Raw genomic sequence first — 56571 nt, 5'->3', positions numbered from 1 at the left:
CGATCCGGGGCCGTACGGACTGGACCGTCACCCAACTCGATTCCACCGGATCCGCGTCGTGGTGTTCCGGCCGGAAAGTTCCGCGGTCAGCCCAACGGTCCACCACGGTCAGATGCGACGCCGCCCCCTCCCTCCCGGGAGTGAACCGAGCGCCGATGATCTCGGCCAGGTCGGCCAGGAAGGGCACATTGGCACTGACCAGAGTCCGGCCGGCCCAGTGCTTGGCCCGGCATCCGTCACCGTCCGCGTACCCGTCGAGAAAGCCGTCGAAAACCTCGCGGTTCCGCAACACGACCCGGGGAAACGCTTGCCTCATGTGGTGCGCGTCGCCGCCTGCGTACTGGCGCAGCGCGTCGGCGAGGTACGAGGACACCACCCGGACCCGGAAGCCCGGGATGTCCCGCCCCAGATATCCGGAAGGCCGTATCACCGGCTGGGGACGTGCAGCCATCCCTGTCGCTTCGGTGAGACTTCGCGCGTACCGAAGGGCGAACGCTTCGTCGTTCACCACGAGCGAGACGTAGTTCTTGCCCACTGTGCCGTCCGCGCAGGTGGCCCCCACGAAATAGCCGAAGGCGTATCCCACGCGGAAAGCGGGCCGTTCACGGCAGAGCTTGCGCGCCTGAGTCCACGCGATGGAGCTGCCCGCCGAGTCCTCCGCCCGGATCCAGCCGTCCGGCGTGGCCATCAGGAGATCCCCGGCGACGGTAAAGGCCGCGTGGTCTGTGACGACCTGCACGGCCGTTCTCGCCTTGACGGCCCTCACTTCCGTGACCGCCGTCCGAACCACACGGTCCCCGTCCAGCGTCCACAGCTCGGTGCCGACGGCTGTATCCCGCGCCCTTAGGCGTCCCCCCACCGCGTTCACGGTCTGCCTGCTCGGTAATCCCCCGCCCATGTGACGCTCCTCGGCCTGTTCTCCATCACAGGCCGAGGAGCGTATCCGGTGCCACCGACAAAGCGGGCTATCGAGCGAGTATCAGGCTCATCGCCTCGGCGCGGGTCGAGGCGTCGCGCAGTTGGCCGCGTACGGCCGACGTGGTGGTCTTCGCCCCGGGCTTGCGGATGCCCCGCACCGACATGCACATGTGCTCGGCCTCGATCACCACGATCGCGCCCCGCGCCTCCAGGATCCGCATGAGCGAGTCCGCCACCTGCGTGGTGAGTCGTTCCTGCACCTGGGGCCTGCGGGCGAAGACGTCCACCAGGCGCGCCAGCTTCGACAGGCCGGTGATCTTGCCCGTCTCGGCCGGGATGTAGCCGACGTGCGCGACCCCGTGGAAGGGCAGCAGGTGGTGTTCGCAGAGCGACATGATCTCGATGTCCTTCACCAGGACCATCTCGTCGTGCCCGAGGTCGAAGGTCGTGGTGAGCACGTCCTCGGGCTCCTGCCGCAGACCGGCCAGGATCTCCTTGTACGCCCGCGCCACCCGTCCCGGGGTCTCCCGCAGGCCCTCGCGGTCCGGGTTCTCGCCGACGGCGATCAGCAGCTCGCGTACGGCCGCCTCGGCCCGCTTCTCGTCGAATGCGCCGATCGGACCCTGGTCGTCCAGCGTCACGGGGTCGGTCATCTGTGCCTCGTTCCTCTGTGCCGTCCCGTGCGTGGATTCGCGACCGGACACCGCGGACCTACGGAAAAAGCCGCGCCCCCACAGGCTAGAACCTGGGGGGCGCGGCATCCATTCCGGGCCCGGTCAGGCCCCCGTGACGGGGGTCTCACCGGGGCGGCCGGTCCGGGACTAGCTCTCGGGACGGTCCTCGGGAAGCGCCTCGGTGGACGAGCCGATGTCCTTCGTCAGATCCGCCGGGGCGATCTCCGGCGGAGTGGCCGAACCGTTGGCGGCGCCGTTGGTGAGGGCCAGCTCCTTGGGCGAGAGCACCGGGGGCCGCGTCGACGGGGTGCGTCGGGCGGATCCGGTCCACGCCGGGCGGGCGGGGCGCTTCACGATCGGGGCGAAGATCTCCGCGATCTCGTCCTTGCCCAGCGTCTCCTTCTCCAGGAGTTCGAGCACCAGGGCGTCGAGGATGTCGCGGTTCTCGACGAGGATCTCCCACGCGTCGTTGTGGGCGGTCTCGATGAGCTTCTTGACCTCCTCGTCGACCAGGGCCGCGACCTCTTCCGAGTAGTCGCGCTGGTGGCCCATCTCGCGGCCCAGGAAGGGCTCCGAGTTGTCGCCGCCGAACTTGATCGCGCCGAGGCGCTCCGTCATGCCGTACTGCGTGACCATCGCGCGGGCCGTCGCCGTGGCCTTCTCGATGTCGTTCGCCGCACCGGTGGTCGGGTCGTGGAAGACCAGCTCCTCGGCCGCGCGCCCGCCCAGCATGTACGCCAGCTGGTCGAGCATCTCGTTGCGGGTCGTGGAGTACTTGTCCTCCTCCGGGAGCACCATCGTGTAACCGAGGGCGCGGCCGCGGGAGAGGATCGTGATCTTGTGGACCGGGTCCGACTGGGGGGAGGCCGCCGCGACCAGGGCGTGTCCGCCCTCGTGGTACGCGGTGATCTTCTTCTCCTTCTCGGACATGATCCGGGTCCGCTTCTGCGGACCCGCCACGACGCGGTCGATCGCCTCGTCGAGGCTCTCGTTGTCGATGAGCTTCTTGCCGCTGCGCGCCGTCAGGAGCGCCGCTTCGTTCAGCACGTTCGACAGGTCGGCGCCGGTGAAGCCGGGCGTGCGCCGGGCGACGGCGCCGAGGTCGACGTCCTCCGCGACGGGCTTGCCCTTCTGGTGCACCTTGAGGATCTCCAGCCGGCCCTGCATGTCCGGGCGGTCGACCGCGATCTGCCGGTCGAAGCGTCCCGGGCGCAGCAGCGCCGGGTCGAGGATGTCCGGCCGGTTGGTGGCGGCGATCAGGATGACGCCGCCCTTCACGTCGAACCCGTCCATCTCGACGAGCAGCTGGTTGAGCGTCTGCTCGCGCTCGTCGTGGCCGCCGCCCATGCCGGCGCCGCGGTGGCGGCCGACGGCGTCGATCTCGTCGACGAAGACGATCGCCGGGGCGTTCGCCTTGGCCTGCTCGAAGAGGTCGCGCACCCGGGAGGCGCCGACGCCGACGAACATCTCGACGAAGTCGGAGCCGGAGATCGAGTAGAACGGCACGCCCGCCTCGCCGGCGACGGCGCGGGCGAGCAGGGTCTTGCCCGTACCGGGCGGCCCGTAGAGCAGGACGCCCTTGGGGATCTTGGCGCCGACGGCCTGGAACTTCGCCGGCTCCTGGAGGAACTCCTTGATCTCGTGGAGCTCCTCGACCGCCTCGTCGGACCCCGCCACGTCGGCGAAGGTCGTCTTGGGGGTGTCCTTGGTGATCAGCTTGGCCTTGGACTTGCCGAACTGCATGACCTTGGAGCCGCCGCCCTGCATCTGGTTCATCAGAAACAGGAAGACGACCACGATGAGGACGAAGGGCAGCAGCGAGAGGAGGATCGAGACGAACGGGGACTGCTTGGACGGCGAGACGGTGTAACCCTTCTCGATGTCACCCGACTCGAACTTCTTCTGCAGCGTGTCGGCGAGCTCGACGCCCTGGTTGCCGATGTAGCTCGCCTGGAACTTGCTGCCGGACTCGCCCTCGAGCTTCTGGCCGTCCTTCAGCTCGACCTTGAGGATTTGTTCGTCACCGGTGGTCAGCTTGGCCTGCTCCACCTGGTCCTTGCTGATCGCCTGGACCACCTTGGCGGTGTCCACCGTCTTGTAGCCGCCCGACGAGCCGACGACCTGCATCAACACGACCACGGCGAGGACGGCCAGCACGATCCACATGACCGGCCCACGGAAGTATCGCTTCACGTCCATCCATACGGAGCGAAGACGCCCCGTCCCTCCTGCCCGTAGGTAAATGCTGCTGTTTGAAAAGAGTGTTCTTCGGACGGTACCCCAGCATGGGCGCCCCCGACCGCTGGGTGCCGCGGAGAAACCCGCTTTCGCAGCTTCAACGGCCCGAGGGCGGCGAGGGTTCCCCGGCCGGGCGGGCCGGGGTCAGCCGCCGTAGACGTGCGGGGCGAGCGTGCCGACGAAGGGCAGGTTGCGGTACTTCTCCGCGTAGTCCAGCCCGTAGCCGACGACGAACTCGTTGGGGATGTCGAAACCGATCCATTTCACGTCGATGGCGACCTTTGCGGCATCCGGCTTGCGCAGCAGGGTGCAGACCTCCAGCGAGGCCGGCTCCCGGGAGCCCAGGTTGGACAGCAGCCAGGACAGCGTCAGGCCGGAGTCGATGATGTCCTCGACGATCAGGACGTGCTTTCCCTTGATGTCGGTGTCGAGGTCCTTGAGGATCCGCACGACGCCGGAGGACTGGGTGCCGGCCCCGTACGAGGAGACGGCCATCCAGTCCATGGTGACGGGGGACGACAGGGCGCGCGCCAGGTCCGCCATGACCATCACCGCGCCCTTGAGGACGCCGACGATGAGCAGGTCCTTGCCCGCGTACTCCGCGTCGATCTTCGCGGCCAGCTCGACGAGCTTCGCGTCGATCTCTTCCTTGGTGAGGAGCACCGACTGAAGGTCGGTACCCATGTCCTTCTCGTTCACCCACGTCTCTTTCTGTGCTGCCGACGGCCTGGCCCGCCGGCCCGGGTGCGCCCGGACCGGCGGCGGTTCGCCTGCACTTCAGCCGCTCGCGCGTCAGCTCTGCCGAATGACCAGTCTGCCACCCTGCCGCATCGCCTCGACGCGGCCGGGCAGATTGATGGCCCCCTGGCCGCGCCAGCCGGTGATCAGGCGGTCGACTTCTTCCAGGTGCCGGGCGAAGAGGGAGCCGGCGGGCGACCCGGCCCCGATGAGGGCTCGGCGCAGCACCCGGCGGCGTACGGCGGGGGGCAGGGCGTAGAGGGCGGCGCACTCCAGGCCCCCGGTCTCGTCGCGTACGGACAGCTCGGCCTCGGCGGCCCAGGCGTCCAGGGCGTCGGCGTCGTCGCGGGAGAGCCGGGCGGTACGGGCGAGGGCCTCGACGACGCCCTTGCCGAGCGCCTTCTCCAGCGCGGGCAGCCCTTCGTGGCGCAGCCGGGAGCGGGTGTAGGCGGGGTCGATGTTGTGCGGGTCGTCCCAGACGGGGATCGACTGGACCAGGCACGCCTTGCGGACGGTCTGACGGTCGAGTTGGAGGAAGGGGCGGCGGTAGCGGCCGGCCGGCCCGGAGGCGTCGGCCATGCCGGAGAGCGAGCGGATGCCGGAGCCGCGGGCGAGGCCGAGGAGGACGGTCTCGGCCTGGTCGTCGCGGGTGTGGCCGAGCAGGACGGCGGCGGCGCCGTGGCGTTCGGCGGCGGCGTCCAGCGCGGCGTAGCGGGCGTCGCGGGCGGCGGCCTCGGGGCCGCCCTCGCGTCCGACGTGCACGGCGACGGCCTCGACGGGGTCGAGTTCCATGGCGGCGAGCCGGGTGACGACCTCGGTGGCGCGGAGTGCGGAACCCTGCTGGAGGTTGTGGTCGACGGTGATGCCGCCGGCCCGGACGCCGAGTCGGCGGGCCTCGAAGGCGAGTGCGGAGGCGAGCGCCATGGAGTCGGCGCCGCCGGAGCAGGCGACGAGGACGAGCGGGGCGCCGGGCCGTTCGGGGAGGGCTGCGCGGGCGCCGCCCGCCGGGGCGGCCTCGGCGCGGCGGGAGCGGGCGGCGTGCGCGGTGTGCTTCGCGGCGGCGGGCCGGTCGTCTCCGGCGTGCCGGTGGAAATCGGTGAGGACGTCGTGGAGTACGCGGCGGACCGCCAGGCGTATCGCCGCGACCGCAGGATGGGGACCCATGTCCGGTGCCCTTCGTGGAGTTCGGGAGGAGCGTCGAGCGCCGGAACGCGTGAGTCCCGTCACTCAGAGTGCGTCGATGGTGACAGAGGCAAGCTGTTCATCGAGCATTGCACGCCTTCCCGTGGCTCCATGGTCCCTCGGATGGGTGATTAGGGGTCGAATATCGGTCCCTCAGGAGTATTCGGGCCGTCCGATGGTCAGGATTCGGCCTTACGGTGCACGCGCGCGACCCAGTCGGCGGGCCGGGAGATCTCCGCCTTGGTCGGAAGGGTGTTGGGCGAGGTCCAGACGCGGTTGAAGCCGTCCATGCCGACCTCGTCGACGACCGATCGCACGAACTTCTCGCCGTCCTTGTACTGGCGCAGCTTGGCGTCGAGGCCGAGGAGCTTGCGCAGGGCCTGGTCGAGGCGGCCGGCGCCCTGGGCGCGGCGCTGCTGGAACTTCTCCCGGATCTCGGAGACCGAGCCGACGACGCCGGGGCCGACGCCGTCCATGACGTAGTCCGCGTGCCCTTCGAGGAGGGACATGACGGCGGTGAGGCGGCCGAGGACCTCGCGCTGGGCGGGGGTCTGGACGATGTCGACGAGGCTGCGGCCCCCGCTCTCGCCCTCCTCGCCCTCGGGCCGGCCGCCGGCGAGGGACTGGGCGGCCTCGCGGAGGCGTTCCAGGAAGGTCATCGGGTCGACGTCGGTCTCGTCGAGGAAGGCCTGGATCTCGCCCTGGAGGTGGTCGCGGAGCCAGGGCACGCCGGTGAACTGGGTGCGGTGGGTCTCCTCGTGGAGGGCGACCCAGAGCCGGAAGTCGTGCGGGTCGACGTCCAGTTCGCGTTCGACGTGGACGATGTTGGGGGCGACGAGGAGGAGTCGGCCGCCGCCGTCGGCGGAGGCGGGCAGCGCCCGGGTGGCGGGGGCGAAGGTCTCGTACTGGCCGAGCACCCGGGAGGCGAGGAAGGAGAGCAGCAGCCCCAGCTCGACGCCGGTGACCTTGCCGCCGACCGCGCCGAGGACGGCGCCGCCGGGTCCGCCGGGGCGGCGGTCCTCCATCTTGGCGAGCAGGGGCTTCAGGAGTTCGCGGAAGCCCGCCACGTTGGCCTTGATCCAGCCGGGGCGGTCGACGACGAGGACGGGGGTGTCCTCGGGTTCGACCCCTTCGGGGACCATCCGGGTGAACTCCCGGACGTGCTCCTCGGACGCCTTGGCGTGGCGGCGGAGCTCCGCGACGACGGCGCGGGCCTCCTCGCGGCTGATGTCGGGCCCGGGACGTACGAGCCGGGTCGCGGTCGCCACCGCGAGATTCCAGTCGACCATCTGGGCACCACCGATGCTCGTCATGCGTCAACCGTACGTGAGCCCGTCGTCCGGTGGTGGGGTCTTGGGCGCTCGTCGGGTGCGGCCCCGTCCTCAGCCGCCCGTTCCGGCGAGGGCGGTGGCCAGGGCGTCGAGGGCGGGTTCGGCCGCGGCGGCGGAGACGCTGCCGGAGGCGAGGAAGGCGAAGGCGAGCAGCCGGCCCTTCCGGTCGACGACGGTCCCGGCGAGGGAGTTGACGCCCCGGAGGGTGCCGGTCTTGGCGCGGATCAGGCCGGTGCCCGCCGCGTCCCGCTCGTAGCGGCCGCCGAGGGTGCCGCTGAATCCGGCGATCGGGAGGCCGGTGAGGGCGGGGCGCAGCCCCGGGCGGTCGGGGTCTGCGGCGCGGGCGAGGAGGGCGGTCAGGAGGGCGGGGGTGACCCGGCCCGCGCGGTCCAGGCCGCTGCCGTCGGCGAAGCGGGCCCCGGCGACGGGGAGCTGGAGCTTCTTGAGTTCGTTGGTGACGGCGCGGCCGGCGCCCGCGAAGGACGCCTTCTCGCCCTTGGCGATGGCGGTCTGCCGGGCGAGGGCTTCGGCGATGTCGTTGTCGCTGTTGGTGAGGGTGCGCTCGGCGAGGGCGGAGAGCGGGGCCGAGCGGTGGGTCGCGACGGTGCGGGCGGAGGTGGCCGCGCGGGCCTCGCGGGGGGCGCCGGCGACCTGGACGCCCGTCTTCTCCAGGGCCCGGGCGAAGGCGCGGGCGGCGTCGCCGGCCGGGTCGTCGGTGCGGTCGGCGGGGCCGCGGTCCGTGTCGTCGAGGCGGCCCTCGTCCACCATCAGGGCGGTGACGGGAGCGATGTTCTCGTTGGGGCTGATCGGGTGGAGTACGGGGCCGGTGTAGCGGGAGACGTCGTAGGCGAGGCGGACGGAGTCCCGGTCCTCCTCGCGCAGGGCCCGGGCGGCCTGGGCGGCCATCGAGCGCAGGTCCGCCTCGCTGAGCGTGGGGTCGCCGCCGCCGACCAGGGTCAGGGTGCGGGAGTCGGGGGAGAGCGCGGCGGTGGTGGCGATGCGGTGGTCGGGGCCGAGGACGGAGAGGGCCGCGACGGTGGTGGCGATCTTGACGGTGGAGGCCGGGGTCATCGGGGTGGTGGCGCCGTGTCCGTACAGCTGCTCGCCGGTGGCGGTGTCGATGACGGACGCGGCGAGCTCGTTCCCGAGTCCGGGTGCGCCGATCAGCGGGGCGAGGGCGTCGCGGAGCCCGGCGGGGTCCTGGGGGGCGTCCCGGTCGGCGGTGCCGAGGGCGGGGAGGACGGCGGGGGCGCTGGGGGCCGGGCGGGGGCCGTCGGGGGCGGTGCGGCCGTGATGTGCGCCACCTGTCCGGTCGGCGGTGACTGCCAGGGCCCGCTCGGCCTTACGCTGACCGTTGTCCCAGGGGCCGGCGGCGAGGACGGCGCCGGCGGCCACGGCCAGGCCGAGCGTCGCGGAGCCCGCGATCACCTGCCAGGTGTACGACCCGTTGCGCTTCCTCGTCAGGATCTTCGGCCCGCCCCACGGGTCCGAGGGGCGCACCGACGGTTCTTCCACCTGCTCGGCCACCGCTGACCAGCCCCTTTCGCGAGCACTCTTCTGCGTGGGGGACACTTAATCACCAGTCGTATGTGTTGATCATGGAGGAGCCACCCGTGGAGTTCGACGTCACCATCGAGATCCCGAAGGGTTCGCGGAACAAGTACGAGGTGGACCACGAGACCGGTCGGATCCGCCTGGACCGTCGACTCTTCACCTCGACCAGCTACCCGGCCGACTACGGCTTCGTCGAGAACACCCTCGGCGAGGACGGCGACCCGCTGGACGCGCTCGTCATCCTGGACGAGCCGACCTTCCCCGGTTGCCTCATCAAGTGCCGTGCCATCGGCATGTTCCGGATGACCGACGAGGCGGGCGGCGACGACAAGCTGCTCTGCGTCCCGGCGTCCGACCCGCGCGTGGAGCACCTGCGCGACATCCACCACGTGTCGGAGTTCGACCGCCTGGAGATCCAGCACTTCTTCGAGGTCTACAAGGACCTGGAGCCGGGCAAGTCCGTCGAGGGCGCCGACTGGGTCGGCCGCGCCGAGGCGGAGGCCGAGATCGAGGCTTCGTACAAGCGCCTCGAGGCGCAGGGCGGCGCGCACTGACGCACTCCTTCCGGTTCTCTCGCTGAGCCGGACGGCCGTCGTGGAACGGGCGGTACACCTTCGCGGGTGTGCCGCCCGTTCCGCTGTCCGCGCGTCCGCCCGGCCGGCGCCGGGGGAGGCGCGCGGGAGGGGTGGTCCGCGCACGTGCGGCACCCATGCGGGTGGCCATACTGGGCACACGTGCGGCGGGGCACCCCCAGTGACGTGCAGTCGAGCAGGAACGAGGTCGAGTGGTGGCGGAACCGGGCGGTCCCGAGGACCAGAAGCCCCAGTCCGACGAGGCACGGAGCGCTTTCGCTCCGCCCGCCGGGACGATGCAGCCGGCGTCGCCGCCCGAGGAGGACCATCCGACGTCGGAATTCGCCCTTCCGACCGGGGTGCAGCCGGAGCCGAGCGGTTCGCCGGGGTCCGGCGGCGGTTCCGGGGGCGGCTCGAACTCCGACACGCTGACGTCCGCCTTCACCCCGCCGAGCACGTACAAGGCCCAGCAGTCGCCGCCGGCGTTCACTCCCGCGCAGGGCATTCCGATGGTCAAGTTGACCAAGGAGGCGCCCTGGCAGGACCGGATGCGCACGATGCTGCGCATGCCGGTGACCGAGCGCCCCGCGGTGGAGTCGATCCAGCGCACCGACGACGAGACCGGCCCCGCGGTGCCGCGCGTGCTCGACCTGACGCTGCGTATCGGGGAGCTGCTGCTGGCGGGCGGCGAGGGGGCCGAGGACGTCGAGGCGGCGATGTTCGCGGTGACCCGGTCCTACGGGCTCGACCGCAGCGAGCCGACGGTGACGTTCACGCTGCTGTCCATCTCGCACCAGCCGTCGCTGGTCGACGACCCGGTGACGGCGAGCCGTACGGTGCGCCGCCGGGGCACCGACTACACCCGGCTGGCGGCCGTGTTCCGGCTGGTGGACGACATCACCAGCCCGGACGCGGAGGTGTCGCTGGAGGAGGCCTACCGGCGGCTCGCGGAGATCCGCCGCAACCGCCACCCCTACCCCGGCTGGGTGCTGACGGCGGCGGCCGGGCTGCTGGCCGGTTCGGCCTCGGTGCTGGTGGGCGGCGGGGTGCTGGTGTTCCTGGTGGCGGCGGCGGGCGCGATGCTCGGCGACCGGCTGGCGTGGCTGTGCGCGGGGCGCGGGCTGCCGGAGTTCTACCAGTTCACGGTGGCCGCGATGCCGCCGGCCGCGATGGGGGTGGCGCTGACGCTGACCCACTCGACGGACATCCGGCCCTCCGCGGTGATCACCGGTGGGCTGTTCGCGCTGCTGCCGGGGCGGGCGCTGGTGGCGGGGGTGCAGGACGGGCTGACCGGCTACTACATCACCGCCGCGGCCCGCCTCCTGGAGGTCATGTACTTCTTCATCGGCATCGTCGCGGGCGTGCTGATCGTGCTGTACCTGGGGCTCCAGCTGGGGGCGGAGCTCAATCCGGAGGCCCGGTTCACGCCGTACAACGAGCCGGTGGTGCAGATCCTGGCGTCGATGGCGCTGAGCCTGGCCTTCGCCGTGCTGCTCCAGCAGGAGCGGTCGACGGTGCTGGCGGTCACCCTGAACGGCGGCGTGGCCTGGATCATCTTCGGGGCGCTGGCGCGGACCGGGGGCATCTCGCCGGTCGCGGCGACGGCGGTGGCGGCCGGGCTGGTGGGGCTGTTCGGCCAGCTGTTCTCGCGCTACCGGTTCACCTCCTCGCTGCCGTACATCACGGCGGCGATCGGCCCGCTGCTGCCCGGTTCGGCGACGTACTTCGGTCTGCTGGGCGTGGCGCAGAACGAGTTGGACGCCGGGCTCGCCTCGCTGTCGACGGCCGTCGCGACGGCGCTGGCGATCGCGATCGGGGTGAACCTGGGGAGCGAGATCTCGCGGCTGTTCATGGGGCTGCCTGGGGCGGTGGGCGGGGCGAGCCGCCGGGCGGCGAAGCGGACCAGGGGGTTCTGAGCCGCCGCCCGCCCGGCGGGCCCCGGGCGCGTTCCGGGGCCGCGTGTCCGGACCGGAGCCGCGTGTCCGGACCGGGGCCCGCCCGCTGGGGCCGGGTTCGCGCGCTTGGCCCGGGTTCGCGCGCCGTGCGAAAGGGCCGCCCGCCGCAGACACGAGAGCGCCCCGCCCCGGAATATCCCGGGGCGGGGCGCTCGCACGTTCGCGTACGGGGGCGGGGTCAGCGCTTGGCGTGCCGGCCGCGCTGGCCGGAGGAGGGGCCGTTGCCGCCCGCCGGGGGCCGGCCGGGGCCGTCGCCCTCCAGGGCTGCGGCCTTCTTGCCCTGGCTGCGGGCGCGCAGGACCTCGATCACGATCGGCACCACGGAGATGAGCACGATCAGGATGAGGATCATCTCGATGTGCTCGTGCACGAAGTCGATCTTGCCGAGCAGGGCGCCGAGGACGGTGACGCCGACGCCCCAGAGGATCGCGCCGACGACGTTGTACGTGATGAAGGAGCGGTAGTTCATCCGGCTGACGCCCGCGATGATCGGGGTGAAGGTGCGCACGATGGGCACGAACCGGGCCAGGACCAGGGACTTCGGGCCGTGCTTCTCGAAGAACTCGTGGGCCTTCTCCACGTTCTCCTGCTTGAAGAGGCGGGAGTCGGGGCGCTTGAAGAGGGCCGGGCCGACCTTGCGGCCGAAGAGGTAGCCCACCTGGTCGCCGACGATCGCGGCCACGGCGATCAGGGTGCAGACCAGCCAGAGCGGGTACTTCAGCTGGCCCGTGGTCACCAGGAGTCCCGTGGTGAACAGCAGCGAGTCGCCGGGCAGGAAGAACCCGATGAGGAGTCCGGACTCGGCGAAGACGATGAGGAGCAGGCCGGGGAGCCCGAACGTGTTGAGCAGATAGTCCGGGTCCAGCCAGCTCGGTCCGAGCGCAAGCGTATTCAAGGGTCCGGGCTCCAGAATGAGGGGTGCGATGGCGGCACTGTGGCCGCCCCAAGCTATCAACGCCCGATGCGTGCCGGTGGTTCCAGTGGCGTACAGCGGGAATGCGCATCCTACGAAGCGGCCGGAAGCCGATCGCGGGAGGTGCCGCGGACAGGGGCGCGGAGGGGTCCGGCGGCGGTCGGCGAGGGGCGAGCCGGGGCGGACGGGCGCGGCCGCCGCGGTGAGGCCGGGGGCGTACGCGGCCGGAGGGAAGGCCCCGAGCCGGGCACGGACACGGCGCCGCACCGCGCCCCCGCCGTACGCGGCGGGGGAGAAGACGCCCGCCTCCCGCCGCGCACGGCCCCGGAAAGGGCCCGCTCGCCGTGCCGAACACACCGAATATCCGTACTGTCTGAATCGCGCCTTCTGTACCGTTGCGCACCGATACGCTTCCGCGTCATCCGCTGACACCGTTCGCTACCGCTACCAGCTGCCGCTTCGCCGGAGGTCCCCGTATGTCCACGCCCGTCACCGTCGCCGTCGTCTACTACTCCTCCACCGGCACCATCGCGCGGATCGCGCAGGCCATCGCCGAGGACGCGGAGCGGGCCGGAGCCCAGGTGCGGCTGCGCCGGGCGGCGGAGCTGGCCCCGCAGGCGGCGATCGACTCCAACCCCGCGTGGGCCGAGAACGCCCGCGCGACCGCGGAGATCCCCGAGGTGTCGCCGGACGACATGGTCTGGGCGGACGCGGTGATCTTCGGTTCACCGACCCGGTACGGGAACATCGCCGCCCAGCTCAAGCAGTTCATCGACACGCTCGGCGGGCTGTGGCAGTCCGGGCAGCTCGCCGACAAGGTCTACAGCGGGTTCACCTCCAGCTCCACCGCCCACGGCGGCCAGGAGTCCACGCTGCTCGCGCTCTACAACACGGTCCACCACTTCGGCGGCATCCTCGTCGCGCCGGGGTACACCGATCCGTCGAAGTTCGTCGACGGCAACCCGTACGGCACGTCGCACGTGTCCGGGCAGGGCGACATCCCGGTCGGCGAGCAGACGCTCACCGCCGCCCGCGTGCAGGCCGAGCGGGTCGTGAAGGTCACCCGGGCGCTCAAGGCCGACCTGGCCGCCGAGGGCTGATCCCGCCCGGCCGCCGTACCGGCCCCACCCACCGACCCCGCGCACCGGCGAGCGCCGAGTGCGCGCCGGCGCAGAGAAGGGCCTCCACCATGCCGCTCCACCGCGGTGCCCACCCGGACGGGGACGAGCCCTCCGACGAACGGCGCAGGCTCGCCCTGAACCCGTTCTACGGCGAGGCGGACCCGACGGCGGCGATGACCACGGCGCCGCCCCGCCACCGGCTGCCCGACAGGCCGCTGCCGCCGCCGACCGCGTACCGGCTGGTCCACGACGAGCTGATGCTCGACGGCAACTCCCGGCTCAACCTGGCCACGTTCGTCACCACCTGGATGGAGCCCCAGGCCGACGTCCTGATGAGCGAGTGCCGGGACAAGAACATGATCGACAAGGACGAGTACCCGCGCACCGCCGAGCTGGAGCGGCGCTGCGTGGCGATGCTCGCCGACCTGTGGAACGCCCCCGACCCGGCGACGGCCGTGGGGTGCTCGACCACCGGGTCCAGCGAGGCGTGCATGCTCGCGGGGCTGGCCCTGAAACGGCGTTGGGCCCGGCGGAACGCGGACCGCTACCCGGCGACGGCGAAGCCCAATCTGGTGATGGGCGTCAACGTGCAGGTCTGCTGGGAGAAGTTCTGCGCCTTCTGGGAGGTGGAGGCCCGGCAGGTCCCGATGGACGGCGACCGCTTCCACCTCGACCCGAAGGCCGCCGTCGAGCTGTGCGACGAGAACACCATCGGGGTGGTCGGCATCCTCGGCTCCACCTTCGACGGCTCCTACGAGCCGATCGCGGAGCTGTGCGCGGCCCTGGACGCCCTCCAGGAGCGCACCGGCCTCGACGTCCCGGTCCACGTGGACGGGGCCTCCGGCGCGATGGTGGCGCCCTTCCTCGACCCGGAGCTGGAGTGGGACTTCCGGCTGCCGAGGGTGGCGTCGATCAACACGTCGGGACACAAGTACGGGCTCGTCTACCCGGGCGTCGGCTGGGTGCTGTGGCGGACGGCGGAGGCGCTGCCCGAGGAGCTGGTCTTCCGGGTCGACTACCTGGGCGGCGAGATGCCCACGTTCGCCCTGAACTTCTCGCGGCCCGGGGCGCAGGTGGTCGCGCAGTACTACACGTTCCTGCGCCTCGGGCACGAGGGCTACCGGGCGGTCCAGCAGGCGTCCCGGGACGTGGCCCGCGGGCTGGCGCGGGCGGTGGAGGAGCTGGGCGACTTCCGGCTCCTCACCCGGGGCGACCAGTTGCCGGTGTTCGCCTTCACGACCAAGGACGACGTCCACGCGTACGACGTCTTCGACGTGTCGCGGCGGCTGCGCGAGCGGGGCTGGCTGGTGCCCGCTTACACGTTCCCGGCCGACCGGCAGGACCTCTCGGTGCTGCGGGTGGTGTGCCGCAACGGGTTCTCCTCGGACCTGGCCGGGCTGCTGATCGAGGACCTGAGGCTGCTGCTGCCCGAACTGCGCGCCCAGAGCCACCCGCTGAGCCGGGACCGGTCGGCCTCGACGGCGTTCCACCACTGAAGTCCGTCTCGAAGGCCCTTCCCCCCGTCAAAGCCGTGATCTTCGGCGGACCCGCCTTCGCGACCTACCGAGCCATGGCGAAGCGGCTCACGAAGCGCCTCCCCGGCCTGGAGCCGGCGAGTCCGGCGCCCGGCGTGGCGACCGGGGAGTTCGTGAAGATCCGCGACTCCTCGGTCCACGGCCAGGGCCGGACCGTCTGACGGGCGGGCGGGCGGCCGGGCCCGGCTAACGGCCGAGCCGGGCGAACCTCCTCACCGCCAGGGGGAAGAACACCGCGACGATCGCCAGCGGCCAGAGGACGGCCAGGAGCCCGGCGTGCTCGGCGGCCCAGGAGCCGGTCGCGCCGCCGGGGTTGCCGAACAGCTCCCGTACGGCGGTGGCCGTCGCGGACATCGGGTTCCACTCGACGGCCGCGCCCAGCCAGGCCGGCATCGACTCGGGGGCGGCGAAGACGTTGGAGAGGAAGCCGACCGGCCAGACCAGGATCTGGACCGCCGAGACCATCTCCGGCCGCCCCGCCACCATGGCGAGGTGGATGCCGACCCAGAGCATCGCGAACCGCAGCAGGAGCAGCAGCCCCATCGCGGCCAGGGCGGCGTCCGGGCCGTGGTGCCAGCGCCAGCCGACCGCGTACCCGACGCCGGTCATCACCGCGAGCGCGGCGACCGACTGGAGCATGTCCGCCGCGCTGCGGCCGACCAGCACCGCCCCCGGGACCATCGGCATCGAGCGGAAGCGGTCGATGACCCCCTTGCCGAGGTCCTGGGTGACCGCGAGCATCGTGCTCTCCAGGCCGAAGGCCATCGTCAGGGCGAGCATCCCGGGGACCAGGTACTCGGTGGGGTCGCCGTCCACGCCCCGGCCGCCGCCGACCAGATAGGTGAACATCAGGAGCAGCATCACCGGGAAGACCAGGTTGACCAGGACCGCGACGGGCTGCCGGGCCCAGTGCGCCAGTTCCCGGCGGGTCATCGTCCAGGAGTCGGCCAGCGCCCAGCCGATCCGCGAGGAGGCGCCGCCCGCCCCGGGGGCCGCCGTCGTCGTCGCGCTCATGCCGCCGCCTCCGCCCGGTCCGTACGGTCTCGGGCGCTCCGGTCCGCACCGTGTTCCTCGCCGGGCCGCCCGGTCAGGGCCAGGAACACCTCGTCCAGGGTCGGGCGGCGTACCGCGATGTCCTCCGCCTCGACGCCCCCCTCCTCCAGCACCCGTACCGTCCGGGTCAGGGCCGCCATCCGGTCCGGGGCGGGCGCACTGATCAGGCGCCGGTCGGGGTCGAGCACCAGGCCGTCGCCGCCGAGCAGCGCGGCGGCCTCCGCCAGCCGGGCCGCGTCGCGCAGGACGACGTCGATCCGGTCGCCGCCGACGTGGGCCTTCAGCTGGTCGGGGGTGCCCTCGGCGACCGCCCGGCCGTCGTCGATCACGGAGATCCGGTCGGCCAACTGGTCCGCCTCCTCCAGGTACTGCGTGGTCAACAGCACCGTGGTGCCGCCGCCGACCAGGGACCGCACCGCCTCCCACACCTCGGTCCGGCCCCGCGGGTCGAGGCCGGTCGTGGGCTCGTCCAGGAACAGCACCTCCGGGTCGGTGATCAGCGACGCTGCCAGGTCGAGCCGCCTGCGCATGCCGCCGCTGTACCGCTGGACCGCCTTGCTCCCGGTGTCGGCGAGGCCGAACCGCTCCAGCAGCTCGTCCGCCCGGCTGCCCGCCCGGCGTGCGCCCAGGTGGAACAGGCGTCCGAACATCTCCAGGTTCTGCCGCCCGCCCAGCTTCTCGTCGAGCGCCGCGTGCTGCCCGAGCAGCCCGATCCTGCGCCGCACCTCCCCCGCCCGCTCGCGGACGTCGAGACCGGCCACGGTCACCCGGCCCGCGTCGTGGCGCAGCAGGGTCGACATGATCCGTACGGCGGTGGTCTTCCCCGCCCCGTTGGGGCCCAGCACCCCGTGGACGGTGCCGGCGCCGACGGCCAGGTCCAGTCCGTCCAGGGCGCGCTTCTCCCCGTACCGCTTGCGCACGCCGTCCATGACGATCGCCTCGGTCACGATCCCCCACCTTCCGCGGCCTTCGCCACCCTCATAGTCAAACTTGACTAGCAGCTCGAAGATAACCACCGGGGCCCTATTAGTCAAACTTGATCAGTCGTCGTCCCCGGGGTCCCGGACCCCGGTCGCGTAAGGGTTCTCCTGACCGTCGGCGAGCACCCCGACGAACGGGTCGCCCTCCCCGGCGAAGGTGTACGCCCCGCCCTCGATGCGGGCGATCAGCCCCCGGGTCCACTCCGCGCCCGCGTCGGCCGAGTGCACCCACAGGTTCATGATCTCGCCGATGTGGCCCAGGGATTCGGGGCCCTCTTCCGGCGTGTAGTACTCGGTGACCGCGTTCCGCCACCCCTTCATGGCCTCGACGCGCTCCTTGAGCAGCGCGACCGCCTCCTCGCGGGGGAGGTCCACGATGAACCCGACCGCCGCCGACAGGACGTCCATGTTCTGGTCGTAGGTGCGCAGGGCGTCCCGCAGCAGGCCGCGGTACTCCTCCAGCCCCTCGTCCGTGACCTCGTACTCGGTGCGCGGCGGGCCGCCCACCGTGGAAGGGGCCGTCTCGTGCGCGAGGAGCAGCCCCTGCTTCGCCATCTGCTTCAGGGCGTGGTAGATCGACCCGGGCTTGGCGTTGGACCACTCGTGGGCGCCCCAGTACTCCAGGTCGTTGCGGACCTGGTAGCCGTGCGCGCGGCCGTGCATACGGACGGCGCCGAGGACCAGCAGCCGGATCGCGGACATGGGCACCCATCTTCCTACTCAATTTTGACTAGGGTAGCCCCGTCTGCTTGCGCACGGGCTCCCGGTGTGCCCTCGGGAGTGCGTACGGACCGGTCGGGCCCAGGCCCCCGCGGCGGGTGGCGCGTACGGGAAGCGGGGCGACCGGGTCAGAACGGGAAGATCGAGCGGCCGTGCTGGATCGACATCCACCGCTGCGTGGTGAACGCCTCGACCACGGCCTCGCCGTTCAGCCGCCCCACCCCGGACGTCTTCTCCCCGCCGAACGCCACCAGCGGGTCGTCCTGCACGGTGGAGTCGTTGACGTGGAACATCCCGCTGACGATCCGCTGCGCGAACCTCACCCCGCGCTCCGCGTCCCGGGTGTGCACCGCGCCGCTGAGCCCGTAGGGGCCCTCGTTGACGATCCGTACGGCCTCCTCCTCGCCCTCGAACGTCATCAGCAGGGCCACCGGGCCGAGGATCTCCTGCGTCAGCAGCGGGGAGTCCTCCGCGAGGTCGGTGAGGACGGTCGGGGCGACCACGTTGCCCACGGTCCGGCCCCGTACGAGAGCGGTCGCGCCGTCCGCGACCGCCCGGTCCACCAGGGCGTCCAGCGCGTCGGCGTGGAAGGCGTTGACGACCGGCCCGATCCGGGTCTCCGGATCCCGCGGGTCGCCGGCCTTGAGGGCGGCCACCTCGGCGGTGAACAGCTCGGTGAACTCCGCCGCCACCGACCGGTCCACCAGGATCCGGTTGGCCGCCATGCTGACCTGCCCCTGGTACAGGAAGCGGCTGAAGACGGCGGCCCGGGCCGCGTACGCGACGTCGGCGTCCTCCAGCACCACCAGGGCGCTGTTCCCGCTCAGTTCGAGGATGGTCCGCTTGAAGCCGGCGGCCGCCGCGGCGGCGACGTGCCGGCCGACCCGGTCGGAGCCGGTGAACGAGATCACCTTGGGCACGGGGTGCTCGACGAACGCGTCGCCGATCTCGGCGCTGTCGGTGATCACCACGTTGAGCAGCCCGGCCGGCAGCCCCGCCTCCTCGAAGATCCTCGCTATCAGCCCGCCGCCGACGACCGGTGCGTTCCGGTGGGGTTTCAGGACGACCGCGTTGCCGAGGGCGAGCGCGGGGGCGACGGACTTCATCCCCACCAGGAAGGGGAAGTTGAAGGCGCTGATGATGCCGACGACGCCGACGGGCAGCCGGTAGAGCCGGTTCTCCCGGCCGTCCCCCACGGCGGGCAGCAGCCGCCCGGTGGGCCGCAGCGCCTGGCGGATCGCCTCGCGCAGGAACTCGGCGGCCCCGCGGATCTCGTACCGGGCCCGGGGCCGGGTGCCGCCCAGTTCGTCGGTGATCGCCTCGGCGATCTCGTCCGCCCGGTCGAGGGTGGTGCGCAGGGCCCGTTCGAGGACGGCGCGCCGCTCGTAGGGGTTGACCGCGGCCCACTCCCGCTGCGCGCGTTCGGCGGCCCGGTAGGCGCGGTCGACCTCCAGCGCGGTGGCCACGGTGACGGCGGCGAGTTTCTCACCGTTGTAGGGATTGACATCGATGATGTCCCACGAGCCGCTGCCGGTCAGCCACTCGCCGTCGATGTACTGGTGGGCCAGTTCACGGAAGAAGGACATGCAATCCCTTACTGCAGGCGTTCGCAGACTCCTGATGTGACGTCATCGTAGTGATTTTTCACATCAGTTGGAGCAGTCCGCGCAGAAGATCCCGGCTCTCGTCCGGGCCCGGACTGTCCTCGGTGAGAGCGGCCATCGCCTTTTCGTACTGCGCGACTTCCTCGGCCTTGTCCAGATAGAGCGCACTTGTCAGCTGCTCCAGATAGACGATGTCCGACAGATCGGATTCCGGGAAACGCAGCATCGTGAACGAACCGCTCTCCCCGGCATGTCCGCCATGGCTGAAGGGCATGACCTGGAGGGTGATGTTGGGCCGTTCCGACATATCGATGAGGTGCCTCAACTGGGCGCGCATCACTTCGCGTTCACCGTACGGGCGGCGCAGGGCGGCCTCGTCGAGCACGGCGTGGAACACGGGGGCGCGCTCGGAGACGAGGGCTTTCTGGCGCTCCAGGCGCAGCGCCACCCGGCGGTCGATCTCGGCGGCGGAGGCGCCGCGCATTCCGCGCGAGACGACGGCGTGGGCGTATGCCTCCGTCTGCAACAGGCCGTGCACGAACTGGACTTCGAAGATGCGGATGAGGGAGGCCGCGCCCTCCAGGCCGATGTACGTCTGGAACCAGCCGGGCAGCACGTCTCCATAACTGTGCCACCAGCCCGCCACGTTGGCCTCACGGGCCAGGCCGAGAAGGGAGTCCCGCTCCGCCTCGTCCGCGACTCCGTAGAGCGTGAGCAGGTCTTCGACGTCTCTGGCCTTGAAGCTCACCCGTCCCAACTCCATGCGGCTGATCTTCGATTCGGAGGCCCGGATCGAGTAGCCGGCCGCCTCACGGGTGATACCGCGCGATTCCCGCAGCCTCCTGAGCTGAGAGCCCAGAAGGATGCGCCGCACCACCGATCCACTCGACTCGCCTGCCGACACCGGTCCGGCCCTCCCCTTCGCTCTCCCCTGGCACCCGGAGCCCCCCGGAACCCCGAGTGCCGGATTCTGCCACCAAAACGCTTCACCCCGTACTCATTCGGTTACGGAAATGGGAAGACGTCCGGAAAGCTCCAAAACTGGCCCCGGGAAGAAATGCCCCGCAATCACCACGCTACCGGGCAGGTCCGGCGCGTGCACGTGCATCTGCCCTTGCATCTGCCCTGCGCATTGGGAACGATGGCGATCGCGCACCTGCGTGCTCGTGTTGTGCCGCTGTACCCCCCGCAGTACCGCTACAGGCAGTGCCGCTACAGCCGCGAATCCCGGGAGTGCCTCGTATGGGGACGAATGGATCGACGATGCTCGAGCCGTTACGGCAGGGGCTTCCCCCCACCGACCCCTCGGGGGTTGCCGGATCGGCGTCCTGCGCTCTGCCCGCGCGTTACGAAGCGGTCGGCGGCGCACGGAAGTTCACCCGGTCGACCCTGGAGCGGTGGGAGCTGGGGGACCGTTTCGACGACGTCGCCCTGGTGGTCTCCGAACTCGTCACCAACGCCCTGCGCCACGCGCTGCCCGGCGAATCGTCCCAGGAGTTCACGGACCCGCCGGTGCGGCTGCACCTGATGCGGTGGGCCTCGCGGCTGGTGTGCGCGGTGCGCGACCCCAGCCAGGTGAGCCCGGTGGCGGGCGAGGCCGCGGATTCGGCCGAATCGGGCCGCGGGCTGTTCCTGGTGGAATGCGTCAGCGACAGCTGGGGCTGGTACCGGTCCCCCGTGCCGTTCGGGGAACTGCCTTCGGGGCCGCTGTACGGCAAAGTGGTCTGGGCTCTTTTCCGGCTTCCGGAAAACACGGAACCGGCGCCGTGAATCCCCGGCCCGGCCCCTCGCGGGCCGGGCCGGGCGTCAGGCGCCGGCGGCGAGGTGGTCGAACTCACCGTCCTTGACGCCCAGCAGCAGCGCTTCGATCTCCGCCGGGGTGTAGACGAGGGCGGGCCCGTCGGGGTGACGGGAGTTCCGCATCGCCACATCCCCGCCGGGCAGCCGTGCGAACTCCACGCACGAACCCTGGGAGTTGCTGTGCCTGCTCTTCTGCCAGACGACTCCGCGAAGCTCTGTGGCCGCCATGCCGTTGTACACGTCGTGCACAGGACGCTCCCCGAGATTCAAGGTGCAGGTGTCAACTAGCTCGGATCATAGCTCTGTTCATATGCCAATGCATGAGCAGATGCACGTGCACCACCGGTGTTGTTTCGATTACATACTTTCCGTCACGTCGCCGCCCTCCGGGAAGAGAGACGAACGGCACGCCTATTTCGCTCCCGTTCACCGGAGTTGACCGGTACGAGCCTTGGTAACGTGGCGCGGTCTTTCGTTCGGAAAACACCGAGGGGGAACTCCACGTGACCAGGTCTCTACGCACGGGCGCCATCGTGATCACCGCTCTGGCCGCCTCGTGCGCGCTGACCGCATGCGGCAGTGACGGCGACGGCGACCGGGCGAAGGGCTCCGGGGCGGGTGCCTCGGCGAGCGCGGCCCCGGGCGCCGGGGACGGCCAGGGGGACTCGGGCGGGGCCGTGGACGCCGCCGCACTGGAGGGCACCTGGGTGGGGCTGACGGAGGGCAAGAACGTCACCGTCTCCATCGCCTCCGGCAAGGTCGCCCTCGTCGCCGACCGGTCCGTGTGCCAGGGCGACGTGAAGGAGATGGACGGCGAGCCGATGCTCGCGCTGAAGTGCACGGGCGGCGGGACCGACCGCACGATGGGCGCGATCGAGTCGGTGGACGCCGAGAAGCTGGTCGTCTCGTGGGACGGGGGCGCGAAGGACGCCCTCACCAAGGCCGAGGCGGGCAAGCTGCCGAGCGGTATGCCCTCGCTCCCCGACGTGTCGGGTCTGCCGGAGATCCCCGCGCCGTAGGGCCGCCCCCGGGCCCCGCGCGATCCCGGGCCCCGCGCCGTGAGGCCCGTCCCCTCGCGGCGCCCTCACCGCGCGTTCAGTCCGGGGCGAGGGTGCTGCTGACGCGGGTGGAGCCGCCGCGCTCGTCCAGGGCGCGGGTGAACTCCTCCAGCGCCTCCAGCAGCAGCGCCGCGCCCCAGCGCACCACCGGGTCGCCCATGGGGGTCGTGCCGTCCTCGGTCGGCGTGGGCATGTCCCAGTGGGCCACCGCCTCCACCACCGGCTGCCAGTCGGGCAGCCGCCGCTCCCGTACCGCCTTGGCGGCCTTCTCCGTCGCCCCGCGCAGCGCCTCCGCCAACTGGGCCGCGCCCGGGACGGGGTCGGCCGACCGGGTCGGGAGGTGGGCCTCCAGGACCATCGTGGACCGGCCGAGCTGCGCCAGCGCGTGCTGGGCGTCGGTGGCGGCGGCCCGGGAGATGCCCCGGTGGCGTACGGGTTCGTGCTGGGCGGTCGCCAGCGCCTCCTGCCACGCCACGCGGGCCTCCCGGGTGGCGAGCAGGGCGTCCCGCACGTCCTCGGCGTCCCGGGCGGCGGGGTCCGCGTACCGGTCGACGACCGCAGCCGCGTACCGCCCGTCCGCCACCAGCCACTCGGCCAGCCGGTCGCGCAGCCGCGGGGTCTCCCAGGCCGGGTAGACGGCGTACGAGACCATCGCGAGGAGTCCGCCGACCAGCGTCAGCACGATCCGTTCGGTGACGGTCTGGGACCAGTCGCCCCCGGCCATGCCGAGCAGGAAGACGACGTAGGCGGAGACGCAGACCTGGCCGACCGCGTAGCCGGTGCGCATCAGCAGGTACATCAGCCCGGCGCAGACGACGGCGAGGAGTGCGGAGAGCCGGGCGCCGGGATGCGCCGTCTGCACGATCGCGGTGGCGAGCCCGACCCCGATCAGGGTGCCGCCGAACCGTCCGGCGGCACGGGAGTACGTCTGCGAGAACTCGGGCCGCATCACCATCACGGCGGTCATCGGGGCCCAGTATCCGTGGCCGAGGGGGACGGCCCCGCCGACGAAGTACCCGGAGACGGCGACCACCGCGATCCGGATCGCGTGCCGCAGGATCGGCGAGCCGTGGTGCAGCTCGCGGCGCATGGAGACCAGTACCACCGGCACCAGCTTCAGCAGGGTGGGGCGCTGCCGGGTGTCGGGGGCCAGGTCGGTGGGGATGCCGCTGTCGGTGCCGGTGCCCTCCGCGATCTCCAGGACGTCGTCGAGCAGGGCGGCGAGCCGGTCGGCGGCGCGGCGGGCGGGTCCGACGAGGATCACGTCGTTGTCCGGGGTCTTCAGCACGCCCAGGTCGGTGGCGGAGAGGTGGACCGGTTCGCCGGTCCGGACGGCCCGGGCGGCGGCGTCCAGGACCGATCCGGCCGCGCCCAGCAGCTCGTTCACCCACAGCCGCTCCAGGCCGTCGCCGGGCACCCCCATCGCCGGGTCCGCGAGCGAGGCGAGCACCGGGCGCAGCCGTTCGGCGACGCCCCGGGCCCCGTGCAGTTCGGCGGGGCGGCGGCGGGCCTGGCGCGGGGTGACGGCGGCGGCGCTGCGGGCCGTCATCAGGGGCAGCGGGTCGAAGGGGGCGACCGGGTCGTGGCGCAGCCTGCGGGCGTAGTCGGCCTCGGCGGCCAGGGCGTCGGCGAGCGCGTCGCGCTGCGCACCCCACCTGCGGATCGGGAAGAGGACGATGAGCGCCGCCTGCACCACCCCGCCGACCGCGATCATCCCCGCGTGGGCCGCCGCGTCCACGACCGAGGTGGGCAGGGTGATCGTCACCAGCATGATCGCCACGTTGGACGCGGCGATGATGCCGCCCGTGGGGCCCGCCGCCCAGGCGAGGCCGGCGAGGAAGGTCCAGACGCCGAGCAGGCAGAGGAAGAGCACGATGTGCGCCCCGCTGACGTAGCCGACGAACGTCGAGACGGCGAGGCTCGCACCGGAGACCAGGGCGAGGACGGGGCGCGGCCGCCAGCTGCGCTGGAAGGTGGCGATGGCGGCCTGGAACGCGCCGAACGCGGAGCTGGCCGCGATCTCCGGACCGAACAGCAGGAGGGTGGTGCCGACGACGAGGGCCAGACCGGCCGCACCGCGCAAGGCGATGAGGGGTTCCAGCCTCTGCCGCTCGATCTCCAGCCCCGAGCGGGCGGTCTCCTTCAGCGCCCGGAGCCAGCTCATGGGCCGAGCCTAACCGCAAAATGCGACAAGTCGGCCTTACGCCATGATCTCGCCGTCCCGTCCGCCGGATGGGCCGCCGCCGGAGCCGCCCGTGCGGGCCCGGTCGGCGGCCTCGGTGCCATGGGTCCAGCCGTCCAGGTCCGAGACCCCGCGCAGCCGGGTGGTCGTGGTCCTCGGGAACATCCGCTCGGCGGTGTCGGAGACCGCGACGTCCCGCGCGGCGAGGACGGGGAGCAGCCCGCCGCCGTCCCCGCCGCTCCCGTCCGCGCCGGTGTCCGCCTGTGCCGTGATCCGTTCGGCGTCGGCGGCCAGCCGTCCGCCGAGCCGTTGCGCGTACCCCATCCAGAACGCCTGCCGGAAGGTCTTGGTCCGTTTGCGGCCCGCGGCGCGCTGGCCGGCCTCCGCCCGGGTCATCGCGGTCGTCCCCTGGACCAGGAGGGAGGTGAACAGCAGCTCGACGGCCTCCAGGTCCGGTTCGAAGCCGACGACCGTGGAGAAGCCGAGGTCGTCGTTCCACACGGCCCGGCAGCGGTTGGCGGAGGCGACGGCGTCGAGCAGGACCGCCTTGGCGCTCTCGTACGGGGGCTCCACCCCGATCCGGCAGGCGCCCGGCGTCTCACGGCTCTGCGTCCGGGCGGCGAGCAGGGCCTCGTCGATGGTGTGGCGGGCCATCAGCTCCTGCGCCTTGGTGGTCAGCGCCTCGGCCTCCTCCGGGAAGCCGGTCGCCTCCGCCTTCGCCAGCAGGGCCCGGATGCGGGTGAGCATGCGGGGCTCGTCGGCGGCGGGCGGCCGGTGCAGGTGGTCGGCGGCGGCGCCGGGGAGGGGGCCCACGGGCTCGACGGCGGGCAGCCTCAGCAGCACCCGGTACAGCTCCAGCAGGTCGGCGGCGTAACCGAACCGGTCGGGCCGGTTGCGCGGTACGGGCGCCGGGAGCTCGGCGAGCTGCCGGCGCCAGCGGGGCGGCAGCTCCGCGTACCGGGCGGTCTCGGCGGCGATCAGGGTCGCGGCCAGGGCGGCCCGCCGCTCGTCCAGCTCGCGGCGGACGTACCGGACCAGATCGGCGGGGTGCCAGCCGCGCTCCCACGCCCGGCGGACGAACTCCTCGCCGCGCCGGTGCGCCTCCGCGTCGGCGTCGGGGGCGGCGGCCAGCAGGGACGCTCCGGTGTCGAGGGCGGCGTCGCCCTCCGTGTAGAGGGCCGCCGCGCAGGCCCGGTCGGTCACGGATTCCATCCGGCCAAGGGTAGGCGGCGGCCGGACCCGCCGTCGGGCCGCACCACCGGATCGCGGGAGCGTCGGGCGCGGGGCGGTGGGCGCGGGGTGTCGGGCGCGGGGTGTCGGGCGCGGGGTGTCGGGCGCGGGGCGTTGTCAGTGGGGGGTGCCAGACTCGCACCCATGACCGAACGGTGGGCGGTGGCGGCCGTCGACGGGGGCGGGGCGCTGCTCGCGCCGCTGGCGCGGGACGGCACGCCCGCCGGCCCCGTCGTCGCCGAGCCCGACCTGGTCGAGGCGGTGCGCTCCCGCCCCGAGGTGGTGCGGTGGGTGTGGCGCTCGACCGCCGAGATCTACCCCCGGCTGCTGGCCGCCGGGGTCCGGGTCGAGCGGTGCTACGACGTCGAGTGCGCCGAGCTGCTGCTGCTCGGGCACGCCGGGCGGCTCGGCGAGCCCCGGTCCGCCGCCGCCGCGCTGGCTCGGCTGGACGACGCGCCGGTACCGCCGGACCCGCCCGCGCGGTCCGCCGAACCGGGCGCGCAGTCCTCCCTCTTCGAGCCTCCGCCGGGGGCCGGGGTGCCGTTCGACGGGCTTCTGCGGGTCTACGCGGACCAGGTGCGCCGGCACGACGCGGCGGAGCACCCGGACCGGATGCGGCTGCTGACCGCGTCGGAGTCGGCGGGCATGCTGGTGGCCGCCGAGATGCACCGCGCCGGGCTGCCGTGGCGCGCCGACGTGCACCGGGAGGTGCTGGACGGGCTGCTGGGCGAGCGGTACGCGGGCGGCGGCGAGCCCCGCAGGCTGGCGGAGCTGGCGGACGAGGTCTCGGCGGCCTTCGGCAGGAGGGTCCGCCCCGACCTGCCCGCCGACGTGGTGAAGGCGTTCGCGCAGGCCGGGGTGGCGGTGAAGTCGACCCGCCGGTGGGAGCTGGCGGAGCTGGACCATCCGGCGGTCGAGCCGCTGATCGCGTACAAGAAGCTGTACCGGATCTGGACCGCGCACGGCTGGTCCTGGCTCCAGGACTGGGTGCGCGACGGCCGGTTCCGCCCGGAGTACCAGCCGGGCGGCACGGTCAGCGGCCGCTGGACGACCAACGGCGGCGGGGCCCTCCAGATCCCCAAGGTGATCCGGCAGGCCGTCGTCGCGGACGAGGGGTGGCGGCTCGTCGTCGCCGACGCCGACCAGATGGAGCCCCGGGTGCTGGCGGCGATCTCCCGCGACCCGGGGCTGATGGAGGTGGCCGGTCATGACGGCGACCTCTACAAGGCCCTCTCCGACCGGGCGTTCTCCGGCGACCGGCAGCAGGCCAAGCTCGCGCTGCTCGGGGCGGTCTACGGCCAGACCTCCGGGGACGGGCTGAAGAACCTGGCCGCGCTGCGCCGCCGCTTCCCGCTGGCCGTCGCGTACGTGGACGACGCGGCGCGGGCGGGCGAGGAGGGGCGCACCGTGCGGACCTGGCTGGGCCGCACCAGCCCGCCGGTCGTCTCGCCGGGCCAGGACGAGGAGGCGGGCATCCCCCAGGAGGAGCCCGGGGGCTCCGGGGACGCCGGGGGCCGCGGGGCCGGGCCGGCGGGCGGTACGGCACGGGCGCGGGGGCGCTTCACCCGTAACTTCGTGGTGCAGGGCAGTGCGGCCGACTGGGCGCTGCTGCTCCTGGCCGCCCTGCGCCGGTCGCTCCACGAGCAGGGGCTGCGGGCCCGGTTGGTGTTCTTCCAGCACGACGAGGTGATCGTGCACTGCCCGGCCGAGGAGAGCCCCGCCGTCGTCGAGGCGATCCGCGCGGCGGGGGAGCTGGCCGGGCGGACCGCCTTCGGGCGGACACCGGTGCGGTTCCCCTTCACGACGGCGGTGGTGGAGCGGTACGCCGACGCGAAGTGAACAGGCGTCCGCCCGGTGCGCTCGGGAGCACACGGGAAGCGCCCCGTCCACGCGCCGGACGGCGTGAACGGGGCGCGGGCGGTGGTGCGCTCGCTGTCTCTCCCGTCTACCCGCGTTCCCACAACGCGGGGACGTTGGGCGGCTCCCAGCCCGAGACGGCCTGGTGCGCCTGCAGACAGCGGTAGGCGACCCCGCCGTAGGTCACGCGGTCGCCCGCGCGGTAGGAGGTGCCGGCGGCCCAGCTGGTCCCCGGCTCGGTGGGTGGGTCGGTGGGCGGATCGGTCGGCCCCGGCGTCTGGGCGACGTCCAGGACGAAGTCGAAGGAGCCCTGGCGTCCGTTGCCGACGTTGCGGACGTTCATCAGCAGCCTCGGGTCGAACAGCGCGTCGGTGTTGTTGCGCGGCTCGTTCGGGAAGTACAGCTGCGTGGTGAGGATGCGTCCGCCGGGCGCCTGCGCCTTCACGTGGATGTGGCGCGTCCGGCCCGGGTAGAGGCCCGGCACGATGGTGGTGAGGGTGAACGAGCCGTCCGCACCGGTGAGTTGGTGGCCCCGGAAGTTGAACCGGGCCATGTCGTAGGCCCCGTTCGTGTCCGCCTGCCAGAAGTCGAGCAGGGCCCCGGAGATGGGCCGGCAGGCCCGGCCGAAGACGTAGCCGCTCACGGTGAGCGGTACGCCGGGGGTGCTCGGGGTCACCAGGCTGGTGCGGCGGGGCGAGTTGGGCTTGAAGTACGGCCCCTCCATCTGCGGCGGCGTCGGATCGTCGCCGTCGTCGCACTCCGGGGTGAGGGCCAGGGGCCCGTTTCCGGTGGAGGCGGCGTCCCGCGCGAGCGCGACGCCTCCTCCGGCGAGGAGGGGGGCGGCGCTCGCGACGAGCGCGGCCTTGAGGAGACCCTTGCGGCTGATCTGCCGCCGGTCTCCCGACGCCTCGTCGGAGGCGCCCGGGTCGTGGGGGGTGGGGTTGTCCCTGCGTGGGGTCATGACGGTTTCCTCGGAGTCCTCGGGGGGCCTCGGCGCGGGGAGGCGGGAGGCGGAGAGGTTCAGGAGGTGCTGTCCGGGGGCGGGTCGTGCCGGCCGCGGCCGGTGCCGCTCCCCGGTAGGTCCCGGTCCGGGCCCGGCCGGTACCGGTGCCGGTCCCGGTCGGCGCCGGTCCCGGTCGTGCCGTTCCGGCCGGTCAGACCCGCTGCCAGAGCGCGGGAACGACGTCCGGCGTCCAGCCGGGCTGCGCCGTGTGCGCCTGGAGGCAGCGGTAGGTCGCGCCTCCGTACGTCACCGTGGCTCCGGCGGCGTACGCGGTGCCGGCCGCCCAGGTGCCGCCCGGCGGGTCGGTGGGCGGGTCGGTGGGCGGGTCCGTCGGCGTGCCGCCGCCGCTGGTGACCAGGGTCAGCCCGTACGCCTGGAGCAGCGGGTTGATGGGCTGGAAGTACGTCGTGCCGCCGGAGGAGCAGTTGCCCGAACCGCCGGAGGTGACGCCCTGCGCCTGGCTGCCGGAGATGTACGAGCCGCCGGAGTCGCCCGGTTCGGCGCAGACGCTGGTGCGGGTGACCCCGGAGATGGTGCCCTCCGGGTAGGTGACGCTGGTGTTCAGCTGCTGGATGGTGCCGCAGTGCCAGCCCGTGGTGGAGCCGGAGCGGCAGACCGAGGCGCCGACGACGGCGGCGGTGGAGCCGGCGACGGTGACGTCGCCCCGCCCGTAGCCGTTCACCAGCGGACGCGGCGTCCAGTTGGCGTTGGTGGCGACCCAGGCGATGTCCCGGCCCGGGAACGTCGAGCCCTGGAAGCTGCCCTGGGCCTGCTGGTTGACGCCGGTGGTGGTCGTGCCGACGCGGCCGCAGTGGCCGGCGGTGGCGAAGCCGTTCTGGGTGCCGCGCGTCACCGAGAAGCCGACGGAACAGCGGCCCGAGCCGTTCATGTAGTACGCGTCGCCGCCGCGGATGTCGGCGAGGGCGCGGGGCTTCTCGGCGGACCTGGCGACGGTGACGAGGCCGCCGTCGACCCCGGCCGCCTTGAGGAACGCCTGTCCGGCGGTGGTGCTGGCGGCGTTCACGACGACCCGGTTGGCCGCGACGTCGACGTACCAGACGGGCACGTCCTTCGGCGCCGTGCGGAGCGCCGCCCGGTCGAGGGCGTCCTTGACGCCTTCGAGCCGGTCCAGGCTGTGGCCGACGACCTCGGCGCGCGCTCCGGCGCCGGTGATGCGGTCGGCCTCGGAGGCATCGGTGGTGGAGACGGTCAGCACCGCCTTCTCACCGCTGACCCGGGCTCCGGCGAAGCTGGCGCCGAGGGACTTCTCCAGCCCGGCGGCGACGGTCGCGGCACGGTGCTCGGCGGCTATCCGGCTCCGGGCGTCGTCCGCGTCGAGGCCGAGGTCCCGCTCCATGGCGGCCAGCAGCCCGGGTGACAGGCTGTCGGCGGAGACCGGCGGGGCGGTGGTGCCCGCGGGGCCGGCCGACGCCACGCCGGTCAGCCCGGCGAGGGCGAGCGCGCCCACGGCCACCGTGGCGGTGCCGGCGACGAGGGCGCGTCTGCGGAGCGTGGTTCTCTCCACGTGACTCTCCTTGGTTCAGGGGGTGTCCGGATCCGGCGGGGGTTGGTCCGGACCAGGGAATTGCCGAAACCGTAGCGGCGGCGGCCCCCGGCGCAGGAGATCCCGTTCACCCCCCTCCCCCGGCGTTATGGGGCCGTGCGGGGCAGGCTTCCGGCCCCCGCGCCGGGGCCGCGCGGCGCGCGCCCGCCGTCAGGGCGCCGAGGGGCGCACGGCCGATTCCGGGGCCCGGTCACGCGCGGAGGGAAGCCGTCTCCCGTTCGGCGGAGCGCCCGGGTAGGTTCGCCCTCATGCACACAGGCCGACTTCTGGGCTCGGGACGCACCGCGGACGTATACGCACTCGACGGCTCCTGGGTCCTTCGCCGCTACCGGGACCGCACCGCCAGCACGGAGGAGTTGACCGTGATGGCGTACGTCGGCGCCTTCGGGTTCCCCGTACCGCGCATCGGGCCGCCCGGTGAAGGGGCCCGTCCCACGGACCTGGTGCTCCAGCGGCTGACCGGTCCGACCCTGGCCGAGGCCCTGCTGGCGGGCCGGGTGGGGGCGGCCGAGGCGGCGGCGCTGCTCGCCCGGCTGCTGCGCGAACTGCACGCGATACCGCCCCGGGTCTCGGCGGACCCGGAGGACTGCGTGCTCCACCTGGGCCTGCACCCGGAGAACGTGGTGCTGACGGAGGCGGGCGCGGTGGTCGTCGACTGGTCCACCGCGGCGGAGGGCCCGCCCGGTCTCGACCGGGCGATGTCGGCCCTGGCCCTGGCCCGGACCGGGCTCGGCCCGGCGCTCCCGGGCGGGGCGGACGTACGGCCGCTGCTGAAGGCCCTCCTGGCGGAGCTGGCGGGGGACGGGGGCGCGTCGCCCGCCGATCTGGCCCTGGCCCGCAGCCGGCAGGAGGCGGACCCGCACCTCACGGACGAGGAGCGCTCCGGGCTGGGCCGGGCGGTGGAGCTGGTGGTCGGCTGCACGCCGTAGCGGCCCCTCCCCGCCGCTCCGGGCCGCACGCGACGGCCTTCGGGCCCGACGGGCCGTCCTCAGCGCCGTGCGCGACGGTGTCCGGGCCCCGGCAGGCCGTCCTCAGCGCCGGCCGCGCCTCGCGTCCCGGACCCGCCGCAGCCGGTTCACCGTCACCGGGTCCTCCCGCAGCGCCCGTTCGTCGTCGAGCAGCGCGTTGAGCTGCTGGTAGTAGCGGACCGGCGAGATGCCCAGCTCCTCGCGGATCGCCCGCTCCTTGGCGCCGGGCCCCGCCCAGGACCGCCGCTCCAGGGCCAGCAGCGCCCGGTCCCCCGCGGGCAGGGCACCGCCGCCGAGCGCGTCCCCGCCCGGCCCGGGACCGGCCGCCGGGGCGGCGTCGGGGTCCGGGGGCTCGCGGGGTTCGGGGTCGGGGGCGGTCATATCAACCAACCTAACGCCCGCCCCCGACACCCCTCCCGTCTTCCTGGGCCGGGCGGGCTACTCCGCGGCCTCCGCCTGGGCCGCCTCGACGGCTATCGCTCCGAGGACGCTCTCGGGGTTGCTGCCGGGTGCGACCGCGCCGCCGATCTTCTTCTTGATCGTCTCGCTGACGGTGGCCCACGACGTCTTGCCGTAGGGGGTGAGCGTCGAGTTGGGCAGCGCGGCGAGGAACGGGCGCAGCTTCTTGTGCTTGTTGTCGGCCTCCATGGCGGCGGAGGCGCTGCCGGTGACCGGGAGCAGGTCGTACTCGTCGGCGAACTCCAGCACGTTCTCGTCGGAGTAGGCGAAGTCGAAGAACTTGCCGATCGCCTGCCGGTTGCCGTTCTCCTTGAAGCCCATCATCCAGTCGGCGACGCCCATGGAGCCCTTGGTCGGGCCGTCGAAGCCGGGCAGCGGCACCATGCCGACATCGATGCCCTTGGCCTCGGCCTCGTCCATCAGTGTGGGGTGGCCGTTGAGCATGCCGACCTTGCCGCCGGTGAACGCCTTGAACGCCTTCGCCCGGTCCAGCTTGCCCGGCGCGACCGGGCCGGTGAGGCCCTTGCCGACGAGGTTGTCCCGCAGCCAGCGGAACGTGGCGACGTTCTCGCCCGAGTCGATGTCGTACGCGCCGACGTCGTCCGTGTAGCCGCCGCCCCCGCTGAGCAGCCACATCAGGGTCTCGGACTGGGCCTCCTCCTCGCCGAGCGGCAGGGCGAAGGGGTAGTCGACGCCCTTCGCCTTGAGCGCGGTGGCGTCGCTCCGGATGTCGTCCCACGTCTCGGGGGCGTCCAGGCCGGCCTGGCCGAAGAGCTTCTTGTTGTAGAAGAGCAGCCGGGTGCTGGCGACGAAGGGCAGGCCGTACTGGACGCCGTCGATCTTGCCCGCCTCGGCGAGCGACGGGAGGAAGTTGGCCGTGGTGCGGATCGCGAGCGTCTCGTCGGCGGAGTAGAGCTTGCCCGCCTTGGCGTAGTCCGCGTACGCGCCGATCTGGGCGATGTCCGGGGCGTTCCCGGCCTTGACCATCGCGGCGACCTCGCGGTCGACGTCCTTCCAGTGCAGGACGGTGACCTCGACCTTGATGCCGGGGTTCTTCTTCTCGAAGCCCGCCGCGACCCCGCTCCAGTACTTCTCGGAGCTGTTCTCCGGGGTGGTCCCGTAGTCGGCGGCGACCAGTTTGAGCGTGACGTCGCTCGATCCGCCCTCACCGCCGCAGCCCGCCAGGACCGCTGTCATTCCCAGCGCGGCCACCGCCGCGGTCAGACCCGTATAGCGCCGCTGCACAGCCTCGCCCATCCTCGTTGATCGTCTTGCTCACGGACGGAGCGCACGCCGTCGGCCGACGGCCCCTGCTGGGCCGCGGCGGAGCTTCCCTGCCGCGAACCGTCCGGATGAACTGCGATTTTCCCCCATCGCCGACGCGGCGGTCTACACCACCGGAGTATCGCTTCGGCAACGTAAACAGGCCATGGAGGCCACAACTGGCGTGCGCGCACTGGAAGTCGGGGGCCTCGGCCCGTATCTTGGTCCAGACCTTTGGGCCGGATTCCCTTCCGCCCGGGCGTCCCGTGGGCGACTTTTCGGCGGAAAACGCTCCGTCTTCACGCTCCCATCATTTTGTATGGATGCGTAACAAACCGCTCTAGTGGACTAGACCTTTTGGGGCCGGCGGGCGAAACTGTCTCCCGTGAGACATGTCATCGCCCTCGATGTGGGCGGCACCGGAATGAAGGCCGCACTGGTCGGGACCGACGGCACCCTCCTCCACGAGGCGCGGCGGGCCACCGGCCGGGAGCGCGGCGCCGACGCGGTCGTCGAGACCATCCTCGCGTTCGCGGCGGAGCTGCGGGCCCACGGCGAGGAGCACCTCGGCGAGAGCGCGGTCGCCGCCGGGGTCGCCGTGCCCGGCATCGTCGACTCCGAGAAGGGCGTGGCGGTGTACGCCGCCAACCTGGGCTGGCGCGACGTGCCGCTGCGCGCCCTGCTCTCCGAGCGGCTGGGCTCCCTCCCGGTCGCCCTCGGCCACGACGTCCGCACCGGCGGGCTCGCCGAGGGGCGCATCGGGGCCGGGCGCGGGACGGACCGCTTCCTCTTCGTCCCGCTGGGCACCGGGATCGCCGGGGCCATCGGCATCGGGGGGGCCATCGAGGCGGGCGCGCACGGGGACGCGGGCGAGATCGGCCACATCGTGGTCCGCCCGGACGGCCCCGACTGCAGCTGCGGCCAGCGCGGCTGTCTGGAGACGCTGGCCTCGGCCGCCGCGGTGACACGGGCCTGGGCCGCCGCCTCCGGAGACCCCGAGGCGGACGCCGCGGACTGCGCGAAGGCCGTCGAGTCGGGCGATCCGGCGGCGATCGCGGTCTGGCGCGACGCGGTCGACGCGCTCGCCGCCGGCCTGGTCACCGCCCTCACCCTCCTCGACCCCGGGACGCTCATCATCGGTGGCGGCCTCGCCGAAGCCGGGGAAACCTTGTTCACACCACTGCGTGCGGCCGTCGAGGAACGCGTCACGTTCCAGAAGCTGCCCCGCATCGTCCCGGCGGCCCTCGGGGACACCGCCGGATGCCTGGGCGCGGGGCTGCTCGCCTGGGATCTACTCTCCACGGAGGTATCCGCCTGATGGCCCCTCGCGCAGCAGACAGCACCGTTCTCGCCGGCGCCCGCGTGGTGCTCCCCACCGGCACGGTCGAGGACGGCCGGGTGGCCGTCGAGGGCGCCCGCATCGCCGCCTCCGCCCCGGAGGACGCCCGGACCGTGGACCTCACGGGCCACTGGGTGGTCCCCGGCTTCGTGGACATGCACAACCACGGCGGCGGCGGGGCCTCCTTCACCTCCGGCACCGTGGACGAGGTCCTGACCGGCATCCGTACGCACCGCGAACACGGCACCACCACGATGGTCGCCTCCACGGTCACCGGCGAGATGGACTTCCTCGCCCGGCGCGCGGGCGAGCTGTCCGAGCTGGTCGAGCAGGGCGACCTGGCCGGCATCCACTTCGAGGGCCCGTTCATCTCTCCGTGCCGCAAGGGCGCCCACAGCGAGCAGCTGCTGCGCCACCCGGACCCGGCCGAGGTCCGCAAGCTGGTGGACGCCGCCCGCGGGGCCGCCCGGATGGTCACCCTCGCCACCGAGCTGCCCGGCGGCCTCGACTCCGTACGGCTCCTCGCCGAGCTGGGGGTCATCGCCGCGATCGGCCACACGGACGCCACGTACGAGCAGACGGTGGAGGCCGTCGACGCGGGTGCGACCGTCGCCACGCACCTGTTCAACGCGATGCCGCCGCTGGCCCACCGCGAGCCCGGTCCGATCGCCGCCCTCCTGGAGGACGACCGGATCACCGTGGAGCTGATCAACGACGGCACGCATCTGCACCCGGCCGTCCTGGAGCTGGCCTACCGCCACAAGGGCGCGGGCCGCGTCGCGCTGATCACCGACGCGATGGACGCCGCCGGCTTCGGCGACGGGGAGTACCAGCTCGGCCCGCTCGCGGTCGAGGTCCGCGACGGGGTCGCCCGGCTGGTGGAGGGCGGCTCCATCGCCGGCTCCACCCTCACCCTGGACACCGCGTTCCGGCGGGCCGTCACGCTCGACCGGATTCCGGTCGAGGACGTCGTGCGGTCCATCTCCGCCAACCCGGCCCGGCTGCTCGGCGTCGACGACCGCGTCGGCTCGCTCGAACCGGGCAAGGACGCCGACCTGGTCGTCCTCGACGAGGACTTCGTCCTCAAGGGCGTCATGCGGCGGGGCGAGTGGATCGTCGAGCCGAAGACCGCGTAGCCGGCCGGGCGAGCACGTAACGAAGCGATGGCGGTCGGCCCCCGGGACTTGGGCCGACCGCCATCGCTTTGACATGATCACCGACATCGCGGGCCGTCGGCGGTCCGCCCGCCGCTGGGGCCACGTACCGAGGGAGGGACCGGCGAGTGATCCTGACCGTCACCCTGAACACCGCGCTCGACGTGACGTACACCGTCGACGCGCTCGTCCCGCACGGCAGCCACCGCGTCGGCGAGGTCGCCGAGCGCCCCGGCGGCAAGGGGCTCAACGTCGCCCGGGTGCTGGGGGCCCTCGGCCACGACAGCGTGGTCACCGGTTTCGCGGGCGGGGCGACCGGGGACGTCCTGCGCTCCCTCCTCGCCCCGCTCCCGCCGCACGACGCCCTCGTGGCGGTGGCCGGGAACACCCGTCGCACGCTCGCGATCACCGACCGCTCGACCGGGGACACCACCCAGCTCAACGAACCGGGACCGCAGGTGAGCCCCGCCGAGTGGGCCGCCTTCCTGCGGACGTACGAGGAGCTGCTGGCCGGCGCCGACGCGGTCGCGCTCTGCGGCTCCCTGCCGCCCGGCATCCACGTCGGGGCCTACGCGGAGCTCGTCCGGGCCGCCCGCGCCGCCGCCGTGCCCGTGCTGCTGGACACCAGCGGGGAACCGCTGCGCCGGGGCATCGCCGCCCGCCCCGACCTGGTCAAGCCGAACGCGGAGGAGCTGGCCCAGCTGACCGGCGCCCGCGACCCGCTGCGCGCGGCCGGGGACGCCCGCCGCCGCGGGGCCCACGCCGTGGTCGCCTCGCTCGGCCCGGACGGCGTCCTCGCCCTCACCCCGGACGGCGTGTGGCGGGCCGCTCCGCCCGCCCCGGTGCGCGGCAACCCGACCGGCGCGGGCGACTCCGCGGTGGCCGGGCTGCTCTCCGGCCTGGTGGAGGGCCTGGACTGGCCGGACCGCCTCGCCCGCGCGGTGGCCCTGTCGGCGGCGACGGTGCTGGCTCCGGCGGCCGGCGAGTTCGACGCCGCGGCCTACGCGGAGCTGCTGCCGCGCGTCGTGGTGGAGCCGCACACGCCGACGCCCTGACCGCCTCCGGGGCGGTCAGGGCGTCATCGCGCACACCGGGGGCTAGCTCTTGATGTGGCCGGACTTCAGCTCCAGCTGGTCGAGGTTGGCGTCGCACTGGTCGCCCGTCTCGCACGACAGCTTGAGGGTGTTGGAGCCCTTGTCGAGCTGGACGTACGCGTACGTGTTGGTCCAGCCCTTCTCCAGGTCGCCCTCGGGGGCCTGGGCGAAGTTCTTCATGTTGATGGAGCGGGGCTCCTGGCCGTTGACCGTCAGGGTCGTCTTCGCGTCCTTGCCGGGGACGCCGTAGGTCACGTACAGGGTGTACGCGCCGGCCTCGGGGACCTCGACCGTCCAGGTGGCCGACCGGCCGACCTCGTTCAGGTTGATGTAGTTGCCGTTGGCGCCCTTGGCGCCCTTGACCGTGGAGTCCAGGGACGCGGTGCCGCCGAGCGTCAGCGTCGCCGCGTCCTGCTTCGGCAGCTCGACCGGCTTCGGGGTCTCCTTCGGCTTCTCCTTCTCCGGCTTCTTCGACTCCTCGACCTCGCCGGCGGGGCCCTGCGAGGAGGTCGCCTCGTTCTTCGTGTCGTCCTTGTCGCCGTCGTCGCCCGTGAGCAGGGCGGCGCCGATGCCGATGAGGACGACCGCGACCACGGCGACCGCCGCGATCAGGAGCGCCCTGGTGTTCGGCCCGCCCCGGCCCGGACCGCCGCCGTGCCCGCCGTGCGCGGGGGGCTGCCCGTGGGCCCCGCCGCCCGGGTGGGTCTCGGGGGCCGCGTACTGCGGGTTCGGCCGGTTGTACTGCTGCGCGGGCTGCTGGCCGTAGCTCTGCTGGGGCGGGTAGCCGTACCCGCCCTGCTGCTGCCCGTACTGGCGCTCGCCGACGGCGCGCACCTGGTTGTAGGACGTTCTGGGCACGCCCGGCTGCGCGGCCGGCCCCGGGTAGCCGTAACCGCCCTGGCCGGGCGCCTGGGCGCCTGCCGCCTGTCCGTCCGCGTACAGGTAGCCGAACGGATCGTCGTCCTCGGGCCTGCTCGCGCCGTTGTTTCCGGCCGTCATCCCTGGGTCACTCCTCACCATGTCGCCAGCCGTCGCCGACCGGCCGAGCCTACCTCGAACGGAGCAGCCCCCGAAGTGCGCTCGGGGGCGCCGGCCGCCCCCGGGGGAACGGGTACCGGGTAGGGGGAGGAACGGGCCGTGAACGTCATCCCGCCCTGCGGTGAACCTTCGAACGGGACCGCTTCTCCACGTACATCCGCTGGTCGGCGGAGCGCAGGACCTCTTCCACGCTCATCCCGCACTCGGCCCAGCCGATGCCGAAGCTCGCTCCGACGCGGACCGCCCGGCCATCGACCCTGATGGGCGGAATGATGGCATTTCGTAGGCGAACGGCCAGGTCAGCGGCGTCCGCCCCCCCGAGGCCGTCCGCGAGGACGACGAATTCGTCACCTCCGAGCCGGGCGACGGTGTCGCCGTCGCGCACGCAGGCGCTCAGCCGCCGGGCGACCTCGATGAGCACGGCGTCCCCGGTGTGGTGCCCGAAGCGGTCGTTGATGGACTTGAAGCCGTCGAGGTCGCAGAAGAGGACCGCGAGCCCCTTCGTCCCGTCGTCGCGCTCCGGGTCGGGGGCCTCCGTGTGCACATGGTGGTCGAAGGGCCCGCCGCCGAGGACCGCCTCGCCCTCGTAGCCGTCCGCCCGGTAGCCGTGGGCCAGGGAGGACTCCACGTCCCCGTAGGCCGCGTCCAGCGCCTCGATCGCGGTGGCGGCCGGGGTGTGGGGCCGTTCGCAGATGCGGGCGCTGAGCCGCGATTTCAGCTCGGCGCTGTTGGGCAGCCCGGTCAGCGCGTCGTGCGAGGCGCGGTGGGCGAGGTTCAGCTCGTGCCGCTTGCGCTCCTCGATGTCCTCGACGTGGGTGAGCAGGAAGCGCGGTCCGTCCGCGGCGTCCGCGACCACCGAGTTGCGGAGCGAGACCCAGAGGTACGTGCCGTCGCGGCGGCTCAGCCGCAGCTCGGCCCGGCCGCCCTCGGCGGAGGTGCGCAGCAGGGTGCCGATGTCCTCGGGGTGGACCAGGTCGGCGAAGGAGTGGCGGCGCAGGACCGAGGCGGGACGGCCCAGGAGGCGGCACAGGGCGTCGTTGGTGCGCAGCAGCCGCCCGTGCTGGTCGCCGCCCATCTCCGCGATGGCCATGCCGCTGGGCGCGTACTCGAAGGCCTGCCGGAACGACTCCTCGCTGGCGCGCAGCGCCTGCTGCTCCCGCTCCAGCCGGACCAGCGCGCGCTGCATGTTGGCGCGCAGGCGGGCGTTGCCGATGGCGATGGCGGCCTGGGAGGCGTACATCTGGAGCGCTTCACGCCCCCACGCGCCGGGGCGGCGCCCGTTGCGCGGCCGGTCGACGGATATGACCCCGAGGAGGTCCCGGCCGCCTCCGGAGGCGTACATCGGGGCGTAGAGCCGGTCCAGCGGGTGCCACTCGTCCTCGAACCGGGGTTCGGGCCCCTCGGTGTGCCACTGGGGCACGTCGTCGTCGAGGAGGACCCAGCCCTCGGTGTGCGGGATGAACCGGAGGTCGTCCCACGCCTCGCCCATGGAGAGCCGCCGCTCCCAGGAGGCGCGGGAGCCGACCCGGCCGGTGATCAGGGCCTCCGCGGCGGCGTTGCCCGCGAAGGCCGCGATGACGAGGTCGCCGTCGGGCCGGACCAGGTTGACGCAGCCCAGCTCGTAGCCGAGGCCCCCCACGATTCCGTCGGCCACGCTCTGGAGGGTGTCCGCCAGGCTCCGGGCCGTGTTGAGGTCGGCCACGGCCTGATGCAGCTGCCGCATGGTCGCCAGGCGGACGTACGGCTCCGACTCGGCCTCCATCGCTCGCACCCCCGGGACCTCGACAGCAACTCCAGGTTTCATATCGACGTACTTGTCGTAGTGTCACCGCCACTGAATCACAGTGAGCTGTGCACCCGGTACACAGGGTCAGCAGAAAATGGACTCTGTGACTCAAGTCACAACAGATGACCGGGGGGTTCCGGTGACTCACGGCGACGACGCTCGTTCCGCGCCCGCAGGGACGGCCGGGGTCGGAAGAAGTGCGCCCGCGCACGCCCCCGCCCGCTCCTCGGGGCCCCCGGGCCCGGCCCCGCGACGCCGTCGGCCCGGCCCCGCGACGCCGCCGGCCGCCGGTCCTAGGACCCGCCTGGTCCTCAGGCCCGATGCGGCCCCCCGGCCCGCCCGGTTAGCGTCTTCCTGTGCTCCAGACGAAACCCTTCCCCCCACGCCCCCAGCCCGTCCCGCATGCTGAAGGGGTGAGCAACGACGAGTTCCGCGCCGCACTCGCGCGGCTGGCCGCCGGTGTGGTGCTGGTCACCGCCCAGGAGCCGCCCCTGGACGAGGACGGCCGGGGCGAGGACGTGGGCATGACGGCGACCGCCTTCATGTCCGTCTCCCTGGAACCGCCTCTGGTGATGGTGAGCCTGCGCAACGGCTCCCGCATGGACGACCTGCTGGAGGAGCAGCCTCTGTGGGCCGTCTCCGTCCTGGCCGCGAGCCAGCGGCACATCGCGGGCCGGTTCGCGATGAAGGGGCGGATCAGCGACCGGCTGCTGTTCGAGGACGTCCCGTACACACGGGGCGGGACGGCGCACGCTCCGTTGATCGGCGGGGCGCTGGCGACGCTGGAGTGCCGCACCGAGCAGCGCGTGGTGGCCGGGGACCACACCCTGGTGATCGGCCGGGTGCTCACGGCGGAGCTGCCCAGCCCGGAGGGCGAACCGCTGACGTACTTCAAGGGCCGCTACCGTCACTTGGGGTGACGGGCGGGGTCAGCCCCGGGAGGCTCCGGTCCGCCGTCCGGCCTACCAGTCGCGGCCCGAGCGGCCCCGCTTGGTCTCGCCGCGCGCCTTCTTCTCGCGCAGCCGCCGCTCGTTGATCCCGCGCGGGACCTTCCGCTTGATCCGGGGCTTGGGCGGCGGGGCCGTCGCCTCGGCCAGGAGGGCCGCGAGCCGTACGGCGGCGGTCTCCCGGTTGCGCCACTGGGAACGGTGCTCGGACGCCCGTACGGAGACCACGCCGTCCACCAGCCGGCCCGCGAGCCGCTCCAGCGCCCGCGCCTTCCACACCTCGGGCAGCGCGCCGGTCGCCGCCAGGTCGAAGCGCAGCTCGACCTGGGAGTCGCTGGTGTTGACGTGCTGGCCGCCGGGTCCGGAGGACCGCGAGAAACGCCACATCAGCTCGGCCTCCGGCAGGGAGACCGAACCGCGGATGACATAGGGCCCGGACATGTCCCCCATGGTCCCTGCCCGCACCCCCGCCCGTCACCTTCTTTAGCCTCCCGCCTCCCCCGGGGCGCGGAACGCCGCCCCCGTACCGCCATTTCGGCAAAGAAAGTAAAGCGACCAGGAACCTCGTGGTCGGCTGCCTGCGTTATGACGGGTGACGGTAGCTTTCGTGATGGCACGAAGCCCGTACACGACGAGGAAAGGGACTTCCCATGGCAGTAAGCCTGTCCAAGGGCGGCAACGTCTCGCTCACCAAGGAGGCACCGGGCCTGACCGCCGTCACGGTCGGCCTCGGCTGGGACGTCCGCACCACCACCGGTACCGACTTCGACCTCGACGCCTCGGCCATCGCGGTCAACCCGGCGGGCAAGGTCGTCTCGGACGGCCACTTCGTCTTCTTCAACAACAAGGCGACGCCGGACCAGACCATCGTGCACACCGGTGACAACGTCACGGGTGAGGGCGAGGGCGACGACGAGCAGATCAACGTCAACCTGGCGGCCCTCCCGGCCGACGTGGACAAGATCGTCTTCCCGGTCTCCATCTACGACGCCGAGACCCGCAGCCAGAACTTCGGCCAGGTCCGCAACGCGTTCATCCGCATCCTCAACCAGGCGGGCGGCGCCGAGATCGCCCGCTACGACCTGAGCGAGGACGCCGCCACCGAGACCGCCATGGTCTTCGGCGAGCTCTACCGCAACGGCGCCGAGTGGAAGTTCCGCGCGGTGGGCCAGGGGTACGCCTCCGGTCTGCGCGGCATCGCCCAGGACTTCGGCGTCAACCTCTGAGCCTCGGCCTCCGACGCGATGCCCCGGGCGGACCTCCGCCGGACCGTTTCGCCTGCTTCGCCGGAGCCCCCGGCCGCCACCGGCGGCCGGGGGCTCCGGCGTGCGCGGGGCCCCTCCCCCGGTCCGCCGCGCCCGGCGGCGGCCCGCCGCTCCACCGCGCACCGGACGGGGAGAGGCCGGAGCCGCTCAGTCCTCCAGGGGCGGCCGGCTCCCGCCGCGCAGCCAGGCGTCCCACAGTCCGGTGAGGTCCCGGCCCGTCCGCCGCTCCACGTAGGCGGTGAAGTCGTCGGTGGAGGCGTTGCCGTGCCGGTACTTCTCCGTCCACCCCCGCACCAGCGCGAAGAACGCCTCGTCGTCGTCCATCGCCAGCCGGAGCCGGTGCACGACCATCGCCCCGCGCCCGTAGACCGGCGGATCGGAGAGGTCGGGGGCGGCGGGCGGATCGGCGGGCGGGAAGGACCAGTTGGCGTCGTCCTCGTACGCCTTCGCGAAGCTCTCCCCGACCGGTACGCCGTCGTGGTCGGCGGCCCAGAGCCACTCCGCGTACGTGGCGAAGCCCTCGTTCAGCCACATGTCCCGCCAGCTCTTCGGGGTGACGGAGTCGCCGAACCACTGGTGGGCCAGCTCGTGGACGAGCAGGGCGGTGTCGGGCGGGCCGGGGAAGAAGGGCCGGTTCTGGGTCTCCAGCGCGTACGCCGCGTCGTCCTCGCGCTCCACGATCGCCCCGGCGGAGGTGAAGGGGTACGGCCCGAACTTCTCCGCCGCCCACGTCAGCACCGCCGGAATCCGCGCCAGCACCTCCTCGCTCGCCGCCGCCGACTCCGGGTCCACGGCGGTGAACAGCCGGATGCCGTCGGGCGTGCGCGACCGCCGGGTGGTGAACTCCCCCACGGCGACGGTCGCCAGATAGCTCGCCATCGGCTCGGCGGTCCGCCAGCGGTAGGCGGTGCGGCCGTTCACCGTACGCCGGGAGACCAGCTCCCCGTTGGAGACGGCCGTCAGCGGCTCGGGGACGGTCACCTCGACGTCGTAGGCGGCCTTGTCGCTCGGGTGGTGGTTGCCGGGGAACCAGGCCATGGAACCGGTCGGTTGGCCGAGGGCCACGGCTCCGTCCGCCGTCGGCAGCCAGCCCTCCCGTTGGCCCTCCGCGTCGGTGAGGGCCTGCGGGGAGCCCGCGTACCGCACGACGGTGGTGAAGGTGCGCCCCTCGCGCAGCCGGTCCTCCACCTCCGCGCCGGGCCGGATCGTCAGCTCCCTGCCCGCCCGGTTCACGGCGGCGGGCCGCCCCTCGACGGAGGCGCTCTCCACGTCGAGGCCGGCGAGGTCCAGGTGGAAGGCGCTCAGCCGCCGGGTGGCGCGGGCGGTGATCGTGGCCGTGCCGCGCAGATGGCCCACGGCGGGGTCGACGTCGAGCTTCAGGCCGTAGTGGGTGACGTCGTAGCCGCCGTTGCCGAGCCCCGGGAAGTACGGGTCGCGCAGCCCGGTCGCACCGGGCGTCCCCTCGACGCCGCCGGAACACCCCGAGCCGAGGAGGGCGAGGGCCAGGGCGAGAAGGAGGGGGGCGGCGGCCGGGGTGCGGGGGTTCACCGGTCGATCCTAGGTCGCGGGACGACGGCGGCCGGTCGCGCCTTCGGGCCGTGGGCCCGGGCACCGGCTTCCGGCCGGGGGCCCGGGCATCGGCTTCCGGCCGGGGGCCCGGGCCCCGGCTGGTGGTCCTGGGCTCGGGCGCCGGCTGGTGGCCGCGGCCCCGGGGGGCTTCGGTGACGGCCACGAAGACGGGAGGGGCCGCCCGCCTCGGGGGAGGAGCGGGCGGCCCCGGCTCAGAGGACGGCGATACCGAGGGGCCGGTTGCCCGCCTTCAGACGGACCGGCTCCCTCTCCTCGTCGTCCAGGTCGACGACTGTGATCCCGTTCCAGTAGCCCTCGCGGGTGAAGCCGCCGGTGACGTACGCCGTGCGGCCGTCCCGCGAGACCGCCACGTCCTCGTGCGGCCCGTCCAGGGGCACGGTCCGTTCCGTTCCGTCGGGGCTCCGGACGGTCAGCGAGGGGCCCTCGTCCTCCGCGCCGATCGGGCCGGTGCCCACCACGAGAAGAGTGCCGTCGGGGGTCAGGGCCGCGCCGTGCTGGTGGGTGTCGGCGGTCATCGGCTCGATGGCCACCTCTCCGGTACGGGGGTCGAGCACCGCGAGCCGCTCCCCCTCGAAGGGCAGCAGCAGCTTGCCGTCCTCGGGGCGTACGACGGCGTAGTGCGGCTTCAGCCAGGATCCGAGCCCGCCCTCCGTGCCGTACGGGGCGACCTCCATGCGCCGGGTCTCCAGCGAGTCGGCGTCCACCGCCGTCACGTCGAAGGAGTCGTGACCGGTGGCGTACACCTCGCGGCCGTCCGGCGACACGTCCACGTCGAAGGGGCGCAGGCCGACCGCGGCGGCGCCGGTGACCTCGCGGGTCGCGGTGTCGATGACCTCGACCGCCCCGTCGCCGCCGGGCACGTTGACCCCGACGTAGACGTGCTTCCCGTCCGGGGCCATCGCGATGCCCATGCCGCCGCCCCGGTACTCGCCCGTGGTGACCGGCCCGGACTCCGTCGCGTACGGGACGAGGGCGAGCCGGATCCGCCGCTGCGTGTCGAGGACCGCGACGCCCTCGGCGGTGGCCACCCAGGCGCGCCCGTCCTCGCCGACGACGAGTCCGTAGGGCGCGGTGCCGGCCTTCACCGAGGCGATGGGGGCCCCGCCCTCGCCGGAACCGTCCGGGCCGGGGTCGACGAAGGTCACGGTGTCGCTGCCGAAGTCGGCGACGAGGAGCGTGCCCGCGGGGGTGCGGCCGGCGGGGGCTCGGGACGGGTCGGGGGCCGTCACGGCGCCGGTCGCGGCGGATGTGCCCGGGGTGGAGGCGGTGTCGGGGGCCGCCTCCGTCGTACCGGTCGCGCACCCGGTGAGCAGGACGGCGGCGAGGAGGCCGGGGGCGAGGCGACGGAGACGGGGGCCGGGGGCCGGCGGGCCCTCGCTCGGGTCCGAGGCGCGGAGGGGGGCGCGGGGGCCGCGTTCCCCGGTCACGCGGCGTCCCGCAGCAGGGCTGCCAGTTCGGTGAAGCCGCGCCGCTCGGCGTGGGCCAGCGGCGTCACCCCGTCGCCGTCCGGCAGGTCCCGCGTCGCCCCGGCCGCGAGCAGCAGCTCCACGATCCGCTGGTGGGCGGAGCCGCCGTCGCCGAGGATCACCGCCTCCAGCAGGGCGGTCCAGCCGAGCCGGTTGACGTGGTCGACGTCGATGTCGGTGACCCGCAGCACCTCCCGTACGTACGCGACGTGGCCGCGCTCGCTCGCCGGGATGAGGGAGACGCCGCCGAACCGGTTGCGCAGGGTCAGATCCGGGCCGGCCGGCAGCAGCACGTGCAGCATCGCGACGCTGCCGGTGACGCCGGTGACCAGCCACGGGCTGTCCTCGCGGCGGTCCTGGGCGTTGGGATCGGCTCCGGCGGCGACGAGCAGCCGGGCCGCCTCGACGTGGTCGCCGAGGGCGGCGAGGAGCAGCGGGGTGCGCAACTCCTCGTCGCGGACGTCGATCCGGGCGCCGCCCTCGATCGCGGTGCGCACCGCGTCGGCGTCACCGGTGCGGGCGGCGGTCAGCAGGTCGTGATCGAGGGCGTTCACGGGTACTCCGTTCTCGGCTGTTCCGGTCGGGCGGGCGTCCGGGGCGGGCTGGCGGCTACCGGGCGAGCGAGGCGACGCCCGCCCGGGCGAACTTCTCGTCGAGGTCGCCGCTGGGCGCGCCGGCCACGCCGATGCCCGCCACCGGGGCGCCCTTGACCTGCACGGGAGCGCCGCCCCCGAGGAACAGGGTGCCAGGGATGTCCTTCAGGTTGGGGGCCTGCTCCAGGCGCTTGACCAGTTCGGAGGTGGGGGCGTTCCAGGAGACGGCGGTGTACGCCTTCTTCACCGCGGACTCGGGGGACTGCGGGCCCGCGCCGTCGCCGCGCAGGGAGACGATGGTGTTGCCGTTGCGGTCGACGACCGCGACGGAGATCCGCTGGTTCTCCTTCTTCGCCGCGTCGAGCGTGGCCTGTGCGGCCTCGGTGGCGGCGGCGACGGTCAGGTGCGTCGTCTGCTGGAGGTTGCGGTTGCTCGTGTCGGCCTTGACCGCGGCGGCGGGGGCGGCGGCCGGGGAGGAGGCGCTGGCGGACATCGCGCCGAAGGTGCCGGCCCCGAGGGCGGCGACGACGACGGCGCCGGTGGCGACACGGGTGCGCGGCGACAGCTTCTTCATGGTGGCTCCTTGGTGAACCGGTGACCCGGTGGCCCGGCGTGTTCCGGGGGGGCGTGGGGCGGAGGCGGCCCGGAGGTGTCCGGGGGTTTCGCTCCGGTATCGATCCTCCCGGCAGAACCCCTCCCGTACGGTCGGCGTACCGGCTGGAAGCGGCCTGCGGGTCGGCCGACGCCCCCGTCAGCCGATCGGCTGATGCGGGGGTGGTCGGATCGGGTCACCATGGAAGATCCGTGCAGGTCAGCGGGGTCGGGCGAGACGGAACACGAGGTACAAGGTGGACCACCGGAGCGATCGGCGGCCCCCGGAGGGAGTCGGCCCCGTCGGGGCCGGACCCGACGCGGACCCCCGCTCGGGCCCGGCCGCGGGCGGGCCCGGCGCGGATTCCGGTCCGGACCCCGCCGCGGGCGGCCCCGGCGCGGGCGGCCCCGGCGCGGGCCCCGACCCGGGCCTGGTCGCGGGCGGGTCCGACCCCGCCCCGGACAGGCCCGGCTCCGGTGGCGACCCCGAGGCGCGCCGGCTCGCGTTCCTCATGCACGCCGCGTTCTTCCTGCTGCTCGGGGCCTCGCTGACCCGGTTCCTGATGCGGCACCCCGGCGAGGCCCGCACCCCGTGGATCATCGCCCTGTCGATCACCCTGGCCGTGCTGTACCTGCTGGGCCCCGTCCTCGGTTCGCGCCCCACCCCGCGCCGGGTCGCCTGGCTCGGCGTGCTCGTCGTCGTCTGGATGGTGCTGGTCGTCCTGGCGCCGAGCTTCGCGTGGTGCGCGGTGCCGCTGTTCTACACCGGGCTGCGCATCCTGCCGCCGCGCGCCGCGCTCGCGCTGGTCGCCCTGCTCACCGCGTTCGTCGTGGCCGCGCAACTGCGCCTGGCGACCGGGTTCGACCCGAACCTGGTGCTCGCCCCGCCCGCCGTCGCCGCCGTGGCGACCGCGGTCTTCGTCCACATGCGGCGCCAGGCGGTACGCCAGGGGGAGCTGGCCGCCCGGCAGCGCGAGCTGATCGACGACCTCCTGCGGACCCGGCGCGAACTGGCCGCGACCGAACGGCGCGAGGGCACCCTCGCCGAACGCCAGCGGCTCTCCATGGAGATCCACGACACCCTGGCGCAGGGCCTGTCCAGCCAGCAGATGCTGCTCCAGGCGGCCGACCGCACCTGGAGCACCGATCCGGCGGCGGCCCGCCGCCACGTCCGTACGGCCACCGGCATCGCGGAACGCAACCTCGCCGAGGCCCGCCGCTTCGTCCACGACCTGGCCCCGGCCGACCTGGCGGAGGGCGGCGGCCTGGAAGCGGCCCTGTACGCGCTGGCGGCCCGCGAGAGCGCCCAGGCGGAGGGGGCGCTCACCGTCCACTGCCATGTGGAGGGCGCCCCGGCCGCGCCCCTGCCGGACCGGGTGCAGTCCGCTCTGCTGCGCATCGCCCAAGGGGCCCTGGCCAACGTGCGGGAGCACTCCGGGGCCACCGCCGCCGGGCTGACCCTGACCCATCTCGACGACCGGGTGGTCCTGGACATCGGCGACAACGGCCGCGGCTTCACCGTGGAGCCCGCGGGCGTACGCGGCCCGGGCGCCGTGCGCGACCACGACACCGTCCGCGGCTCCGGCACCGTGCGCGGCCACGGGATTCCGGCGATCCGGGCCCGGGTGCGCCAGCTCGGCGGGTCGCTCACCATCGAGTCGGCACCGGGCGAGGGCACGGTGCTCTCGGCCGGGATCCCGCTCGCGCCCGCCCCGTCCACCACCCCACCGCCCACCGCCCCGGAGGACCCCGCATGACCGGCCCCGGCCCGCAGAGGCCCCCCGTGCCCCCCGTGCCTTCCGTGCGCATCCTGCTCTGCGACGACCACGCGGTCGTCCGCGCCGGACTGCTCGCGCTCCTCGGCAGCGAACCCGACATCGAGGTCGTCGGCGAGGCCGGCAGCGGCGAGGAGGCGGTGGTGCTCGCCGCCCGCCTCGCCCCCGACGTCGTCCTCATGGACCTCCAGCTCGGCGAGGGCATCGACGGCGTCGAGGCCACCCGCCGCATCGCGGCCGACGGCACGGTCCACGTCCTGGTGCTGACCACGTACGACACCGACGCCGACATCACCCGGGCCATCGAGGCGGGAGCCACCGGCTACCTGCTGAAGGCGGAACGCCCCGAGGAGCTGTTCGCCGCGATCCGGTCCGCCGCCCAGGGCCGCACCACGCTCTCGGCCCCCGTCGCCAGCCGGGTCATGGCCCGGATGCGCAGCCCCCGCCCCACCCTCACCGACCGCGAACGCGACATCCTGGCCCAGCTCTCCCAGGGGCTCGGCAACCGCGACATCGCCCGCGCCCTGTTCATCAGCGAGGCCACGGTCAAGACCCACCTGGGCCGGATCTACGACAAGCTGGGCGTGGACACCCGGGCGGGAGCGGTGGCGGTCGCCAAGGAACAGCGCCTGCTGCCGTGAGCCGGGGAGAGCCGCTGCCCCGGCCCCGCCCCGCTCCTCCCCTCAGCTGTCGCCGAAGACCGCGTCGGCGCTCTGCGCGGTGACGGCCCGCTCGAACCACACGTCGAGAACCGCGAGATCCGCGCAGGCGGAAACCCGCTGCCGCGCCGCCGCCGGCACCGCCACCCCGCGCAGGTCGAGAATCCGGAGGATGTCCTCCGCCCGGCCTTCCACACGGCCTTCCACACGGCCCTCGTCGCGGAAGCTCTCGGCGACGAAACCGCGGAAGTGGCTGAGACCAGTGCCCATCAGGTTCCTCCAGATCTCCCGGGCCGGGGTGGCGCCCAGACCCGCTTCGGTGAATTCGGCGAAGACCGCTGCGGCATCGGCGTCCATCTCCCGGAGCGCCTTGGCGAGAGCCTCCAGTATGGCAGCGATGTCGCGATCGTCACTATGGGTGATCGCCGAGAAGACGGCCATCGGCACGTCCTCGGCGGCTTTCGCGGCATCGGTGACCACGGGCACGTTGTGCGGTCCGAGCACCAGGGGGAGGACGACCAGGCTCGGGTGGCTCTCCAGGCCGATGCGGATCGGCTCGGCCGCCCACTCCGCCGTGCCCTTGTCCCGGCAGACCACCAGGAGCACGCACGGGTAGCGGAACTTGGCGTAGAGATGGGCGAGGTAGTACGCCCAGCTGCTGCGCTTGTCGGGGTCCTTCCTGCCCTGGGCCTCGATCGCCAGTAACAGGGAGTCCCCGCCGGCCACGTCGATGCGCAACAGTGTGTCCACGTGCCGCTCCAGCGGTCTGATCTCGGTGAGATCCGTGTCCATGAGCGACACCGCGACGGGCTCGGGAAACGGAATGCCCAGGGTGCGGAAGGCACTCGCGAACAATCCCGGATGCTCCTGGAAGATCCGGTGATGAGCCTCGTGGGGTGAACTGACCATGTGCCGAGGTTAGAAACGAACCGGCATATGCGTCCGGCCCATGCGTCACGCTCACCCGATCGTGTCGGCCCCGGCCCCGGACGTGACACCATCGAACCGTGCTCGACATCGGCTACTCCCTCTCCCGCCGCTTCCCCGATCCCCCGCAGACCGACTACCGCCGCGCGGACGTCCGGGCGCTGCGGCACGATCTGTTCTCCGGCGACGTCTACCTCGCCGACACCAAGGCGGACCGCGAGGTGTCCACAGCCTGGGGATGGGTGCCGGTGCTCGACTTCGCGTGGGCGCTGTGCGACATCGTCGAGCAGATCGACCAGGACCCGCGCGGCAACCGCTCGCACCGGCGGCAGTACGCGGAGCTGGACTTCACCGAGTCCTCGGACGTCATGATCTTCGAGCGGCGCTTCGGCTGGGTCGACGTCGAGGCGGACTGGATGCCCGGCGACGAGCCCCCGCTCACCTTCAGCCACTCCCTCCTGCGCCGCGAGGCCCGCGACTTCCTGCACGACCTGATCGCCGACCTGGCCGACCTGCACGAAGGGCTCGCCGACAACCCCGTGGTCTGGGACCTCCAGGCCCGCTTCCCCCGGGTGTGAGACCTCCCGCCAGGACTTTCCGGGGGCCGCCCTCGGCCTCCAGGCCCCGCGGCCCCCGGCGCGGGCCCCTCACGCCTCCACCCGCACCCCGATCTGCGCCGCGAACGCCGGGGCCAGCTCCATCAGCTGCACCGGGCTGATCACCGCGCCCGCCAGCCGTTCCACGCCCCGCGCGATGTCCAGCTCGGCCACCGTGCGCAGATCCACCGACTCCATCCGGACGCCGCTGAAATCCGCCCGCTTCAGCACGCAGTCGCGGAACTCGACGCGGACCAGGTGCGCGTCCCCGAAGTCCGGTTCGGACAGCACGCAGCCCTCGAAGACGACGTCCTTGAGCCGGGCCCTGCGCAGGTTCAGGTAGTCGATCTTGCCGCCCCGGACCAGCACCCGCTCCAGCACCGCACCGTGCAGCTGCACCCCGCCGAGGCGGGCGTCCACCACCTCCACGTCCCGCAGCGACGCCTCCGCGAGGTCCGTGCCCACCCCCCGCACGCCCGTCAGGACCGAGTCGATGAAGCGGGCCCGCGCCAGCTCCGCGCGGTCCAGGGCGCAGCCGTCCAGGGCGCAGTCCAGGAACCGGGCCCCCCGGCCCGACGCGTCCGCCAGGTCCGCCCCGTCGAACCGCAGCCCGTCGTAGTCCCCGTCCGGCTCCAGGCCCTCGCCGCCGTACGGGAGGAGGGGCGGCAGCCGCACCTCCGGCCGCCGTGCCGCCGTCCCGCCCGCCGTGCTCTTCTTCCTGCCGCTCACTGCCATGCCCCCATCGTGACGCACCCCCCTGACACCGGGCCCGCCGCCCGTGTCACGCGCGGCCGCCGCCGATCCGTCGCATCATCAAAGACGCGAAGGAGATTTAGCCATGGTGCACATCCACGTCGTCGGCGGCGGGCTCGCCGGGCTCACCGCCGCGATCACCGCGGCCGAGTCGGGCGCCCGGACCACCCTGTACGAGGGCCACCGGACCCTCGGCGGCCGGGCCAGGACCGCCGAGGGGCCGTACCGTGCCAACGAGGGTCCGCACGCCCTGTACCGGCACGGACCGCACGCCGCCTGGCTGGCCCGCCGCGGCCTGCTCGGCCCCCTCGTCCCCGTACCGCCCCGCGACGGGCTCCGCTTCCGCTTCCACCGCGCCGGGGCCCTCCGCCGGATGCCGCCCCCGGCCCTGCTGCGGCTCGTCCGCCGCGCCCCGCACACCGCGCCGGTGGACGACCGCTTCCTGGACTGGGCGGCGGGCCGGGTCGGCGCGGAGGGGGCCCGGGCGGCCGCGCACTTCGCCGCCACCGCGCTGTTCCACCACGACCCCGGTGCGCTCTCGGCCCGGTTCGTCCAGGAGCGGCTGCACCGGCTCGGCTCGCTGCCGCCCGAGGCCCGCTACCCGGTCGGCGGCTGGGGGACGCTGGTCGAGCGGATGGCCGCCCACGCCCGCGGTCTCGGGGTCGCCGTCGAGACGGCCACCCGCGTCGACGCCCGGACGCTCGGCGAGCTGGCCCGCACCGGGCCGGTGATCGTCGCCACCTCCCTCGCCGCCGCCCGCGCCCTGCTCGACGACGCCTCCCTCGCCTGGGAGAGCGGGCGCACCGTCCTGGTGGACCTGGCGGTACGCACCCGGCGCGGCGACGCGTTCGTCGTCTCGGACCTGGACGCGCCCGGCTGGCTGGAGCGGTTCACCGCCCAGGACCCCGGTCTCGCCCCGGCGGGCGAACAGCTGCTCCAGGGCCAGTTCCCGATCGGCCCCGACGTGCGGCGGGCCGAAGGCGTCGCCCGCGCCGAGGACCTGCTCGACCTCGGCTTCCCCGGCTGGCGGGAGCGCACGACCTGGCGCGGCGAGGCGCTGGCCGAGGGCCGCACCGGCGCCGTGGACCGCCCCGGGACCACGTGGCGCGACCGGCCCTCCGTCGTCCGGGGGGACGGGATCTTCCTGGCGGGCGACCAGGTCGCCGCCCCCGGGCTGCTCAGCGAGGTCTCCTTCACCAGCGGCCTCGAAGCCGCGATGCTGGCGGTGAAGGCGGCAGGACAGCGCTCCGGGTCCGGGGCCGGCTCCCGGCGCGGGTGAGGTACGGGGTCGGGGCGTCGGATGAGACCGCCCGCGCCGCCGTCACCCCGCAGGGAGGGCCGCAGGCTGCCACCTCGTACGGAGGGCCGCACGCCGTCACCTCGTACGGGGGGCCGCACGCCGTCACCCCGTACGGAGGGCCGCACGCCGTCACCCCGTACGGAGGGCCGCACGCCGTCACCTCATAGGGAGGGCCGCACGCCGTCACCTCGTCGGTGGCGGCGTGCGGCCCGTTCTTCCTGTGGGTCAGCCGCTCGGTGCTCCTTGTGCACCGGGCGGCCGGGGTGCGCGGCCCGGGTCAGATGTGCACCTGGGCCGCCGGGGCTCCCGCGCCGGAGGCGATCTGGCCGAGGCCCGACCAGCCGCCGGAGATCTCGCCGCCGGTGTTCAGCCAGGCGCGCGCCGAGCCGTCCGGGGCGAGAGCGACGTAGTCGGCGCGGCCGTCGCCGTTGGCCTCGGCGAACACCACCTGTGCGGCGGGGATGCCCGTGGCGGGGACGTAGGCGCCGAGGGCGGTCCAGTTTCCGGCACCGTCCTTGTTGCGCCACGCCTTGACGGACCCGTCGGCGGCGACCGCCAGGTAGTCCGCACGGCCGTCCGCGTCGACATCGGCGAACCGCACCTGGTCACCGGTGGCCCCGGTGCCGGTGGCGAGGCGGATGGCGCCGCTCCAGCCGCCGTTGGCGTTGCCGCCCTGGTTGAGCCACGCGCGCACCGACCCGTCGGCGGCGACCGCCAGGTAGTCCGCACGGCCGTCCGCGTTGACGTCGGCGAACCGGACTTGAGCGGCCGGGGCTCCGGTGCCCGAGGCGTACACGCCGATCGCTGTCCAGCCGCCCTGGCCGATGCCGCCGTTGTTCAGCCACACCTGGACGGAGCCGTCTGCGCCGAGGACCAGATAGTCCGCGCGGCCGTCCGCGTCGACGTCGGCGAACCGCACCGACGAGCCGGGAGCGCCCACGGTCGTGGCGATCTGGCCGGCGGAGGTCCAGCCTCGGGCGGCGCCGTTGTTGCTCCAGGCACGCACCGAGCCGTCCGGCGCGACGACGAGGTAGTCGTCCCTGCCGTCCCCGTTGACGTCGGCCCAGCGGATCTGGTCCGCCGGGGCTCCCACGCCCGTCACGAAGGGTTCGACGGGTGTCCAGCCGCCTCCGCCCACACCGGTGCCGTCGCCGCCCTCGTTGAGCCAGGCCCGCACCGCACCTCCCGCGTCCACCACGAGGTAGTCGGCGCGGCGGTCGGCGTTGATGTCGGAGAAGCGGACCGAGGAACCGGGAGCGCCGGCGCCGGAGGCGATCTGCCCCACCGCCGTCCAGCCGCCGATGCCGGTGCCGCCCTTGTTCAGCCACGCCTGGACGGCCCCGTTGACGGCCACGGCCAGGTAGTCCGCGAACCCGTCGGCGTTGACGTCGGCGAACCGCACCTGGTCGGCGGCGACACCGACGCCGGAGGCGATCTGTCCGGCGGCGGTCCAACCGCCGGTTCCGGTGCCGCCCTTGTTCAGCCAGGCCCGCACCGCACCGTTCGGATCGACCACGAGATAGTCGGCGAACCGGTCGCCGTTCAGGTCGGCGAACCGCACCTGACCGCCCGCCAGGTTCACGCCGGTGGCGACCTGCCCGGCCTCGGTCCAACCGCTGACGCCGGTGCCGCCCTGGTTCAACCAGGCCCGTACCCCGCCGTTCGGATCGACCACGAGATAGTCGGCGTACCCGTCGCCGTTCAGGTCGGCGAACCGCACCTGACCGCCCGCCAGGTTCACGCCCGAGGCGACCTGGCCGGCGGAGGTCCAGCCGCCGCGGCCGTCACCGCCCTTGTTGAGCCAGGCCCGTACAGCACCGTTCATGTCGACCACGAGGTAGTCGGCGCGGCCGTCCGCGTTCAGGTCCACCTGGTAGTCGCCCACCCCCGCGCGGGGCGGCGCGGGGCGCACGACGACCTGCTCGCTGATCCACCCCTTGCGGGCGACCTGCGAGAGGCCGTCCGCGAAGACGTCGGCCATCTTCACGTAGCCCTGGTCGTTGGGGTGGAGCCGGTCCTTCAGGTCGGCGTGCGTGAGCGAGTCCATGCTGACGAACTGGACCTTGTGCTTCTGCGCCTGCCGTTCGGCGACGATGTTCGGGATCTGCGCGTTGTACGCGTCGATCCGCGCCTGGACCGCCGGGGAGGTCGACGGGACGAGGGAGGCGACGACGATCGTGGTCTGCGGGGACGCCGCGATCATCTGGTCGATCAGCGCGGCCAGCCGGGCGGGCGCGGTGGCGGCCTGGTGGTCGCGGTCCATGTCGTTGGTGCCGATGTGCAGCAGCACGACGTTCGGTTTCGACTGCTCCATCCAGGAGTCGATGTTGGCCGAGAGGCCCTCGATGAGCCATCCCGAATGGCCCTCGTGGTCGAGGTCGGGCAACTGGCCGTGTCTCAGCGAGCCGACGAAGTCCAGCGTCCCCGCGCGCGGCACGAGCTTGGGCCACAGGGCGGCCCGGTAGCTGGACCGGGTGGAGCTGCCCGCCCCCTCGGTGATGGAGTCGCCGAGCGGCATGACCGCGAGGCGGGGAACCGTCCAGTCCGGGCCCAGCTCGTCGGGCGTCCCGCCCTGGCCGGGGGTGTCGTCGTGGTACGTGTACGTGTTGAGCTCGTTCACGGCCGCCAGGGCGTCGCTCTTCGGCACGGGCTGGGCCCAGGAGGTGTCGTACTGGTCCACCGCGATGAAGTTCGGCTTCTTGCGGGCGGCGGGTGAACAGAACCGCTGCGCCCGATTGACGATCTTCGCGTTGTCGTTCCGGGCCGTGTCCTCGTACGCGGCGTCCCGGAAATGGTTCATGACGAACAGCCTGCGGAACTTCGGCTCTTCCTTCGCCAGCGGAAGCTCGTCCCACCGGCTGCGGCAGGACCAGTCCGAGTTGCCGATGCCCGCACCCATCGACCAGTAGTTCTCGGCCGTCCAGTCCTTACCGTGCTGGAAGCCGAGACCGGCCTTGTCGGAGCGGTCGGAGAACAGGACGAGCCGTTTGCCGTGCTTGACCATGTCCGAGACCTTGGGCCACCCGTTCGCCTTCACGTTCCAGGCGATGTCCGAGGACCAACCGGGAATCGTCGCCGCGGTCGGGTTGAACACCATGCCCGCCAGCTGACCGCCGGGCTTGAGATCGTCCCCGACCTCGGCGTCCAGCTCGTCGTACGAGGCGTAGTCCTCCAGGAAGACGGTGACGATCTCGTTCCCGTTGGCCGGGTCCTTCAAGAAGTCCGCGATGGCGGTGAACACGTCGGACATGGGCTGGCTGGTCGGAATGCACGCGCCGTGGCACATCCGGACTCTGCCGTTGTGGTGGTAGCCGTCGAGCATCAGACCGCGTACGCCGTTGGCCAACTGCTCCCGGATGGAGTGGGACTGGCTCGGCATCGGAGCCGCGCCGTCCGCGTCGTCCTGGTTGTAGAAGGCGTTGTGCGCGGTGAGATAGGTCCGCTGGTCGAACGTCGGATCGGCCGGCATCGCCTGCTTCGTGGGCGACATGCGGGTGACGTACCAGAGTTGCCTGTCGCCGGCCACCGGGGACTCGATCGTCACGTCGCCCCCGTTCTCCCGGTCCTCCTTGTCGACCTCCGCCGGGGTCTGCAGGTACTCCACGTGTCCCACCGGGCGGATCTTGTACTGATCCCCCTTGTACCGGTGGAACTCCCAGTCCGTGCCGGGGCCGGCACAGTCGCGGAAGGCCGGCCGCGCTGCGCCTTCGGCGTTGGCGTCCCGCCCCATGCACCGGTCGCCCAGGGTGCGGCTCCTGACCTTGTACCTGCTGGGGCCCGACGCCTGGAGGTACCACCACTGGTTGTCCTCGTTGCCCTTGGGGGGCGTGGCGCGGTGGAGCAGCTCGGTACCGGAGATCTGGTAACCGCCGCCTCCCGCACCCCCGTTGTCGTCTCCGACGCTCTGGATGACCACGGTCGTGTCGGTGGGCGGGCCGGTCACCGGGTCGCCCGGGGCCGCGACGGCGGGGGACGACCCCACCACTGCCGTGACCGAGGCGAGCAGCGCTCCCGCGAGGGAGGCGGCGATCAGCCGTGCGCCGAGGCGGGCACGTGGCGGGGCGGGCACGGAAGCGGCGGGCCAGGAGCCGTCCGCCCTTGCCCTCCCTACCGAGAAAAGTGGTCGTCTTCGCCGGTGCCCGAAAGACCGAGAACGTTTCATGTGCATCCCTCTGGCTGGTGGTCGGTTCGCTGGTGGGCCACGGACCGCGCGACGTCGCCGGCCCCGTCGACCGGGACCGCCCCGTGGCCGGGGTGGTCCCGGGCGACGGGCACGAGGAAGGCGGGGCCGGCGGTCGGCGCGGCCGAGGCAGAGCCTCGCTGTCGGTGCTGCCGTTTCGCTGACGTCCGACTGACGCGGTGGCGCGGAGCGGCCGGGTTCCCTCCGTCCCGCCCCCTCTCACCGCCTCAGCAGCCGCCGCGCGATCTCCGCGTGGTCCGGGGCGACGCGGACCTCCCCGCTCCCGGCCCCCCAGAGCCCGTTCTGGAGCACCCGGCCCAACGTCCAGGCCCGCGCCCGCTCCCTGTCCCGGTCCAGACCCAGCGCCTCCGTCAACGCGTCGAACCGCCACACCACCTCGTCCGCGTCGAAGAGGTTGTCCAGCGCCGGGAACAGTTCGAAGCCCGGATCCCCCGCCAGCGGCTTCGGGTCGAGCGCGATCCACTCCCCCGCCCGCCCCGTCTCCGCGCGGCCGGCCAGGATGTTGTCGTAGTGCAGGTCCCAGTGGAGCAGCCGGTCCCCCGGCTCCCCCGCCACCTCGCGTACCGCCGCCGCGCAGTCGGCGAGCAGCCGCCGGTCCGCCGCGTCGGCCAGCAGGGCCGTCTTCTCCGGGGCCTGATCGAGCATCCGCTCCACCACCCCGCCCAGCGTGCGCAGCCCCTCCGGCGCGGGCACCGCCGCCAGCCGGGCCAGCACCGCGCCGAGGCCCCCCACCGCTTCCCGCACATCGGGCTCGCCGGACAACGGCCGCCGCTCGTCGAGCCGTTCCAGCAGGAGCGCGCCGCTCTCCGGGTCGTGGTCGAGCAGCTCCACCGCCCCGGCCCCCGCGTCGGTCCACGCCCGCAGCGCGACGGGCTCGCCCGCCGTCTCCTCGTCCACCGCCTGGAGCTTCAACACGGCGGGCCGCCCGTCCGCCTCCCGCACCACCGGCAGGACCAGGGCGCACATCCCGTGCATCGACGGGCCGTCCACCCGCAGCCCCCACCGCTCCAGCCACCGGGCGGCGA

Annotated in this window: 49 protein-coding genes (2 of these 49 cut by a window edge); 18 read left to right on the top strand and 31 right to left on the bottom strand. The window is 73.3% G+C overall.

What is annotated here, in order from left to right; all coding sequences use genetic code 11:
* The 7 genes from ACH4K1_RS20085 to dacB all read right to left on the bottom strand — a co-directional run.
* Positions 1–739 carry the 5' portion of a hypothetical protein gene (locus ACH4K1_RS20085; RefSeq protein WP_398090635.1) on the bottom strand. Its footprint begins 92 nt before the window's first position, so the window shows 739 of its 831 coding nt (coding positions 1–739); the start codon lies at positions 737–739; its stop codon lies off the left edge, out of view.
* Positions 740–965: 226 nt separating this feature from the next.
* Positions 966–1571, bottom strand: a complete 606-nt coding sequence (folE, locus tag ACH4K1_RS20080) for a GTP cyclohydrolase I FolE (RefSeq protein ID WP_398090634.1) — start codon at positions 1569–1571, stop codon at positions 966–968.
* Between the two features lie 168 nt (positions 1572–1739).
* Entirely contained in the window at positions 1740–3791 is a 2052-nt protein-coding gene (ftsH, locus tag ACH4K1_RS20075; protein ID WP_398090633.1) for an ATP-dependent zinc metalloprotease FtsH, read from the bottom strand.
* A 183-nt stretch (positions 3792–3974) separates the two neighbouring features.
* The gene (hpt, locus tag ACH4K1_RS20070) at positions 3975–4514 is read right to left on the bottom strand and encodes a hypoxanthine phosphoribosyltransferase (RefSeq protein WP_030194046.1); all 540 of its coding nucleotides are present in this window, start codon (positions 4512–4514) and stop codon (positions 3975–3977) included.
* 108 nt (positions 4515–4622) lie between these two features.
* Positions 4623–5732, bottom strand: a complete 1110-nt coding sequence (gene tilS, locus ACH4K1_RS20065) for a tRNA lysidine(34) synthetase TilS (RefSeq protein ID WP_398090632.1) — start codon at positions 5730–5732, stop codon at positions 4623–4625.
* Between the two features lie 197 nt (positions 5733–5929).
* A complete protein-coding gene (locus tag ACH4K1_RS20060; protein ID WP_398090631.1) occupies positions 5930–7063 on the bottom strand; it encodes a zinc-dependent metalloprotease in 1134 nt (377 codons plus the stop codon).
* A gap of 69 nt (positions 7064–7132) precedes the next feature.
* On the bottom strand, positions 7133–8608 hold the full coding sequence (gene dacB / locus ACH4K1_RS20055) for a D-alanyl-D-alanine carboxypeptidase/D-alanyl-D-alanine-endopeptidase (RefSeq protein ID WP_398090630.1): 1476 nt from the start codon (positions 8606–8608) through the stop codon (positions 7133–7135).
* Between the two features lie 86 nt (positions 8609–8694).
* Between dacB and ACH4K1_RS20050 the strand changes: the two genes are divergently transcribed.
* Together ACH4K1_RS20050 and ACH4K1_RS20045 are read left to right on the top strand one after the other, a co-directional pair.
* Positions 8695–9189, top strand: a complete 495-nt coding sequence (locus tag ACH4K1_RS20050; RefSeq protein WP_003968257.1) for an inorganic diphosphatase — start codon at positions 8695–8697, stop codon at positions 9187–9189.
* Between the two features lie 230 nt (positions 9190–9419).
* Complete coding sequence (locus tag ACH4K1_RS20045) at positions 9420–11123, top strand: threonine/serine exporter ThrE family protein (RefSeq protein WP_398090629.1); 1704 nt, start codon at positions 9420–9422, stop codon at positions 11121–11123.
* A 217-nt stretch (positions 11124–11340) separates the two neighbouring features.
* Here the strand turns inward: ACH4K1_RS20045 and ACH4K1_RS20040 are convergent, their stop codons facing one another.
* A complete protein-coding gene (locus tag ACH4K1_RS20040) occupies positions 11341–12057 on the bottom strand; it encodes a DedA family protein (protein WP_398090628.1) in 717 nt (238 codons plus the stop codon).
* A gap of 494 nt (positions 12058–12551) precedes the next feature.
* Between ACH4K1_RS20040 and wrbA the strand changes: the two genes are divergently transcribed.
* The 3 genes from wrbA (at position 12552) to ACH4K1_RS20025 (ending at position 14892) form a co-directional block, all read left to right on the top strand.
* Complete coding sequence (gene wrbA / locus ACH4K1_RS20035; protein WP_398090627.1) at positions 12552–13175, top strand: NAD(P)H:quinone oxidoreductase; 624 nt, start codon at positions 12552–12554, stop codon at positions 13173–13175.
* Between the two features lie 89 nt (positions 13176–13264).
* Positions 13265–14692 (top strand): glutamate decarboxylase, encoded by a 1428-nt coding sequence (locus ACH4K1_RS20030; protein WP_398090626.1) that lies wholly within the window; start codon positions 13265–13267, stop codon positions 14690–14692.
* Between the two features lie 35 nt (positions 14693–14727).
* Positions 14728–14892: a hypothetical protein gene (locus ACH4K1_RS20025; protein ID WP_398090625.1), complete on the top strand. Its 165-nt coding sequence runs from the start codon at positions 14728–14730 to the stop codon at positions 14890–14892.
* Between the two features lie 25 nt (positions 14893–14917).
* Here the strand turns inward: ACH4K1_RS20025 and ACH4K1_RS20020 are convergent, their stop codons facing one another.
* The 5 genes from ACH4K1_RS20020 to ACH4K1_RS20000 form a co-directional block, all read right to left on the bottom strand.
* Positions 14918–15745, bottom strand: coding sequence for an ABC transporter permease (locus tag ACH4K1_RS20020; protein ID WP_398090624.1), 828 nt, complete (start codon positions 15743–15745; stop codon positions 14918–14920).
* Positions 15742–16731 carry an ATP-binding cassette domain-containing protein gene (locus ACH4K1_RS20015; RefSeq protein ID WP_398090623.1) on the bottom strand — a complete coding sequence of 330 codons (990 nt, stop codon included), beginning with the start codon at positions 16729–16731 and terminating at the stop codon, positions 15742–15744. The genes ACH4K1_RS20020 and ACH4K1_RS20015 overlap by 4 nt, the downstream gene beginning before the upstream one ends.
* Before the next feature lie 93 nt (positions 16732–16824).
* Positions 16825–17466 (bottom strand): PadR family transcriptional regulator, encoded by a 642-nt coding sequence (locus ACH4K1_RS20010; RefSeq protein ID WP_228993045.1) that lies wholly within the window; start codon positions 17464–17466, stop codon positions 16825–16827.
* 146 nt (positions 17467–17612) lie between these two features.
* The gene (locus ACH4K1_RS20005) at positions 17613–19070 is read right to left on the bottom strand and encodes an aldehyde dehydrogenase family protein (protein ID WP_398090622.1); all 1458 of its coding nucleotides are present in this window, start codon (positions 19068–19070) and stop codon (positions 17613–17615) included.
* Positions 19071–19128: 58 nt separating this feature from the next.
* Complete coding sequence (locus ACH4K1_RS20000; protein ID WP_228993047.1) at positions 19129–19992, bottom strand: helix-turn-helix transcriptional regulator; 864 nt, start codon at positions 19990–19992, stop codon at positions 19129–19131.
* Positions 19993–20351: 359 nt separating this feature from the next.
* On the opposite strand from ACH4K1_RS20000, the gene ACH4K1_RS19995 reads away from it, so the two are divergent.
* Positions 20352–20858: an ATP-binding protein gene (locus ACH4K1_RS19995; protein ID WP_073771154.1), complete on the top strand. Its 507-nt coding sequence runs from the start codon at positions 20352–20354 to the stop codon at positions 20856–20858.
* A gap of 36 nt (positions 20859–20894) precedes the next feature.
* Here the strand turns inward: ACH4K1_RS19995 and ACH4K1_RS19990 are convergent, their stop codons facing one another.
* Positions 20895–21137: a DUF397 domain-containing protein gene (locus tag ACH4K1_RS19990; RefSeq protein WP_030114590.1), complete on the bottom strand. Its 243-nt coding sequence runs from the start codon at positions 21135–21137 to the stop codon at positions 20895–20897.
* Positions 21138–21391: 254 nt separating this feature from the next.
* On the opposite strand from ACH4K1_RS19990, the gene ACH4K1_RS19985 reads away from it, so the two are divergent.
* Positions 21392–21907: a hypothetical protein gene (locus ACH4K1_RS19985; RefSeq protein WP_398090621.1), complete on the top strand. Its 516-nt coding sequence runs from the start codon at positions 21392–21394 to the stop codon at positions 21905–21907.
* A gap of 76 nt (positions 21908–21983) precedes the next feature.
* Here the strand turns inward: ACH4K1_RS19985 and ACH4K1_RS19980 are convergent, their stop codons facing one another.
* Both ACH4K1_RS19980 and ACH4K1_RS19975 read right to left on the bottom strand, forming a co-directional pair.
* Positions 21984–24110 (bottom strand): FUSC family protein, encoded by a 2127-nt coding sequence (locus ACH4K1_RS19980; RefSeq protein ID WP_398090620.1) that lies wholly within the window; start codon positions 24108–24110, stop codon positions 21984–21986.
* Between the two features lie 36 nt (positions 24111–24146).
* Complete coding sequence (locus tag ACH4K1_RS19975) at positions 24147–25340, bottom strand: DUF2786 domain-containing protein (RefSeq protein ID WP_398090619.1); 1194 nt, start codon at positions 25338–25340, stop codon at positions 24147–24149.
* Between the two features lie 162 nt (positions 25341–25502).
* On the opposite strand from ACH4K1_RS19975, the gene ACH4K1_RS19970 reads away from it, so the two are divergent.
* The gene (locus ACH4K1_RS19970) at positions 25503–27197 is read left to right on the top strand and encodes a bifunctional 3'-5' exonuclease/DNA polymerase (protein ID WP_398090618.1); all 1695 of its coding nucleotides are present in this window, start codon (positions 25503–25505) and stop codon (positions 27195–27197) included.
* 106 nt (positions 27198–27303) lie between these two features.
* Here ACH4K1_RS19970 and ACH4K1_RS19965 read toward each other — a convergent pair whose 3' ends face one another.
* Entirely contained in the window at positions 27304–28176 is an 873-nt protein-coding gene (locus tag ACH4K1_RS19965) for a carbohydrate-binding protein (RefSeq protein WP_398090617.1), read from the bottom strand.
* A 193-nt stretch (positions 28177–28369) separates the two neighbouring features.
* Positions 28370–29743, bottom strand: a complete 1374-nt coding sequence (locus ACH4K1_RS19960; RefSeq protein ID WP_398090616.1) for an alpha-lytic protease prodomain-containing protein — start codon at positions 29741–29743, stop codon at positions 28370–28372.
* Positions 29744–30030: 287 nt separating this feature from the next.
* On the opposite strand from ACH4K1_RS19960, the gene ACH4K1_RS19955 reads away from it, so the two are divergent.
* Positions 30031–30711 (top strand): phosphotransferase, encoded by a 681-nt coding sequence (locus ACH4K1_RS19955; protein ID WP_398090615.1) that lies wholly within the window; start codon positions 30031–30033, stop codon positions 30709–30711.
* Positions 30712–30813: 102 nt separating this feature from the next.
* Here ACH4K1_RS19955 and ACH4K1_RS19950 read toward each other — a convergent pair whose 3' ends face one another.
* Both ACH4K1_RS19950 and ACH4K1_RS19945 read right to left on the bottom strand, forming a co-directional pair.
* Positions 30814–31131, bottom strand: coding sequence for a DUF3263 domain-containing protein (locus tag ACH4K1_RS19950; RefSeq protein WP_398090614.1), 318 nt, complete (start codon positions 31129–31131; stop codon positions 30814–30816).
* Between the two features lie 57 nt (positions 31132–31188).
* Positions 31189–32466 (bottom strand): ABC transporter substrate-binding protein, encoded by a 1278-nt coding sequence (locus ACH4K1_RS19945; protein WP_398090613.1) that lies wholly within the window; start codon positions 32464–32466, stop codon positions 31189–31191.
* 430 nt (positions 32467–32896) lie between these two features.
* On the opposite strand from ACH4K1_RS19945, the gene ACH4K1_RS19940 reads away from it, so the two are divergent.
* The 3 genes from ACH4K1_RS19940 to ACH4K1_RS19930 all read left to right on the top strand — a co-directional run bounded on the left by ACH4K1_RS19940 (position 32897) and on the right by ACH4K1_RS19930 (position 36020).
* Positions 32897–33790 (top strand): ROK family protein, encoded by an 894-nt coding sequence (locus ACH4K1_RS19940; RefSeq protein WP_398090679.1) that lies wholly within the window; start codon positions 32897–32899, stop codon positions 33788–33790.
* Complete coding sequence (gene nagA / locus ACH4K1_RS19935) at positions 33790–34947, top strand: N-acetylglucosamine-6-phosphate deacetylase (protein WP_398090612.1); 1158 nt, start codon at positions 33790–33792, stop codon at positions 34945–34947. The genes ACH4K1_RS19940 and nagA overlap by 1 nt, the downstream gene beginning before the upstream one ends.
* 146 nt (positions 34948–35093) lie before the next feature.
* The gene (locus ACH4K1_RS19930) at positions 35094–36020 is read left to right on the top strand and encodes a 1-phosphofructokinase family hexose kinase (protein WP_398090611.1); all 927 of its coding nucleotides are present in this window, start codon (positions 35094–35096) and stop codon (positions 36018–36020) included.
* Positions 36021–36062: 42 nt separating this feature from the next.
* On the opposite strand, the gene ACH4K1_RS19925 is transcribed toward ACH4K1_RS19930, so the two are convergent.
* Complete coding sequence (locus ACH4K1_RS19925) at positions 36063–37058, bottom strand: CBM35 domain-containing protein (RefSeq protein ID WP_398090610.1); 996 nt, start codon at positions 37056–37058, stop codon at positions 36063–36065.
* A gap of 145 nt (positions 37059–37203) precedes the next feature.
* Positions 37204–38859 carry a diguanylate cyclase CdgB gene (gene cdgB / locus ACH4K1_RS19920; RefSeq protein WP_398090609.1) on the bottom strand — a complete coding sequence of 552 codons (1656 nt, stop codon included), beginning with the start codon at positions 38857–38859 and terminating at the stop codon, positions 37204–37206.
* 437 nt (positions 38860–39296) lie between these two features.
* On the opposite strand from cdgB, the gene ACH4K1_RS19915 reads away from it, so the two are divergent.
* Positions 39297–39803 carry a flavin reductase family protein gene (locus ACH4K1_RS19915; protein ID WP_398090608.1) on the top strand — a complete coding sequence of 169 codons (507 nt, stop codon included), beginning with the start codon at positions 39297–39299 and terminating at the stop codon, positions 39801–39803.
* Positions 39804–39845: 42 nt separating this feature from the next.
* Here the strand turns inward: ACH4K1_RS19915 and arfB are convergent, their stop codons facing one another.
* Positions 39846–40280, bottom strand: coding sequence for an alternative ribosome rescue aminoacyl-tRNA hydrolase ArfB (arfB, locus tag ACH4K1_RS19910; RefSeq protein WP_398090607.1), 435 nt, complete (start codon positions 40278–40280; stop codon positions 39846–39848).
* Positions 40281–40480: 200 nt separating this feature from the next.
* Between arfB and ACH4K1_RS19905 the strand changes: the two genes are divergently transcribed.
* A complete protein-coding gene (locus ACH4K1_RS19905; protein WP_228993064.1) occupies positions 40481–41056 on the top strand; it encodes a TerD family protein in 576 nt (191 codons plus the stop codon).
* Between the two features lie 186 nt (positions 41057–41242).
* Here the strand turns inward: ACH4K1_RS19905 and ACH4K1_RS19900 are convergent, their stop codons facing one another.
* The 4 genes from ACH4K1_RS19900 to ACH4K1_RS19885 all read right to left on the bottom strand — a co-directional run bounded on the left by ACH4K1_RS19900 (position 41243) and on the right by ACH4K1_RS19885 (position 45318).
* Positions 41243–42643 (bottom strand): M1 family metallopeptidase, encoded by a 1401-nt coding sequence (locus ACH4K1_RS19900; RefSeq protein WP_398090606.1) that lies wholly within the window; start codon positions 42641–42643, stop codon positions 41243–41245.
* Positions 42644–42876: 233 nt separating this feature from the next.
* The gene (locus ACH4K1_RS19895; protein WP_398090605.1) at positions 42877–44112 is read right to left on the bottom strand and encodes a YncE family protein; all 1236 of its coding nucleotides are present in this window, start codon (positions 44110–44112) and stop codon (positions 42877–42879) included.
* The gene (locus ACH4K1_RS19890) at positions 44109–44705 is read right to left on the bottom strand and encodes an ankyrin repeat domain-containing protein (protein WP_398090604.1); all 597 of its coding nucleotides are present in this window, start codon (positions 44703–44705) and stop codon (positions 44109–44111) included. The genes ACH4K1_RS19895 and ACH4K1_RS19890 overlap by 4 nt, the downstream gene beginning before the upstream one ends.
* A gap of 55 nt (positions 44706–44760) precedes the next feature.
* Positions 44761–45318 carry a heme-binding protein gene (locus tag ACH4K1_RS19885; RefSeq protein WP_228993067.1) on the bottom strand — a complete coding sequence of 186 codons (558 nt, stop codon included), beginning with the start codon at positions 45316–45318 and terminating at the stop codon, positions 44761–44763.
* A 274-nt stretch (positions 45319–45592) separates the two neighbouring features.
* Here ACH4K1_RS19885 and ACH4K1_RS19880 point away from each other — a divergent pair, with 274 nt between their 5' ends.
* Complete coding sequence (locus ACH4K1_RS19880; RefSeq protein ID WP_398090603.1) at positions 45593–47092, top strand: sensor histidine kinase; 1500 nt, start codon at positions 45593–45595, stop codon at positions 47090–47092.
* Positions 47089–47751, top strand: a complete 663-nt coding sequence (locus tag ACH4K1_RS19875) for a response regulator (protein ID WP_398090602.1) — start codon at positions 47089–47091, stop codon at positions 47749–47751. The genes ACH4K1_RS19880 and ACH4K1_RS19875 overlap by 4 nt, the downstream gene beginning before the upstream one ends.
* A 42-nt stretch (positions 47752–47793) precedes the next feature.
* Here the strand turns inward: ACH4K1_RS19875 and ACH4K1_RS19870 are convergent, their stop codons facing one another.
* Positions 47794–48678: a hypothetical protein gene (locus ACH4K1_RS19870; protein WP_398090601.1), complete on the bottom strand. Its 885-nt coding sequence runs from the start codon at positions 48676–48678 to the stop codon at positions 47794–47796.
* A gap of 98 nt (positions 48679–48776) precedes the next feature.
* On the opposite strand from ACH4K1_RS19870, the gene ACH4K1_RS19865 reads away from it, so the two are divergent.
* Positions 48777–49274, top strand: a complete 498-nt coding sequence (locus tag ACH4K1_RS19865) for a hypothetical protein (protein ID WP_073771130.1) — start codon at positions 48777–48779, stop codon at positions 49272–49274.
* 69 nt (positions 49275–49343) lie between these two features.
* On the opposite strand, the gene ACH4K1_RS19860 is transcribed toward ACH4K1_RS19865, so the two are convergent.
* Positions 49344–50027, bottom strand: a complete 684-nt coding sequence (locus tag ACH4K1_RS19860) for a pentapeptide repeat-containing protein (protein WP_398090600.1) — start codon at positions 50025–50027, stop codon at positions 49344–49346.
* Positions 50028–50130: 103 nt separating this feature from the next.
* Between ACH4K1_RS19860 and ACH4K1_RS19855 the strand changes: the two genes are divergently transcribed.
* Positions 50131–51324 carry an NAD(P)-binding protein gene (locus tag ACH4K1_RS19855; RefSeq protein ID WP_398090599.1) on the top strand — a complete coding sequence of 398 codons (1194 nt, stop codon included), beginning with the start codon at positions 50131–50133 and terminating at the stop codon, positions 51322–51324.
* A gap of 298 nt (positions 51325–51622) precedes the next feature.
* Here the strand turns inward: ACH4K1_RS19855 and ACH4K1_RS19850 are convergent, their stop codons facing one another.
* Positions 51623–55414 (bottom strand): FG-GAP-like repeat-containing protein, encoded by a 3792-nt coding sequence (locus ACH4K1_RS19850; RefSeq protein WP_398090598.1) that lies wholly within the window; start codon positions 55412–55414, stop codon positions 51623–51625.
* Between the two features lie 330 nt (positions 55415–55744).
* Positions 55745–56571, bottom strand: the 3' portion of a protein-coding gene (locus ACH4K1_RS19845) for an aminoglycoside phosphotransferase family protein (RefSeq protein ID WP_398090597.1). It continues 88 nt past the right edge of the window; 827 of the gene's 915 nt are visible here — the last part of the coding sequence; its start codon lies beyond the right edge, outside the window — the gene reads right to left on this strand; the stop codon is at positions 55745–55747.

This window comes from Streptomyces sp. NPDC017448 (assembly GCF_044330565.1).
Classification (GTDB): domain Bacteria; phylum Actinomycetota; class Actinomycetes; order Streptomycetales; family Streptomycetaceae; genus Streptomyces.
This window is presented reverse-complemented; position numbering and strand designations above follow the sequence as displayed.

What these genes read in the sequence shown, in the direction of transcription:
- ACH4K1_RS19945 (WP_398090613.1), bottom strand. Translation starts at nt 32,466, where the DNA reads ATGGGCGAGGCTGTGCAGCGGCGCTATACGGGTCTGACCGCGGCGGTG.
- tilS (WP_398090632.1), bottom strand. Translation starts at nt 5,732, where the DNA reads ATGGGTCCCCATCCTGCGGTCGCGGCGATACGCCTGGCGGTCCGCCGC.
- arfB (WP_398090607.1), bottom strand. Translation starts at nt 40,280, where the DNA reads ATGGGGGACATGTCCGGGCCCTATGTCATCCGCGGTTCGGTCTCCCTG.
- ACH4K1_RS19925 (WP_398090610.1), bottom strand. Translation starts at nt 37,058, where the DNA reads ATGACGGCCGGAAACAACGGCGCGAGCAGGCCCGAGGACGACGATCCG.
- ACH4K1_RS19970 (WP_398090618.1), top strand. Translation starts at nt 25,503, where the DNA reads ATGACCGAACGGTGGGCGGTGGCGGCCGTCGACGGGGGCGGGGCGCTG.
- ACH4K1_RS20060 (WP_398090631.1), bottom strand. Translation starts at nt 7,063, where the DNA reads ATGACGAGCATCGGTGGTGCCCAGATGGTCGACTGGAATCTCGCGGTG.
- ACH4K1_RS19860 (WP_398090600.1), bottom strand. Translation starts at nt 50,027, where the DNA reads ATGGCAGTGAGCGGCAGGAAGAAGAGCACGGCGGGCGGGACGGCGGCA.
- folE (WP_398090634.1), bottom strand. Translation starts at nt 1,571, where the DNA reads ATGACCGACCCCGTGACGCTGGACGACCAGGGTCCGATCGGCGCATTC.
- ACH4K1_RS19975 (WP_398090619.1), bottom strand. Translation starts at nt 25,340, where the DNA reads ATGGAATCCGTGACCGACCGGGCCTGCGCGGCGGCCCTCTACACGGAG.
- ACH4K1_RS19870 (WP_398090601.1), bottom strand. Translation starts at nt 48,678, where the DNA reads ATGGTCAGTTCACCCCACGAGGCTCATCACCGGATCTTCCAGGAGCAT.
- cdgB (WP_398090609.1), bottom strand. Translation starts at nt 38,859, where the DNA reads ATGGAGGCCGAGTCGGAGCCGTACGTCCGCCTGGCGACCATGCGGCAG.
- ACH4K1_RS19940 (WP_398090679.1), top strand. Translation starts at nt 32,897, where the DNA reads ATGAAGGCCGCACTGGTCGGGACCGACGGCACCCTCCTCCACGAGGCG.
- ACH4K1_RS19905 (WP_228993064.1), top strand. Translation starts at nt 40,481, where the DNA reads ATGGCAGTAAGCCTGTCCAAGGGCGGCAACGTCTCGCTCACCAAGGAG.
- ACH4K1_RS20010 (WP_228993045.1), bottom strand. Translation starts at nt 17,466, where the DNA reads ATGTCCGCGATCCGGCTGCTGGTCCTCGGCGCCGTCCGTATGCACGGC.
- wrbA (WP_398090627.1), top strand. Translation starts at nt 12,552, where the DNA reads ATGTCCACGCCCGTCACCGTCGCCGTCGTCTACTACTCCTCCACCGGC.
- ACH4K1_RS19950 (WP_398090614.1), bottom strand. Translation starts at nt 31,131, where the DNA reads ATGACCGCCCCCGACCCCGAACCCCGCGAGCCCCCGGACCCCGACGCC.
- hpt (WP_030194046.1), bottom strand. Translation starts at nt 4,514, where the DNA reads ATGGGTACCGACCTTCAGTCGGTGCTCCTCACCAAGGAAGAGATCGAC.
- ACH4K1_RS19995 (WP_073771154.1), top strand. Translation starts at nt 20,352, where the DNA reads ATGCTCGAGCCGTTACGGCAGGGGCTTCCCCCCACCGACCCCTCGGGG.
- ACH4K1_RS20020 (WP_398090624.1), bottom strand. Translation starts at nt 15,745, where the DNA reads ATGAGCGCGACGACGACGGCGGCCCCCGGGGCGGGCGGCGCCTCCTCG.
- nagA (WP_398090612.1), top strand. Translation starts at nt 33,790, where the DNA reads ATGGCCCCTCGCGCAGCAGACAGCACCGTTCTCGCCGGCGCCCGCGTG.
- ACH4K1_RS19885 (WP_228993067.1), bottom strand. Translation starts at nt 45,318, where the DNA reads ATGAAGAAGCTGTCGCCGCGCACCCGTGTCGCCACCGGCGCCGTCGTC.
- ACH4K1_RS20005 (WP_398090622.1), bottom strand. Translation starts at nt 19,070, where the DNA reads ATGTCCTTCTTCCGTGAACTGGCCCACCAGTACATCGACGGCGAGTGG.
- ACH4K1_RS19965 (WP_398090617.1), bottom strand. Translation starts at nt 28,176, where the DNA reads ATGACCCCACGCAGGGACAACCCCACCCCCCACGACCCGGGCGCCTCC.
- ACH4K1_RS19980 (WP_398090620.1), bottom strand. Translation starts at nt 24,110, where the DNA reads ATGAGCTGGCTCCGGGCGCTGAAGGAGACCGCCCGCTCGGGGCTGGAG.
- ACH4K1_RS19855 (WP_398090599.1), top strand. Translation starts at nt 50,131, where the DNA reads ATGGTGCACATCCACGTCGTCGGCGGCGGGCTCGCCGGGCTCACCGCC.
- ACH4K1_RS19955 (WP_398090615.1), top strand. Translation starts at nt 30,031, where the DNA reads ATGCACACAGGCCGACTTCTGGGCTCGGGACGCACCGCGGACGTATAC.
- ACH4K1_RS20030 (WP_398090626.1), top strand. Translation starts at nt 13,265, where the DNA reads ATGCCGCTCCACCGCGGTGCCCACCCGGACGGGGACGAGCCCTCCGAC.
- ACH4K1_RS19875 (WP_398090602.1), top strand. Translation starts at nt 47,089, where the DNA reads ATGACCGGCCCCGGCCCGCAGAGGCCCCCCGTGCCCCCCGTGCCTTCC.
- ftsH (WP_398090633.1), bottom strand. Translation starts at nt 3,791, where the DNA reads ATGGACGTGAAGCGATACTTCCGTGGGCCGGTCATGTGGATCGTGCTG.